Source organism: Streptomyces sp. NPDC050504 (assembly GCF_044458065.1).
Classification (GTDB): domain Bacteria; phylum Actinomycetota; class Actinomycetes; order Streptomycetales; family Streptomycetaceae; genus Streptomyces.
Window position 1 is genome coordinate 56697 of sequence record NZ_JBITHO010000007.1, and the last position, 57118, is coordinate 113814.

Below are 57118 nucleotides of genomic sequence, written 5' to 3' on the forward strand. Positions count from 1 at the left end.
CAAGCAGTGCTTCTAGCGCTCGCGCGAAAGGGCCTGCCGAACCGGTGGCCGCCGCTGCCGGGCGCCCGGCGAAGGCTGCGTGCCTGGCGCCGCACCCGGCCCTTCTGGGCCGGGCTGCTGCTGGTGCTCGCCGGGGCCGAGCTGCTGCTCGCGCCGCTCTCCCCGGTGACGGTCCTGGTCAGTCTGGGGCTCGGCGGGATCGCCGCCCTCGGCATCGGGCTCGCGCTGATCGCGGCGGGGCTCTTCCTGTGGTTCCTGCCGCACGCCCGCGCCTACGTCTCGATCAACGCGCTGATCCTCTCCGTGCTCTCCTTCGCCGCCACCAACCTCGGCGGCTTCCTGGTCGGCATGGCCCTGGGGATCGCGGGCAGCGCGATGGGCTTCGCCTGGACGCCCGTACGGGAAGCGGAACCCGCGCAGGAAGCGGAAGGGGAAGGGGAACCGGGAGGAGCCGACGGGCCTCCGCCGGCCGCCGGCCCGCAGGGGCACCGCGCCCTGGCCTTCGCCCTGCCCGTGCTGCTCGCCCTGGCGGTGGCGGGCCCCCTCGCGCGGGCGCGGGCCGCCGAACCGCCGACCGCCGTGCGCACTCCCCCGACGGTCACCACCACGCTCTTCGCCCCGCACGGCTTCCTCTTCGCGGGCGTGCGCGAGGTGCCGACCGCGGGCGGGCCGCTGAAGGTGATGGTGCTCAGGATGGAGTCGGCCTCGCTCACCGACTACCGGCTGAGGACCCGCGACGGGCGGGACGAGCTGGCGCTGAGCGCCGACACGCTGGAGCTGAGCGGGCGCGTCACGCTCTATCTGACCAGGTTCAGCGGCTGCATCGAGGGCGTCCTCTGCGTCACCTTCACCCCGGACGGGCTGCCGGTGCCGCCGGTCGTCCCGCCCTTCGTCTTCATGACCGACGTCACCGCCGAGCAGGCGCTGGTCACGTCGGACCTGATCGTCACGGACGGGCTCAGGCTGGCGGCGTCATGAAGCCGCGGCCGTCGTGCGGCCGGGCGGCGGCCGGCGTACGGCCGTGGCGGCGGCGCGGCTCAGAACAGGCCCGCCCGCGTGACGAACACCGCGAGCAGGACGACGAGCGTCCAGCCCAGGGCGTGTTCGAGGATCTTGGGGCCGTTGTCCTTGGGGCCACCGGTGCGGACCCGGCGGGCCGCGAAGGCCGAGGTGAGGGCGGTCATGGCAGACACAGTGCCAGCGGGCGCGGCCCGCGGGGTACATGACGTGGGTCACTGCCCCGCGGGCCGCGCGGCCCCTCAGTGGATGCCGAGTGCGCCAAGTGCCTTGCGCTGCGCGGACGTCGGGTGCGCGGGCCAGTAGAGGTAGCAGACCCCTCCTGTGCCGGACACCACTCTGCCCGAGGCGTTGTAGCGCTTGGTCCGGAGCCAGATGTTCTCCCATTCGCGCCTTTTGTACACCCGGCGGACGGCCTCGTTGCTGGGCGACGCCGGGTCGTTGGCGATCACGTCGCCGTCCCGCGTGAAGCCGATCACGGTCATCAGGTGGCCCGCCGTGCCGTAGCCCGCGCCGGTCAGCTCCTCCTTGAGGAAGGACTGTGACGTTATGGCCGGAATGCCCGCCCTGACGAGCCGCTCCAGGTCGGCGAGGGAGGAGAGCCTGGTGACGACCGCGTTCAGATCGCGGTAGGTGGCCGCGTAGGCGGCGTTGAAGGGCCAGTTCCCGCAGCCCTCGTACTGGTGGTCGAAGGTGAACCGGGCCGCGTGGCAGACCTGCGGATCGGCGAAGGCCGGATTCACCCAGGCCAGGTCCTTCGCGGTGGGCCTGCGGCCCCAGTACTCGATGATCATCTGCGAGGAGGTGGGGCTGCACCACGCCTCGCCGCCGTTGTCGTACTCCGGGTACTGCCCGACGTGCGTGTTCTGCGAGTAGCGCGGCACCTTCAGCTCGCGCGCGAGCCGGGGGGCCGAGGCCGGCACGGTGAAGCGGTCCGGGACGTCGGACGCCATCGCGCCGAGCCGCCAGACGGTCGGCGTGAGCCGCGTGCCCGGCCTGCGCAACAGCGTCAGGCGCAGCTGGTACGAGACGACGCGCAGCCCGCTCGCCGGGTCGTCGAGCGAGAACGTGTCCGTCCAGATGGTGCTCCTGCCGTCGGTCTGGTCGTCCACCGACGTGCGCCTGATGTCGTCGTCGCCCGCCGCCCAGCGCCCCATCACGTACCAGGGGGTGGCGGTGCCGTCGGTGTACGTGCCCCGCAGCTCGACCTCGATCCAGGTGCCGGCCGGGACGTGGGCGTTCCAGGAGGCGATGAGCTCCGTGGCGGGGACGGCGGGGCGGTGCACGGGCGAGGTCCAGGTGGCGTACTCCCAGGCGGAGGCCCGTCCGGTGTGCGGGTCGGTGTACTCCCTGCGCCCCGCCGACGAGTGCAGCACCACGCCGGGGCGGCGGCCGGACACCGCGCGGGTACCCCGCCCCTTGCCCCGGCGCCATTCGGCGTACGTGCTCCAGAAGCGGTTGTCCACGAGGGGCTTCGGGCGCGGGGCCGCGGCGGGCAGGACAGCGGAGCCCGCGGGGGCCGCGGCGGCGCCGGACGGGGAGGCGAACCCGCCGGCCCCCGCGGCCACCGCGATGGCGGCCGTCAGTACGGATCTGCGCGAAGTAGGTCTGGTCATGGCGGGACCCCCGGTAGAGAGCGCGACAGTGCGGCCACTATCGCGGCCCCCGGGCCGTTCGACCAGGTTCGCGGACCGCCGCCGCGCCACCAATATTGGTCTCGTCCACTGGCGCCCGCCGGGAGCCGCGCGGCGGCTGCGCCTAGGCTGGGCACAATGGATCACCCCAACGGCCTCGGCCGCCTCGCCGACCGCCTGCGCGCGCTGCCGGCCTCCTGCGGCCCCGTGCGGCTGGTCGCGGTCGACGGCCACGCGGGCTCCGGCAAGAGCACCTTCGCCGCGCGGCTCGCGGACGCGCTCGGCGGCGCGCCCGTGCTGCACCTCGACGACATCGCCAGCCACGAGCGGCTCTTCGCCTGGACGGACCGGCTCGCCGCACAGGTGACGGGGCCGCTCTCCCGGGGCGAGCGCGCGCTCTACACCCCGTACGACTGGGAGCTGCGCGCCTTCGGGCCGCCCCGCCCGCTGGACCCGGCCCCCGTGGTGCTGCTGGAGGGGGTGGGCGCGGGGCGCGGCGAGCTGCGGCCCTCGCTCGCCGCGCTGCTCTGGATGGAGCTGGGTCCCGCCGCGTCCTGGGCGCGGGGCAGGGCGCGGGACGGAGCGGCGCAGTCCGGTTTCTGGGACGGCTGGACAGTGGCGGAGTCCCGCCATTTCGCCCGGGATCCCTCGCGGCCGCACGCCGATTTTCTGGTACGGCAGTTGCGGGAGGGATACGAGGTGACTCCTGTGACTCCTGTGACAGCAAGCCCGAACCACACTGTCACACACGGTGACGGTCATGCGCCGCCGTACTGAGCAGTCGGAAATCAGCCCTCGGGGATGGCTCAACTCGGCTTGACCCAGGGGCCGTACAGGTCTTACGTTCTCAATGTGCGGCTTTTCGGAGCCGCCGCGGACGCGAAGCCCCCGGTTGTTCCCCCGTGATCGGGGGCTTCGTTCTGCCCTCAGGGCCCTTCTTCGCCCGCTTTCCGGCGGCAATCCGGCGCCTGACGCTCACCCTGGGTCACCATCGCGGACGACTCGTCGAGGCCCTCAGGCGCATGGTCGCACACCCCCTGCGCAGGTACGATGCACCACGGTGCGGTCAAATCCCGTCCACGGCAAGGTGGTTCAGCACGCTCCCGGCGGGCTCCCGTCCGATCGGGACACCACGGGGGCACGGTTTGCGGGGGGCCCGATGGACTTCGGCACGCAGGGCACACAGGCCCCGGCCGACCTCGCCTGGGTGCGCGGCGTCGACGCCTACACCGTGGGCGCCTATCCGCAGGCCGAGGAGGAGTTCAGGACCGCGGTGCGGCTCGATCCGGGCATGGCCGACGGCTGGCTCGGACTGCACGCGCTCAGGATCGACACCACGACCGCGCTGCTGCGGATGTACCGCAACCGCGACCGCTTCGGCGAGCAGCGCTCCCGCCACCGCAGGGGCCTCAACTCCTGGTACTGGCTGGGCTGGTGGGTCCAGCCCGTCCTGGAGACCCCGCGCGACCTGCTGCTCGCGCACGCCTCGCACTGGCTCGACGGCCGCCACGTGCCCGAGCTGGACCGGGCGCTCGCCGGGCTCCCGCCCGTCGACACCGACCACCACGTCCGCTTCCTGCACGCCTGCCGCGCCTACCTGGTCAAGGACTGGGACCAGCTCGTGCGGCACACCGAACCCCTCGTCGACGACCAGCTCCTGGGCATCGAGGCCGGGCTGTTCGGCGGGATGGCGCGGGTGCGCCTGGAGATGTTCGGGCAGGCCGAGCCGCTGCTGGCCACCGCGCTGATGCGGTGCCGCAGCGAGCAGCCGCAGCGCAAGGAGCTGCGCTACTGGCTGGCCCGCGCCCACGAGGGCATCGGGCGCACCGCCGCCGCGCTGCCGCTGTACCGCGCGGTGCACCGGATCGACCCCGGGTTCATGGACACGGCCGCACGGCTCGCGGCCATCGCGGACGGGGACGGCTACGACTGCACGGACGCCGACGCGTCGGGGTTCGCCGCCCTGTCGATGGCCGGGTTCGGGCAGGACTCGCTGCTGGAGGCGGCCGACGCGGACACCGGGGCGGGCGCCGACCCCGCGGAGGGCGGCAGGCGGAGCGCGGAGCTCGCGCCGGAGTTCGGCGCCGAGTTCGGCGCGGACCTCGGGGGCGACCTGGGCGGCGACCTGGGCCCGGGGCTCGGGGGCGGGCTCGGCCTCGGGGGCGGCCTGGGCGGCGACCTCGGCGGCAGGTCGGGCGGCTCCGTGCCGGGACGGGACGACGGCGTGCGCGAGAAGGCGGTGCTGCCCGTGTCGCCGCCCGCCTTCCCCGCGGGCCCCACCGACCCCGCGCTGCTCGCCGACGCGCTCGCCGAGCTGGAGCGGATGGTCGGCATGGAGCCGGTGAAGCGCCAGGTGCGGGCGCTGTCCGCGCAGCTCAACATGGCGCGGCTGCGGGCGGGCCAGGGCCTTCCCGTACAGCCGCCGAAACGTCACTTTGTCTTCTCGGGCCCCTCCGGCACCGGGAAGACCACGGTCGCGCGGATCCTCGGCCGGGTCTTCTACGCGCTGGGGCTGCTCGGCGGCGACCACCTGGTCGAGGCCCAACGCTCCGACCTGGTCGGGGAGTTCCTCGGGCAGACCGCGGTCAAGGCCAACGAGTTGATCGACTCGGCGCTCGGCGGGGTGCTCTTCGTCGACGAGGCGTACTCGCTGTCCAACTCCGGCTTCAGCAAGGGCGACGCGTACGGCGACGAGGCGCTCCAGGTGCTGCTGAAGCGCGCCGAGGACAACCGGGACCACCTGATAGTGATCCTCGCGGGCTACCCGGAGGGCATGGACCGGCTGCTCGCCGCCAACCCCGGGCTCTCCTCGCGCTTCACGACGCGCGTCGACTTCCCCTCGTACCGCCCGCTCGAACTCACCTCGATCGGCGAGGTGCTGGCGGGCGACAACGGAGACGTCTGGGACGAGGAGGCGCTGGACGAGCTGCGCTCGATCAGCGGGCACGTGGTCGACCAGGGGTGGATCGACGAACTGGGGAACGGCCGGTTCCTGCGGACGCTGTACGAGAAGAGCTGCGCCTACCGCGACCTGCGGCTGTCGGGATACCTCGGCACGCCCACGCGCGACGACCTCGCCACGCTGCGGCTGCCCGACCTCATGCAGGCGTACGGCGAGGTGCTGTCCGGGCGCGGCGCGCCGAGGTCCAGGGGCGGGCCCCAGGAACCGCCGGCCATGTGAGGCGCGGGGAGGGAGCCGGGACCGGCCCTCCCCTACCTGGGAGGGCCGGTCCCGGCGCCCTCCCCCGCCTCCTCAGCCGGCCAGCGCCGTGTCCTGTTCCGCCTGCGGGGAGCGGCGCGCGGGCAGCGTCCGGTGCGCGGGGTCCCGTACCTCGCCGACCAGCAGCTCCAGTACGTCCTCCATCGCCACGAGCCCCAGCACCCGGCCCGAGCCGTCCGTCACCTGCGCCAGGTGCGTCGCCGCCCTGCGCATCACCGTCAGCGCGTCGTCCAGCGGCAGCTCCGCCCGCAGCGTGACCATCGGGCGCCACACCTGCTGGGGCACGGCACGCTCCCGGTCCTCCAGGTCCAGTACGTCCTTGACGTGCAGGTAGCCCATGAAGGCGCCGCCGTCGGACGCGCACACCGGGAAGCGCGAGAAGCCCGTCCGCACGGTCAGCTCCTCGATCCGCCGGGGCGTGACCGACTGGTCGACCGTCACCAGCGAGGCCCGGGTCAGCAGCACGTCGGTCACCGGACGGCTGCCCAGCTCCAGCGCGTCCTCCAGGCGCTCCTGCTCCTCCGGCTCCAGGAGCCCCGCCTCGCGGGAGTCCTCGACGAGCCTGCCGAGCTGGGCACTGGTGAAGACGGCCTCCACCTCGTCCTTGGGCTCGACCCGGAAGAGCCTGAGCACCAGGCGGGCGCAGGCGCCGAGCGCGGCCGTGACGGGGCGGCAGAGCCGGGCGAAGCCGACGAGCCCCGGGCTGAACCACAGCGCGGTCTTCTCGGGCGCGGCCATGGCGAGGTTCTTGGGCACCATCTCGCCGATGACCAGGTGCAGGAAGACGACGGAGGCCAGCGCGACGACGTAGCCGAGCGGATGGACCAGGCCGTGCGGCACCCGGGCCGCCTCGAAGAGCGGCTCCAGGAGGCGGGCGACGGTCGGCTCGGCGACCGCGCCGAGGGTCAGCGAGCAGACGGTGATGCCGAACTGGGCGGCGGCCATCATCTGCGGCAGGTTCTCCAGGCCGTGCAGGACCTGGCGGGCGCGGGCCGATCCCGGCGCGAGCGGTTCGATCTGGCTGCGGCGCACGGACACCAGGGCGAACTCCGCGCCGACGAAGAAGCCGTTGGCGAGCACCAGCAGCAGCGCGAAGAGGAGCTGGACCAGGCTCATCGCGACGCCTCCGCCAGCTTCTGGGCGGCCGGGGCCGGGGCGGTGCGCACCAGCCGCACCCGCTCCGCGCGGTACCGGTCGACCCGGCGCACCGAGAGCCGCCAGCCGGGGAGTTCGGCGCGGTCGCCCGGCGCGGGGATCCGCCCGAGGAGGTCCGCGACCAGCCCGGCGACCGTCTCGTAGGGCCCTTCGGGCACGTCGAGGCCTATCCGCTTGAGGGTCAGGACCCGGCAGCTGCCGTCCGCGTCCCACGCGGGCCTGCCGTCCTCCGGCTGGGCCTGCGCGAGCTCGGGCCCGGCGTCGCCCTCGTCGTCGTGCTCGTCGCGGACCTCGCCGACCAGTTCCTCGATGATGTCCTCCAGGGTGACCACCCCCGCGGTGCCGCCGTACTCGTCGACGACGACGGCCATCGGCTGCTCGCTGCGCAGCCGCTCCAGGAGCTGGCGCACCGGCAGCGTCCCGGGGACCAGGAGCGGGGCGACGGCGACGCGGCCCACGGGGGTGCGCAGCCGCTGGTGCGCGGGCACGGCGAGCGCGTTCTTCAGGTGCACCACGCCGACGACCTCGTCGATGCGCTCGCGGTAGACGGGGAAGCGCGAGAGGCCGGTCGCGCGGGTGAGGTTGAGGACGTCCTCCGCGGTCGCGGACGACTGGAGGGCGCTGACCTTCACGCGCGGGGTCATGACGTGCTGCGCGGTGAGGTGGCCGAGCGAGAGGGTGCGGACGAACAGGTCGGCCGTGTCCTGCTCGATGGCCCCGGCCTGCGCGGAGTGCCGGGCCAGGGAGACCAGTTCGCCGGGGGTGCGGGCGGAGGCCAGTTCGTCGGCGGGTTCGACGCCGAAGAGGCGTACGAGCCGGTTGGCGGTGGCGTTCAGCAGGGTGATCACCGGGCGCAGCGCCGTGGCGAACAGGTGCTGGGGGCCCGCGACGAACCGGGCGACCTGGAGGGGGCGGGACACCGCCCAGTTCTTGGGGACGAGTTCGCCGATCACCATCTGGACGGCGGAGGCCAGGAGCATCCCGATCACCACGCTGATGCCGGGGACGGCGCCCCCCGGCAGGCCGGTGGCGGTGAGCGGCCCGGCCAGCAGGTGCGCCAGGGCCGGTTCGGCGAGCATGCCGACGACCAACGAGGTGATGGTGATGCCGAGTTGGGTGCCGGAGAGCTGGAAGGAGAGCTCGCGCAGCGCCTTGACGACGGTGCGGGCCCTGCGGTCGCCGTCGGCCGCGGCCCGTTCGGCGTCCGGCTTCTCGACGGTGACCAGGCCGAACTCGGCGGCCACGAAGAATCCGTTGGCGAGGATGAGCAGGAATGCCGCGGCGAGCAGCAGGAGGGTGGTTGTCATGCCGCCGCCTCCTCGGAAGGGGCGGCGCAGGTACTAACGGGCGATCCGTCCATTGCTGGAGGGAGTCACTCCTCGGGTCGCAGGAGCCCGGAGCGCGGGCGGCGGCGCGCTCGGCGCCGCCGCCCTACAGCGTAGTCAACCGAGGGCCCGCGGCGGCAGGGCGCTCGGGGCCCGTGTCCCCGCCGCGGCGGGGACACGGGGCCGGTGTCTCAGGCGGCGTCGCGGCCCGTGCCGTGCGACTCGGCGAGGGCGCGCAGGGCGCGGGCGTCGCGCACGGCCTGGGCCCTGCCGATGCCGGGCTGGATGCCGAGGGCGGGGAGGCTGGTGCCGTCGCTGAGGTCGAGGAAGACCCAGGGGTCGCCCGCGCGGAGGTTGACGCGCAGGATCTCCGCCCAGGCCAGGCGGCGCCTGCGGGTGAGGTTGACGACGGTGACTCCGGTGTCGTCGGCGACCACCTTGGGGCGGCTGAGCAGGGCCAGGACGCCGAAGAAGAGGGCGGCGACGAAGACGAAGCTGATCCGCTCGCCGGGGTTCAGCTTCTCCAATATCAGGGCGATGGCCGTGATGACGCCGAACATCACGGCGCCGACGGTCAGCAGGACGGCCCGGGTGCGGGTCGGCCGGAAGGTGACCGGGAGGGTGGGGATCTGGATGTCGTTCATGTCGGTCGCGGTCCTCGTCACAGGCGGCAGGCGTGGATGGCCGTGGTGAGGATGGCGCGGGCGCCCAGCTCGTACAGGTCGTCCATGATCCGCTGGGCCTCCTTGGCCGCGACCATCGAGCGGACGGCGACCCAGCCCTCGTGGTGCAGCGGCGAGATCGTCGGGGACTCCAGGCCCGGAGTGAGGGCGACGGCCCGCTCCAGGTGCTCGACGCGGCAGTCGTAGTCCATCATCACGTAGCTGCGGGCGACCAGGACGCCCTGGAGGCGGCGGAGGAACTGCTGGACCTTGGCGTCCTCGTGGTCGGCGCCGGTGCGGCGCACGACGGCGGCCTCGGACGTCATGATCGGGTCGCCGAAGACTTCGAGGCCCGCGTTGCGCAGCGAGGTGCCGGTCTCCACGACGTCCGCGATGACCTGGGCGACGCCCAGTTCGATGGCGGTCTCGACGGCGCCGTCGAGGTGGACGACGGAGGCGCTGATGCCGCGCTCGGCGAGGTGCTTGGCGACGATGCCCTCGTAGGAGGTGGCGATCGTCTTGCCTTCGAGGTCCTCGATGCCGGCGACCGTGCCGGGCTTGGCGGCGAAGCGGAAGGTGGAGCGGGCGAAGCCGAGGGGGAGGATCACCTCGGCGTCGGCCGCGGAGTCGACGAGCAGGTCCTGGCCCGTGATGCCGATGTCGAGGCGGCCGGACGAGACGTAGATCGCGATGTCCTTGGGGCGCAGGTAGAAGAACTCCACCTCGTTGACGGGGTCGACGAGGACGAGTTCCTTGGACTCCTTGCGCTGCTGGTACCCGGCCTCATGGAGCATCGCCATCGCAGGCCCTGAGAGTGAACCCTTGTTGGGGACGGCGATGCGCAGCATGAGACCGGGTTTCCTTTGCTCGTGTGTCGTGCTTCGTGGAACGGGTTCGGGCGTTGCTCAGAGGTGGGCGTAGACGTCGTCGAGCGAGATCCCGCGGGCGACCATCATCACCTGGACGTGGTACAGCAGCTGGGAGATCTCCTCGGCGGCGGCTTCCTTGCCCTCGTACTCGGCGGCCATCCAGACCTCGGCGGCCTCTTCGACGACCTTCTTGCCGATGGCATGGACGCCCTTTTCCACCAGCTCGGCGGTGCGGGAGGTGGAGGGGTCGCCGTTGGCGGCCTTGAGCTGGAGCTCGGCGAAGAGCTCTTCGAAACTCTTGGAGGGTGTGTTCGCCATGATGGTCCTTAGAGTACGGGGTCCCGGGGGGCGGTTCAGCGCCAGGGCTCGTTGACCGTGCGCAGCGTGGTGGCGGTCGCGACGGCCGCGGTGACCGCTTCGTGGCCCTTGTCCTCGTTCGATCCCGCCAGGCCCGCGCGGTCGAGCGCCTGCTCCTCGGTGTCGCAGGTCAGGACGCCGAAACCGACGGGGACTCCGGTGTCGACGGAGACCTGGACCAGGCCCTGGGTGACGCCCTGGCACACGTAGTCGAAGTGCGGGGTGCCGCCGCGGATGACGACGCCGAGCGCGACGATCGCGTCGTAGCCGCGGCCCGCGAGGACCTTGGCGACGACCGGCAGCTCGAAGCTGCCGGGGACGCGCAGCAGGGTGGGCTCGTCGATGCCCAGCTCGTGCAGGGCGCGCAGCGCGCCGTCGACGAGTCCGTCCATCACCTGCTCGTGCCACTGGGCGGCGATGACGGCGACGCGCAGGTCACCGCAGTTGCGTACGGACAGTTCGGGTGCGCCCTTGCCGCTCATGTTTCTCCTGTACGTGCTGTGAGTGCTGGTACTGGTGCTGGTGCTGTTCTGTGTTACTGGTTGTTGCAGGCCGACACCGCGGTGGTGTCGAGCCAGGGCAGGTCGTGCCCCATGCGGTCCCGCTTGGTGCGCAGGTAGCGCAGGTTGTGTTCGCCCGCCTGCACGGGCATCGGCTCCCGCGCGGTGACCGCGAGTCCGTGCCGGACCAGCGCGGTGACCTTGTCGGGGTTGTTGGTGAGCAGTTTGACGCCGCGCACGCCGAGGTCGGCCAGGATCTGGGCGCCTGCGCCGTAGTCGCGGGCGTCGGCGGGCAGGCCGAGTTCGAGGTTGGCGTCGAGGGTGTCGCGGCCCCGCTCCTGGAGTTCGTACGCGCGGAGCTTGGACAGCAGGCCGATGCCGCGTCCCTCGTGGCCGCGGAGGTAGACGACGACGCCGCGGCCCGCCTCGGTGATGCGTTCCATGGCGGCGTGCAGCTGGGGGCCGCAGTCGCAGCGCAGGGAGTGGAAGACGTCGCCGGTCAGGCACTCGGAGTGGATCCTGACCAGGACCGCGTCGTCGTCCCGACCGTCCGCGCGCACGTCGCCGTGGACGAGGGCGACGTGCTCGACGCCGTCGACGGTGGAGCGGTAGCCGTACGCGGTGAACTCGCCGAACGCGGTGGGCAGGCTGACCTCCGCCTCGCGCCGGACGGTGGGGTCCGACGAGCGGCGGTAGGCGATCAGGTCCTCGATGGAGATGATCGTCAGGCCGTGCTTGCGGGCGAAGGGGACCAGCTCGGGCAGGCGCAGCATCGCGCCGTCCTCGCCCGCGATCTCCACGATGGCCCCGGCGGGGCGCAGGCCCGCGAGGCGGGCCAGGTCGACGGCGGCCTCGGTGTGGCCGTTGCGCGCGAGCACGCCGCCGGGCTTGGCGCGCAGCGGGAAGACGTGTCCGGGGCGGACGAAGTCGCCGGGCCCGGCGCGGCCGCCGGCGAGGAGGCGCAGGGTGGTGGCGCGGTCGGCGGCGGAGATGCCGGTGGACACGCCGTGGGCGGCGGAGGCGTCGACGGAGACGGTGAAGGCGGTCTTCATCGACTCGGTGTTCTCGCCGACCATCTGCGGGAGTTCCAGCCGGTCCAGTTCGTCGCCCTCCATGGGGGCGCAGATCAGGCCGCGGCACTCGCTCATCATGAAGGCGACGATCTCGGGGGTGGCCATCTCGGCGGCGACGACGAGGTCGCCCTCGTTCTCCCGGTCCTCGTCGTCGACGACGACCACGGGGCGGCCCGCCGCGATGTCGCGGATCGCCTGTTCGACGGGGTCGAGGGCGAGGTCTTCGGTGCTGTACCAATCGGGCAGCGCGCTCATGCGGCCGCTCCTTCCATGACGGGCTGCGGGGTCCGCGTACGCAGCCACCAGTCGCGCATGCCCCACAGGACGAGCGCCAGGTAGATCACGTACACCAGGCCGGAGAAGGCGAGGCCGCTGTTGAAGGCGAGGGGCACGCCCACGAGGTCCACCAGCAGCCAGGCGAACCAGAACTCGACCAGGCCGCGCGCCTGCGCGACCATCGCGACGAGCGTGCCGACGAAGATGTAGGCGTCGGCCCAGGGGCTCCAGGAGAGCGAGGGGTACGCGGTGAAGAGCGCGCCCACCGCGAGGGTGCCGACGGCGGCGCCGCCGACGAGCAGCGCGCGCTCGCGCCAGCTCGCGAAGCGCACGGCGATGGTGCCGTCCTGGGCCTGCTGTCTGCCCTGCTGCCACTGCCGCCAGCCCCACAGGGCGACGCCGATGACCAGGATCTGCTTGCCGACGCCGCCGCTGAGGTGGGCGGAGGCGTAGGCGCCGACGAGGATGGCGCCGGAGAGGAACTGGGCGGGCCAGGTGAGTATGGAGCGCCGCCAGCCGAGGGCCAGCGCGATCAGACCGATCGTGTTGCCGATCATGTCGGACCACATGATGTGCTGGCCGAAGACGCTGAACGCCTCGGAGTTGAGCCAGTTCACTGGACGTTCTCCTTCGACTCCTTGGCGCCGAGCAGCCGCTCGACGTACTTGGCGATCACATCGACTTCGAGGTTGACCGGGTCGCCGGGCTGCTTGGTGCCCAGCGTGGTCAGCGCGAGGGTGGTGGGGATGAGGCTGATGGTGAAGTGGTCGTCGGCGGCGTCGACGACCGTGAGGCTGACGCCGTCGACGGTGATGGAGCCCTTCTCGACGACGTAGCGGGCGAGTCCGGTGGGGAGGCCGACGGTGACGACCTCCCAGTTCTCGGAGCGCTCGCGCCTCAGGATCGTGCCGGTGCCGTCGACGTGGCCCTGGACGATGTGGCCGCCGAAGCGGCCGTCGGCGACCATCGGGCGTTCAAGGTTGACCGGGGAGCCGACGGCGAGGGCGCCGAGGCTGGAGCGCTTCAGCGTCTCGGCCATCACGTCGGCGGTGAACTCGCCGTCGGCACTCTCGACGACGGTGAGACAGACGCCGTTGACCGCGATCGAGTCGCCGTGCTTGGCGCCCCCGGTGACGAGGGGGCCGCGCAGCGTGAAGCGGGAGGAGTCGCCGAGGTTCTCGACGGCGGTGACCTCACCCAGTTCTTCGACGATTCCGGTGAACACTTCAGCGCTCCTTGGGAGTTGCGGTGATTCGCAGGTCGGGGCCGATGCGGACGGTCTCGGTGACGTCGAGCCCGATCGCTTCGGTGATGGTGGTGACGGCGGCGTCGCCGAGTGCGGCGGGGCCCGCGCCGAGCAGGACGGGCGCGAGGTAGCCGACGACGCGGTCGACGAGTCCGGCGGCGACGAACGCGCCGGCCAGGGTCGGGCCGCCTTCGAGGAGCACGGAGCGCACCGAGCGCTCGTGCAGTGCGGCGAGCAGGGCGGGCAGCGAGAGGCCGCGTCCGTCCCTGGGCAGCCGCAGCACGTCGGTGGACGGGGGGAGTTCGGTGATCGCGTCGGCGGCGACGGCGATCAGGGTGGGCGCGGCGTCGTCCAGGACGCGGGCCCCGGGCTTCACCGCGCTCGCGGAGCCGTCGAGGACCACGCGCAGCGGCTGTACGGCGCCTTCGACGCCGCGCACCGCGAGGTGCGGGTCGTCGGCGCGCATCGTGCCGGTGCCGACGAGCACGGCGTCGGCCTCGGCGCGCAGCCGGTGGACGTCGGCGCGGGCCTCGGGCGAGGTGATCCAGCGCGAGGTGCCGTCGGCTGCGGCGATGCGGCCGTCGAGGGTGGCCGCGTACTTCCAGGTGACGTGGGGACGGCCGGTGCGGACGGCGGTGAGCCAGGCGGCGTTGCCCGCCTCGGCCTCGGCCGCGAGCAGCCCGGCCCCGACCTCGATCCCGGCCGCGCGCAGGGTCGCCGCGCCGCCGGTGGCCTGCGGGTTCGGGTCCGCGACGGCGTAGACGACGCGGGCGACGCCCGCGTCGATCAGCGCCTGGGCGCAGGGGCCCGTACGACCGGTGTGGTTGCAGGGTTCGAGGGTGACGTAGGCGGTGCCGCCCCTGGCCAGGACGCCGGCCGCGCGCAGTGCGTGGACCTCGGCGTGCGGGCCGCCGGCGCGCTGGTGGTAGCCCTCGCCCACGGGGTGTCCCGAGGCGTCGGTGACGACGCACCCGACGATCGGGTTGGGGCTGGTGAAGCCGAGTCCGCGGGCGGCGAGCTCGATCGCTCGGCGCATGGCGGTCGTGTCGGCTGCGGTGGCCACCGGTGTCCTCCTGCCTCTTCGGGCACGGACTCCGGGGCTGTCGACGAGAAGACGACAGAACAGCGGACACGCGTACGGGGACGCCAAGGCCGACGAGAGGGGTCCCCGAAAACGGGGAACCACGAAACGCGGCCAGCGACGCACCCGTGGAACACGGTCCGCCGCGCACTGCCTCCCATCCGGACTTTCACCGTCGGTCCAGGAATTTCACCTGGTCAACCGGCCGCTGGATGCGGACGGGTCGCGGACTATACCGCCGGTTCGGAATTACACCGACCCCGGAGTGCGCTGCTGCTGGTACAGGGTCAGTGTGCCACGGCCGATCGGGACCCATGCGGGCGAACGTCTGTGGGTTGACTCACAGGGACGGCGGGGAATTTAAAAGGTCCAGACCTATTGACGCTCTGGTCTAGTCCTCTTAACGTCTGCGACACCTCCGAGGAAGAGGGCCGAGGGGTGCGCACCGCCGAGGCCCACGGCACGACCTACCCCCGTTGTCTGTTGTGTTCTTTCCGACCTCCCCCAGGAGGAACATCCCGTGACGTCCCCCGCGAGACCCCCCGCACGGGCGAAAGCCGCCCTCCTTGCCACCGGCGCAGCGGTCGCCGGCCTCCTGCTGAGCGCCGTGCCCGCGGGCGCCGCTTCCTCGGCCGAGACCCCGGCCCCGGTGAACCACGAGTCCTGTCGTCCCGACGGCATGTACAAGACGCCCGGCGTCGACGTCCCCTACTGCTCGGTCTACGACACCGAGGGCCGCGAGAAGATGGGCGCCGACCACCAGCGCCGCGTCATCGGCTACTTCACCAGCTGGCGCACCGGCACCAACGGCCAGCCCTCGTACCTCGCGTCCGACATCCCGTGGGACAAGGTCACCCACCTCAACTACGCCTTCGCGCACATCGACGGCGCCAACAAGCTGTCGGTCGGCGCGGACTCCCCCGGCAACCCCGCGACGGGGATGACCTGGCCGGGCAAGGCGGGCGCCGAGATGGACCCCGCGCTCCCCTACAAGGGCCACTTCAACCTGCTCAACAAGTTCAAGAAGCAGCACCCCGACGTGAAGACCCTGGTCTCCGTCGGCGGCTGGGCCGAGACCGGCGGCTACTTCGACGAGAGCGGCAAGCGCGTCGGCTCCGGCGGCTTCTACACGATGGCCACCAACGCGGACGGCTCGGTGAACCAGGCCGGGATCAACACCTTCGCGGACTCGGCCGTCTCCTTCATCAAGAAGTACGGCTTCAACGGCGTCGACATCGACTACGAGTACCCGACGTCGATGAAGGACGCGGGCCACCCGGCGGACTTCCCGATCTCCAACGCCCGGCGCGGCGGCCTGGTCAAGGGCTACGCGGCGCTGATGAAGACCCTGCGCGAGAAGCTCGACGCGGCGGGCGCGGCCGACGGCAAGCACTACATGCTGACCATCGCGGCCCCCTCCTCCGGCTACCTGCTGCGCGGCATGGAGACCTTCCAGGTCCAGAAGTACCTGGACTACGTCAACATCATGTCGTACGACCTGCACGGCGCCTGGAACGAGTACGTCGGCCCGAACGCCTCGCTCTTCGACGACGGCAAGGACGCCGAGCTGGCCGCGGCCAACGTCTACGGCTCGCAGCAGTACGGCAACATCGGGTACCTCAACACCGACTGGGCGTACCACTACTTCCGCGGTTCGATGCCTTCGGGCCGCATCAACATCGGGCTGCCGTACTACACGCGCGGCTTCAAGAACGTGCAGGGCGGCACCGACGGGCTGTGGGGCAGGGCGCCCGCGGCCAGTTGCCCGGCCGGTTCGGGGCTGACCAAGTGCGGTGACGGCGCGGTCGGCATCGACAACCTCTGGCACGACAAGGACGACAACGGCAAGGAGTCCCCGGCGGGCTCGAACCCGATGTGGCACGCGAAGAACCTGGAGAAGGGGATCGTCGGCGACTACGTCACGCAGTACGGCTTCCCCGCCGGCACCAAGCTGACCGGCGCCTACGCCCGCAAGTACAGCTCGTCGCTGGTCGCGCCGTGGCTGTGGAACGCCGACAAGAAGGTCTTCCTGTCGACCGAGGACGAGCAGTCCATCGGCGCCAAGGCCGACTACGTGGTGGACCGGGGCATCGGCGGCACGATGATCTGGGAGCTGGCCGGCGACTACGGCTGGAACGCGGCCAAGGGCCAGTACGAGATCGGCTCGACGCTGACCTCGCTGATGTACGACAAGTTCAAGGCCGCCAAGCCGTACGGCGCGACGGTCTCGAACAAGGCGCTGCCGAAGAAGGCCGTCAACATCGGCGTGGAGTTCGGCGAGTTCAAGCTGGGCGACTCCAACTACCCGATCACCCCGAAGGTGAAGATCACCAACAACACCAAGACGGCGCTGCCCGGCGGCACGGAGTTCCAGTTCGACTACTCGACCTCGGCCCCGGCCAACGCGTCCGACCAGTCCGGCTTCGGCACGAAGGTGATCAGCAGCGACCACACCGGCAGCAACGTCGGCGGCCTGAAGGGCGACTTCCACCGGGTCTCGCTGAAGCTCCCGGCGTGGCAGTCCCTGGCGCCCGGCGCCTCGGTCGAGCTGTCGTTCAACTACTACCTGCCGGTCTCCACGCCGTGGAACTGGACGGTGAACATCTCCGGCACGACCTACGCGCTCGCCGGTGACCTGGCGCGCGGCACGGAGGTCGTCGAGCCGGGCGGCAGCGGCCCCGGCCCTGGTCCCGGCCCCGGCACCTGCACGGCGCCCGCCTGGAGCGCGACGGGCGAGTACGCCGGCGGTACGACCGTCTCGCACGGCAACCACCAGTGGAAGTCCAAGTGGTGGACGAAGGGCGAGGAGCCCGGCGCCTCCGCCTGGGGCCCCTGGACGGACCTGGGCGCCTGCTGAGCGGTGAACACGTGAGTACGTGAGTGGGGGCCGGGTGCGCGAGAGCGCGCCCGGCCCCTTCGCGTGTGCCCCTTCGCGCCCGGCCCCTTCGCGTGCGCCCCGCGGCCTGCCGCCCCGGGGCCCGCCGTCAGGCGGCCTGCCGTCAGGCGGGGGCGAACAGCGCGTCCTGCGCCGCGTCCCTGGCCGTCAGCAGCGCCCCGCGCAGCACCGCCGCGTCGCCCAGCTCGCTCGCCCGCACCCCGGTGCGCAGCGGGGTCATCGCCGCCAGCCGCCGCTCCACGCGCGAGGCCAGCTCCGCGCCGCCCGCGAGCCCCACCTCGCCCGAGAGGACCACGCACCCCGGGTCGAGCACCGAGACGGTGGCCGCCGCCCCGATCGCGACGCGGTCCGCGAGCGCGTCCAGGAAGCCCGCACCCCCGTCACCGCCGTCCAGCGCGGCGCGCACCACGTCACCCGCGCCCGTCGCACCCGTCGCACCCGCCGCGCCCACCGCGCCCCCGAGCCCGTGCTCCCCGGCGAGCGCCAGCACCGCCGCGCTGCCCGCCAGCGAGTGGAAACCGCCGTCGCACCCGGTGGCCGAGGGCAGTCCGCCCGTGCCGGGCACGGGCAGGAAGCCCAGCTCGCCCGCGCCGCCCGAGGCCCCCCTGCGCACCCTGCCGTCCAGCACGACGGCCCCGCCGACGCCGTGCCCGAGCCACAGCAGCACGAAGGTGTCGAGACCCCTGGCCGCACCCAGCCGCTGTTCCGCGACGGCCGCGAGGTTGGTCTCGTTCTCCACCAGGACGCGGGCGGGCAGCCGCTCGTGGAGGGCGGCGACGAGTCTTCGGTGCCACTCGGGCAGCCCCGTGGAGTCCCGCAGCTCCCCGGTGTCCGGGTCGATGAGCCCGGGGGCGCCGATCCCGACGCTGTGCAGCTTCCCCGCGCCCGCCTCCTCGGCGGTGCGCTCCAGCAGGGCGACCGCGCGCTCGACGGCGGGTCCGGTGCCGGTGCCCGCGTCGATCGGCAGGGCCGCGTCCGCGAGGACGGTGCCCAGCAGGTCGGCGACGACCACCGACACGCCCTCCGTGCGGACGTCCAGGGCGGCGAGGTGGGCGCGGTCCGCGACGATCCCGTACAGCCGGGCGTTGGGGCCGCGCCGCTCGGCGCCCGCCTCGCCGACGACGTGCACGAGCCCCGCCCCGGTCAGCCGCTCGACCAGGTCGGCGACGGTGGGGCGGGAGAGGCCCGTGAGCTTCTTGAGCTGGGCGGCCGTGAGGGCGCCCTCCTCCTGGAGCAGGCGCAGCGCGAGCCGGTCGTTGATGGCGCGTGCGGTGCTCGGCGATGCGGGGGAAACGGGCATGCGGGAGATCCTTCCAGATCGGCGCCGCCTACGGGATCTATTCATCAGGCAGGGTTCCTGATAGTTTACGGCGCACGCTGGACGGAGCGGTCCCGGGAGGATGAAGGAAGTGGAACAGACGTACAGCCCACGGCAGTTGGTCAGGGCGCGGTACGCCGTGGCCGCCGTGTTCTGCGTCCACGGCTCGGTGGCGGGCAGCTTCGCCACCCGGGTTCCGTGGATCCAGGACCACGCGGGCCTCAGCGCGGGACAGCTCGGCCTCGCGCTGGCCTTCCCCGCCGTCGGCGCCTCCGTCGCGATGCCGCTGGCCGGGCGGATCAGCCACCGCTTCGGGGCCCGCACCGCGCTGCGCTGGCTGCTCGCCTCGTGGACGCTCGCGCTGGTGCTGCCCTCGTTCGCGCCGAACCTGCTGACGCTGTGCGCCGCGCTCTTCGTCTACGGCGCCACGTCCGGGATGTCGGACGTGGCGATGAACGCGCTGGGCGTGGAGATCGAGAACCGGCTGAGCAGGTCGATCATGTCCGGGCTGCACGGCATGTGGAGCGCGGGCGCCCTGATCGGCTCGGCGGGCGGCACGCTCGCCGCGCACCTGGGCGCCGACGCGCGGCTGCACCACGTGCTGGCGGCCGTCGCGCTGACGGCGGCCGGGCTGATCGCCTGCCGCTGGGTACTCGACCTGCACAGCGGGCCCGCGCCCGACGAGGAGCCGCCGCCGAGGTTCGCGCTGCCGCCGAAGTCGGCCGTGGTCATCGGCGCGATCGGGTTCTGCGCGGTCTTCGCCGAGGGCGCGAGCCTGGACTGGTCGGCGGTCTACCTGCGGGACGTCCTGGACACGTCCGCCGGGGCCGCGGCCGCCTCCACCACGGCGTTCGCGCTGACGATGGCCGTGGCCCGGTTCGCGGGCGACCGGGTGGTCGACCGGTTCGGCGCGGTGCGGACCGTGCGCGTCGGCGGGGCCGGGGCGACGGCGGGCGGACTGCTCGTGGTCCTCGCGCCGCACCCGCTGGTCGCGATGGCGGGCTTCGGGCTGATGGGCCTGGGCATCGCGGTGGTCGTGCCGCTGGCCTTCGCGGCGGCCGCGCGCAGCGGCCCCAACCCCAGCCAGGCCATCGCGGGCGTCGCCACCATCACGTACACCTCGGGGCTGATCGCCCCGTCCGCGATCGGCGCGCTGGCCGACGCGACCTCGCTGGTGGCCTCCTTCGGCCTGGTGACGGCGCTCGCCTTCGGCCTCGTGCTCGGGGCGGGCGTGCTGCGCTCGGCCGGGCGGGACGGCGGCGGCCAGGCGGCGGGCGACGGCCCTAGCGCCGCCGGGGGCCCGGAGGTCAGCGCACCGGGCGCAGCCGACCGGCCCAGCGCCGCGTCAGACCGCTCCACAGCCCGGTGAGCGCGGCCTCGTCCGCCGCGACGGCCGCGACGACGTCGTCGGGGTCGAGGCCGAGCCCGCGCAGGGCCCCGGTGTCCGAACGGCCCCATTCGACGATGTCGGCGGCGAGCGTCTCGGGGTGGAACTGGGTGGCCCAGACCTGATCGCCGATCCGGTACGCCTGATGGGCGCAGCGCCCGCTCGTGAGGAGCGGGACCGCGCCCGGCGGCAGCCGGCGGGTCTCCTCGAAGTGCCACTGCACGGCGCGCGGCGCGGGGGCGGCGGCGAGGGGCCCGAAGACGGGGTCGGCCGCGCAGTCCGGCAGCGCCGCGAGCGGGTGGAGCCCGACCTCGGGGAGCGCGGCGGGGCCCACCTCGCCGCCGAGCGCGACGGTCAGCAGTTCGGCGCCGAGGCAGATGGCGAGCGTGGGCAGGTCGCGCCGCACCGCCTCGCGCAGCAGTTCGCGCACGGCCGGGAGCCAGGGGGCACGGACGTCGTCGGTGGGGCCCATCGCGCCGCCGAGGACCACGAGTCCCGCGTACGGATCCAGCGAGGCGGGGAGGCCGTCGCCGCGCCACGGCCCGGCCACTTCGAGCGCGACGCCCTCGGCGGCCAGCCACTCCCCCACCCTGGCGGGTCCGGCGTCGTCCTCGTGCTCGACGGCCAGCACGCGCAGCTCCATCCGCCCCCACCTCCGGCCGGTCACGCTCACCCGAACGGCTCACCCTAAGGGCGCTAAGCGACCGCTCACAGCGGTAAATGAGCGAAAGTTTTCAGACATAGCATGTGCCTGATCATTTCGGCTCGAACGTGAACGGGAGCAACCCATGGACCTCGGCGTGCGCTGGAAACTGCACGGCGACGGGAAGACACCGGCTCCCGGAGCCGTCGTGCGCCCCGACGAACGGCTCTCCTGGCCGCGTACGTTCGGACTCGGCGCCCAGCACGTGGTGGCGATGTTCGGGGCGTCGTTCGTCGCACCGGTCCTCATGGGCCTCGACCCCAACCTCGCGATCATGCTCTCCGGCGTCGCGACGGCCATCTTCCTGCTCGCCACGCGCGGCAAGGTCCCCAGCTACCTCGGCTGTTCGCTCTCCTTCGTGGGCGTCGCCGCGACCATCAGGGCCACCGGCGGCGACAGCGCCACGGTCACCGGCGCGGTCTTCGTCGTCGGCGCCGCCCTCTTCCTCGCGGGCCTCGCGGTCCGGCGCTTCGGCGCCCGGGTCATCCACGCGGCGATGCCCCCGGTGGTGACCGGCGCCGTGGTCATGCTGATCGGCTTCAACCTGGCGCCGGTCACCGCGTCGACGTACTGGCCGCAGGACCAGTGGACGGCGCTGCTGGTGATGCTGTTCACCGGATTGGCCGTGGTGGGCCTGCGCGGTTTCTTCTCGCGCATCGCCATCTTCCTGGGGCTGATCTTCGGGTACGGCATCTCCTGGCTCTTCGACCGGCTCTTCGGCAAGATCCACTCCACGGCGGGCGGCGCCGAGGCCGTCGACCACTGGCGCCTGGACCTCTCGGGCGTCGGCAAGGCCGACTGGATCGGGCTCCCCACCTTCCACGCGCCGAGCTTCGAGTGGTCGGCCGTCCTGGTCGCGCTCCCCGTCCTGATCGCGCTCATCGCGGAGAACGCGGGCCACGTGAAGGCCGTCGGCGAGATGACCGGCGAGTCCCTGGACGGCAAGCTCGGCACCGCCGTCGCGGCCGACGGCGCGGCCTCGATGCTCTCCACCGCGCTGGGCGGCCCGCCGAACACCACGTACTCCGAGAACATCGGCGTGATGGCGGCGACCCGGGTCTACTCCACTGCCGCGTACTGGGCCGCAGCGCTCTTCGCCCTGCTGTTCGGCCTCTGCCCGAAGTTCGGCGCGATCGTCGCGGCGATCCCCGGCGGCGTGCTCGGCGGGATCACGGTGATCCTGTACGGCATGATCGGGCTGCTCGGCGCGCAGATCTGGATCAACGCGGGCGTCGACCTGCGCAACCCGCTGAACCTGGTCCCCGCCGCCGCGGGCATCATCATCGGCGTCGGCAACGTGACGCTGAAGTTCACGGACGACTTCCAGCTCAGCGGCATCGCGCTCGGCACGATCGTGGTCATCACCGGCTACCACGCGCTGCGCGCCTTCGCCCCCGCGCACATGAAGGAGCAGGAGCCCCTGCTCGACTCGGGCACCTCCGCGTACGACTCCGACGGCGACGGCGACGACACGGCGGCGAAGCGCGGCGCCTGACCCCGGCCGGTCCGGTCCTGTCCCGGCCGGTCCTGTCCCGGCCCCGTCCCGGTCCTTCGGGGTCCGTGCGCTTCGCTCGTTGTGACGAAGCACCGGCCGGGCCGCACCCTTCGTGCCGCCCGGCTGGGACGCTGCCCCCATGGCGCAGACCGAACCCCTCACCGCCCTGCCGCACCCCCGCGGGGCGCCCGCCGACGTCGACGACGTGCTCGCCCGCATGCGGGCGCTGCGCGGGCAGTGGCCCGAAACCGACGGCGTCGCGGTCTTCAACCGGATCTACCTGACCGTCACCGAGACCGTGGACCGCGCCATCGACCGGGGGCTCTTCCCCGACCGGCGCGCGGCTTCCGTGCTCGACGTCCGCTTCGCGGAGCGCTACCTCGCGGCCGTCGACGCGGTGGCGGCGGGCCGCCGTCCGCCCGCGAGCTGGCGGCCGCTCTTCCAGTACCGGCGCCATCCCGGCGTGCGCCCGCTGCAGTTCGCGCTCGCCGGGATCAACGCGCACATCGGGCACGACCTGGCGCTGGCCGTCGTGGACGCCTGCCGGGCGCTCGGCTGCGAACCGTCCGACCTGGAGCGGGAGTTCGACCGGGTGGGCGATGTGCTGGCCGCGCTGGAGGAGCGGATCCGCGAGGACCTGATGCCGGGCCCCGACCTGCTGGAGATCGCGGACCCGCTGACGCACCTGGTGGGCTCCTGGAGCCTGGAGCGGGCCAGGGACGCGGCCTGGTCGGGGGCCAGGCTGCTCTGGGGCGTGCGCGAACTGCCGCCGCTCGCGGACGAGTTCAGGGAGCGGCTGGACGCGGGCGTGGGCATGGTCGGCAGGTTCCTGCTGACGCCCTGGCGCTGAGGGCCCGCGCCGGGCCCCGTACACGATGTCACTCGGGGCCGACCGGATCGCGGTCGGCCCCGAGGGGTCTCCTCACCGGAGGAACTAGTCCTCCGGCAGCTCCACCGGCGCGATCTCGTCGTAGACGTCGCCGGGGCCGGGGTTGGTGGCGTCGGTCGCGCCGCCGAAGTGGTGCATCACGCCCCACACCGCGTTCAGCGCGGTCTGCACGGCACCCTCGGCCCAGCCCGCCGTCCAGGAGATGTCGTCGCCCGCGAGGAAGATGCCCCGCTTGTCCTCGGGGAGGCGGTCCTGCATGAAGTGGGTGAACAGACGCCGCTGGTAGCGGTAGTGGCCGGGCAGGTTGGCCTTGAACGCGCCCATGAAGTAGGGCTCGTTCTCCCAGGAGACCGTCACCGGGTTACCGATGACGTGCTTCCTGATGTCGACCTTCGGGTAGATCTCGCCGAGCGACTTGAGCATGACCTCCATGCGCTCGTTCGCCGACAGCGGCAGCCACTTGAGGCTGTCGTCGCACCAGGTGTACGAGAGGCAGATGACGGCGGGCTTGTCCGGTCCTTCGTCCAGCAGGTAGGTGCCGCGCGTCATGCGGTCGGTGAGCGTCATCGACATGACGTCCCGGCCGGTCTCCTCGTCCTTGTCCAGCCAGAACGGCCTGTCGACGGGCACGAAGAGCTTGGAGGACTCCATGTAGTGGGTCCGCTCCATCGCCGTCCAGTGGTCGATGGGGAACAGCGTGTCGTCACAGTCGATCTTGGAGAGCAGCATCCACGACTGGGCGGTGAAGACCGCGGCCCGGTACGTGCGGATGTCGCCGTTCGCGTCGGTGACCGTGACGCGGTTGCCCGCGGTGCGGTGCAGCCGGGTCACGGCGGGCTTCGGCGCGCGGCGCTCGTGCAGCGAGGCCAGCGAGGTGCCCTGCGCCCAGTGCACGATCTTCCCCGGCTCGCGCTCCCACAGCCGCAGCGGCAGCTGCTGCGAGCCGCCGACGATGCCCCGGTGGTGGTCGTCGGCCTCGGTGTAGACGACGCGCAGGATCTCCAGGATGGAGTTGGGGAAGTCGGTGTCCCAGCCGCCGGTGCCGAAGCCGACCTGGCCGAAGATCTCGCGGTGCTTGAAGGACTTGAAGGACTGCGACTCGCAGAGGAAGCCGTAGAAGGTCTGGTTGTCGAGCTTCTCGACGAGCTTCGCCCAGATCTCGCGGATGCGCGGCACGTCGCGCTCGCGCATGGCGCGGTTCATGTCGGAGAAGTCCGCGCCCTCCTCCAGGCAGGCGTTCCACGCGTCGGCGACGTCGCGGTAGACCTGCGGCAGGTCGTCGACGGTCTCCGCGTAGTGCGACTCGCCCTTGAGGTCGACGACCGTCGAGGGCGTCGCCTCGGCCAGCGGGTTGGGGAACGCCCTGGTCTCCAGGCCCACCAGGTCGATGTAGTGCTGGAGCGCGGTGGACGACGGCGGGAAGCGCATGGCGCCCATCTCGGCCGTCAGCTCCTCGGTGCCCGCGCCCTCGAAGCCGACCGTGCGCAGCCGGCCGCCGATCCGGTCGGCCTCGTAGACGACGGGCTTGAGGCCCATCTTCATCAGCTCGTACGCGGCGATGATCCCCGAGAGCCCGCCGCCGATGACGGCGACCTCCTCGCCGTGCTCGGTCGCGGGTATCTGGCCGAGGCCCGCCGGGTGCTCCAGGAAGTCGTCGTAGGCGTACGGGAAGTCCGGCCCGAACATCGTGATCGGCGGCGTGGCGTCGGTGTGCTGGACAGCGGTGGGCACCGTGGACGTCATGGGGGACGGACTCCTTGCGCGGAAGGTGGAGAAGGGACGACGGGGGACTCGGCCGGGGCCGGTCAGATCAGCGAGCGGTAGAGCCCTGGTCGCCGGTCGTTCAGATACGGGTTGGTCTCGCGCGACGCGGCCAGGAACACCGGGTCGACGTCGCCGGTCACCAGCTCCTCGCCCCGCCCGGCACGCGCGCGGGCGATGCCGTCGGGGCCCGCCAGACAGCTCAGCCCGGCGAACTCGAACTCGCCCTCGGGGCCCGTCCTGTTGGCGTACGCGATGTACAGCTGGCTCTCGAAGGCCCGGACGGGCACGACGGACTCGGCGACGACCTGGAAGGGGTGCATCAGCGCGGTGGGCACCAGGAGGAGGTCGGTGCCCGCCAGCGCGTGCGCCCTGACGTTCTCGGGGAACTCCACGTCGTAGCAGATCAGGATGCCGACGGTGAGCCCGCCGAGCTCGGCCTGGACGACGGGCGAACCGCCCGGCGTGAAGTGCTTCTGCTCGAAGTCGCCGAAGAGGTGGGTCTTGCGGTAGTTCGCCAGGCCCGCCCCGTCGGGGCCGACGAGCCGAGCGGCGTTGTACACCCGCTCGCCGTCCCGCTCCGGGTAGCCGTAGGCGACGGCGACGCCGTGGCGCGCGGCGATCTCGGCGACGGCCGCGGCGGAGGGCCCGTCCGCGGTCTCGGCCAGCTCGGGCACGTCGTCGCCGATGGCGTAGCCGGTGAGGAACATCTCCGGCGCCACCACCAGCCCGGCACCGGCAGCGGCCGCACGGCCCGCGGCGGCGTCGAGGACCTTGAGGTTCTCGGCGACGTCACCGGGACGCCCGGAGCTCTGGAGCAGGGAGGTGCGCAGCGGCATGGAGGGACCTCTGTGAGGGGAGCGAAAGAGGGATGCGGAGGGGGGAGAACGAGACATTACGAAGGTACGGTCTTGTATTCACCCCGGACAAGGCGCGAGCGTTGCGGACCGACGGGTGATCCGTTGCGCGGTTCCCGCGCTTCGCGGCGATTCGTTGCGCGCTCGCGGGAGCCCTACGCGGGCGAGCTGGAGGAGAAGCGCCGCAGCAGCGGCGAGAGCACCAGGACGGACTTGGTGCGCTCCACGAACGGCTCCCCCGCGATCCGCTCCAGGACCCGCTCGAAGTGCCGCATGTCCGAGGCGAAGACCTGGACGATCGCGTCCGCGTCGCCCGTGACGGTCGACGCGGACGCGATCTCCGTGTAGCGCTCCAGGCCCCGCTGGATCGCCTCGGGCGAGGTGTTGCGGCGGCAGTAGATCTCGATGAACCCCTCGGTCTCCCAGCCCAGCGCCGCCGGGTCCACCCGTACGGTGAAACCGGTGATCGCGCCCTCCGCCCGCAGCCGGTCCACGCGCCGCTTCACGGCGGGCGCGGACAGGCCGACGAGCGAACCGATGTCCGCGTAGGAGCGGCGGGCGTCCTCGGCGAGGGCGTGGACGATGCGTTCGTCGAGATCGTTCAGCACTGCGGGTGGATCACTTCTCTGCTGTGGCCAGTCGGGAGCGGCGGAAACCGTACCCGAAGTAGAACACGAGGCCGACCAGCATCCAGACCCCGAAGACCTGCCAGGTGATCGCGTCGAGACTGAACATCATCCAGACGCAGAAGCCGAAGCCGAGGACCGGGAAGAGCGGCGACAGCGGCACCCTGAACGTCCGCTTCATCTCGGGCCGGGTGTACCTCAGCACCACGACGGCCACGTTGACCAGGGCGAACGCGAAGAGCGTGCCGATGCTGGTGGCGTCGGCCAGCTGGCCGAGCGGAACGGCGGCCGCCAGCACGCCGCAGAAGAGCGAGACGATGACGGTGTTGGCGCGGGGCGTACCGCTCTTCGGGTGGACCTTGGCGAAGACCTTGGGCACGAGCCCGTCGCGGGACATCGCGAACAGCACGCGGGTCTGCCCGTAGAGCACGGTCAGCACGACGCTCGCGATGGCGACGACCGCGCCCGCGGCGAGCAGCACGGCCCAGACGGACTGTCCCGTGACGTCCTCCAGGATCCCGGCGAGCGCGGCCTCCGAGTCGCTGAACCCCCGCCACGGGCGGGCGCCGACGGCGACGGCGGCCACCAGCACGTACAGCACGGTGACGATCAGCAGCGAGAGCATGATCGCGCGCGGCAGGTCGCGCTGCGGGTCCTTCGCCTCCTCGCCGGCCGTGGAGGCGGCGTCGAAGCCGATGTACGAGAAGAAGAGCGAGGCGCCGGCCGCGCTGACGCCCGCCATGCCGAGCGGCATGAAGTTCTCGTAGTTGCCGCTCTTGAAGCCGACGAAGCCGATCGTGCAGAAGAGCACCAGCGAAGCGATCTTCACCACGACCATGATCGTGTTGGCGCGGGCGCTCTCCTTGGCCCCGCCGAGCAGGAACACCATGGCGAGCAGCACCACGAGCAGCGCGGGCAGGTTGAAGAGCCCGCCGTCGCCCGGCGGCGCGGAGAGCGCGTCCGGGATGGTGACGCCGATGGTCCCGTCGAGGAGTTCGTTGAGGTACTCGCCCCAGCCGACGGCCACGGCCGCGACCGACACGCCGTACTCCAGGACCAGGCACCAGCCGCAGATCCAGGCGACGAACTCGCCCATCGTCGCGTACGCGTACGAGTAGGAGGACCCGGCGACCGGGATGGTGCCGGCCAGCTCCGCGTAGGAGAGGGCCGAGAAGAGCGCGGTGAGTCCGGCGATCACGAAGGCGAGCGTGACGGCGGGCCCGGCCTTGGGGACGGCCTCGCCGAGCACGACGAAGATTCCGGTTCCGAGCGTGGCGCCGATGCTGATCATCGTCAGCTGCCACATGGAGAGCGAGCGGCGGAGCGAGCCGCCCTCGCCCTGGCCGCCCTCGGCGATCAGGCGTTCCACGGGCTTGCGCCGCATGAGCCGCGCCCCGATCCCCGGTGGTCCTGCGGTGTTCTCCGCGGTGCGGGCTTCGCTGTGGTCCAGCACTGAGGTGGCTCCGTTCATCGCTGCGGGACGTGAAGAGGCCGCAGGGAATGAGGTGAGGGGCCTGCGGGGAGGGTGACGGGACAGCGGTGACCGGCGGCGGTGGCCGGGCAGGCGGTCACCGCCGCTCCTCGTACGGGAGCCGAGCCTATGAGCTGAGCGTTCGCGCCCGTAATGCAGCGATGTTGCGCATGGCCGACGGATCGTTGCGCATTTGGGTCACCGGCGGGGAAACACTGCGCCCACCTGCACGAATCAAGACATTGGGGCCACGGCAGGAAACGGCCAGGGGCGTTGCCGTCGGCGGCCCTTCGGCGTCACGCTGCACTGCCATGGAGCTCGATGTGCTGTACGGGACCGACGTCACCGCGACCCCGTGGCTGGACCCCGCGCCCTTCCTGCGCGGCGTCGCCTGGTGGGACGGCGGGCGCGCGGTGCGGGCCGACCCGGCCGACACGGCGCGGCTGCCGTGGGACACCGCGCAGCGGGCCGCGCTGCCGGTCGGCGTGCGCCTGGAGTTCGCCTCTGCGGGCGCGGACGCGGTGGAGGTCCGCTACCGGACGGCCCCGCAGGGGCGCCCGCGGGACTCCGCGCTCCCCCACCTGTTCGCGCTCTGGTCGCCCGCGGGCCTCGTGGGCGAGTTCACCGCGGCCCCGGCCGCCGAGCGCGCGGTCACCGTGCCGCTGCCGCCCGCGCCCGGCCCGTACACGCTCTACCTGCCCGAATCCCAGGCGCCCGCGGTGCTGGGCCTGCGCGGCAGGGGCGGCGCACTGGCCCCCGGCCCGGCGCGGCCCCGCTGGCTGGTGCACGGCGACTCGATCACCGAGGGCTGGTGGTCCACCAGGCCCGCGCACGCCTGGCCGGCCGCGGCGGGCCGCGCGCTCGGCCTGGACGCGGTCAACCTCGGCTACGCGGGCGCGGCGCGCGGCGAACTGCCCACGGCCGAACAGCTCGCCGCGCTGCCCGCCGACCGGATCACCCTGGCCTTCGGCACCAACTGCTGGTCGCGCACCCCGCACTCGGCGCCGCTGCTGTACGAAGTGGTCAGGGCGTACGTGGCGCTGATCCGCACCGGCCACCCCGGCACCCCGCTCCAGCTCCTCTCCCCCGTGCTGCGCCCCGAGGCCGAGGACGTCCCGAACGTCCTGGGCGCCACCCTGGGCGAGCTGCGCGCCGCGATGGAGCGCGCGGTGCGCGACCTGGTCGCGGCGGGCGACGGGGCGCTGTCGCTGGTGCCGGGCGCGGGGATCCTGGGCCCCGGGCACCTGGCGGACGGCCTGCACCCCACGGACGCGGGCCACGCGCGCATCGCGGCGGCCATCGCACGGGCATGGCGAAGCGCCCCGCTGCCGGAGCGGCGGGGCGCTTGACGTCACGCGTGTGCGGACTAGCTCCAGCTGGCGTGCAGCGGCTTGCCCTCGGCGTACCCCGCGGCGGACTGGATGCCGACCACGGCCCGCTCCTCGAACTCCGCGAGCGAGTCGGCGCCCGCGTAGGTGCAGGAGGACCGCACGCCCGCGATGATCGAGTCGATCAGGTCCTCGACGCCGGGCCGGGCCGGGTCCAGGAACATCCGCGACGTGGAGATGCCCTCCTCGAACAGCGCCTTGCGGGCGCGGTCGTACGAGGACTCCTCGCTGGTGCGGTTCTTCACGGCGCGCGCGGACGCCATGCCGAAGGACTCCTTGTACAGGCGCCCGTTGGCGTCGGCCTGGAGGTCGCCGGGGGACTCGTACGTCCCGGCGAACCAGGAGCCGATCATCACGTTGGACGCGCCCGCGGCCAGCGCCATGGCGACGTCGCGGGGGTGCCGGACACCGCCGTCGGCCCAGACGTGCTTGCCGTACTTCTTCGCCTCGGCGGCGCACTCCAGGACGGCCGAGAACTGCGGGCGGCCGACGCCGGTCATCATGCGGGTGGTGCACATGGCGCCGGGGCCCACGCCGACCTTGATGATGTCGGCGCCCGCCTCGATCAGGTCCTTGACGCCCTCGGCGGCGACGATGTTGCCCGCGACGATCGGGACCCGCGGGTCGAGCGCCCGCACCTTCCTGATCGCCTCGATCATCGACTCCTGGTGGCCGTGCGCGGTGTCGATGACGAGGGTGTCCACGCCCGCGTCGAGCAGCTGCTGGGCCTTGCCCGCGACGTCGCCGTTGATGCCGACGGCGGCCGCGATCCGCAGCTTGCCCCCGGCGTCGACGGCCGGGGAGTACAGCGTGGCGCGCAGCGCGCCCTTGCGGGTGAGGATGCCGGCGAGCTTGCCTTCGGCGTCCACGGCCGGGGCGTAGCGGCGGTTGGCCGCGTCGAGCTTGTTGAACGCCTCGCGCGGGTCGATGTCCGCGTCGAGCAGCAGCAGGTCCTTGGCCATGACCTCGGAGAGCTGCGTGAAGCGGTCCACGCCGGTCAGGTCCGCGTCGGTGACGACGCCGATCGGCCTGCCGTCCTCGTCCACGACGACGCCCGCGTCGTGCGCGCGCTTGGGCAGCAGCGACAGCGCGTCGGCGACGGTCTGCGTGGGGGCCAGCACGATGGGGGTGTCCAGCACGTGGTGCCGGGTCTTGACCCAGGAGATGACGTCGGTGACGACCTCGATCGGGATGTCCTGGGGGATGACGACGATGCCGCCGCGCCTGGCCACGGTCTCGGCCATGCGCCGCCCCGCGATCGCGGTCATGTTCGCCACGACGAGGGGAATGGTGGTGCCGGTGCCGTCGGGGGACGAGAGGTCCACGGCCTGGCGGGAGCCGACCGCGGAGCGGCTCGGCACCATGAACACGTCGTCGTACGTCAGGTCGTACGGCGGCTTCAGGTCATTGAGGAAACGCACGTGCTGTACATCCCAGTCGTTCGGAGTGGCCCCTAGGCATTTCAGCCAGGGGAAAAAGCACGTAGCTCATTCTCCCATGTTTGTACGATTACCTGCCCCCGGACGATCCTCCAGGTCCGGACGAATCACCCTGGTCCGATCCTCCAAGTCGAGGGCGGAAGGGGCCCGGCTGCGCCACGATGAACCCGTGGATCCGCTCAGCGCACAGCGCGTACAACAAGCACGGGTCGAGACGGCCAGGATGGCCGCGGCAGGGGTCGGCGCGGTGGCGCTGACCTGGGTGGACAACGCGGGCATCACCCGCGTGAAGGCCGTGCCCGCCGCGCGGCTCCCGCAGACCGCGCTCAGGGGCGTCGGCATGTCGCCGGTCTTCGACGTCTTCCTGGTGGACGACTCGATCACCGACAGCCCGCACATCGGCGGCCCCGACGGGGACCTGCGGCTCGTGCCCGACCTGGACCGGCTGACGCCGCTGGCCGGGCAGCCGGGCTGGGCCTGGGCCCCGGCGGACCGCTTCCGGCAGGACGGCGCGCCGCACCCCGCGTGCCAGCGGCAGTTCGCGGCCACGATGGCGCGGCGGGCCGCCGAACAGGGCATCGAGCTGCGGATGGGCTTCGAGACGGAGTGGATCGTCGGCGGTCCTGGGGCGGCGCCCGCGCGGGAGCCGGGCCCCGCGTACGGCATGGCGCGGGTCGCCGAGCACTCCGCGTACCTCTCCGACGTGCTGAACTCGCTGGTGGCGCAGGGCGTCGAGGTGCTGCAACTGCATCCGGAGTACGCCCCGGGGCAGTTCGAGGTGTCCGTCGCGCCGTCGGACCCGGTGGGCGCGGCCGACCTGGCGGTGCTGGTGCGGGAGACGGTCCGCGCGGTCTCGGTGCGCCACGGGCTCACCGCGTGGTTCGGCCCCGCGGTGACGGCGGGCGCGGTGGGCAACGGCGGCCACCTCCACCTCAGCCTCTGGCAGGACGGCCGGAACCTGTGCCGGGCGGGCGGGGGGCCGTTCGCGATGACGGGCCGCTGCGAGTCGTTCCTGGCCGGGGTGCTGGACGAGCTGCCCGCGCTGCTCGCGGTCGGGGCGCCGTCGCCCGCGAGCTACCTGCGCCTGGAGCCGTCCCGCTGGGCGGGGGCGTTCCGCTGCTGGGGCCTGGAGAACCGCGAGGCGGCGCTGCGGTTCGTCACGGGCGCGCCTGACGACCCGGACGCGGCGAACGCCGAGGTGAAGTGCTTCGACGCGGCGGCCAACCCGTACCTGGTCACGGGGGCGGTGATCGCGGCGGGGCTGGCCGGGCTCGCGGCGGGCCTGAAGCTGCCCGAGCCGGTGGCGGGCGACCCGGCGCGGCGGGCGGACGCGGAGCGCCTGCCGACCTCGCTGCCCGCGGCGCTGGCGCACTTCACCGGCTCGTCGGTGCTGCGCGAGGCGCTGGGCGATCCGCTGTTCGAGGCGGTCGCGGCGGTGCGGGCGGCGGAGGCTGAGCTGTTCGCGGACCGTACGCCGCAGGAGATCGCGGACGCGACGCGGGGGCGGTACTAGGTGCGGCCCCCGCGTCTGGTGGACCACCACTGCCACGGGACGGTGGCGGGCGAGCAGGACCGCGCCGGGTTCGAGTCGTACCTCACCGAGTCGGACCGCCCTCCGGCGCCCGGCACCACGTTCTTCGACACGCAGCTGGGCTTCGCGGTACGCCGCTGGTGCCCGCCCCTGCTGGGGCTGCCCGCGCACTGCCCGCCCGACGAGTACCTGGCCCGCCGCCGCGAACTGGGTCCCGGGGAGGCGGCGCGCCGCCTGCTGACGGGCAGCGGGATCGACACGTTCCTGGTGGACACGGGGCTGCCGGGGGTGCTCCCCGGGACGGGCACGGTCCACGAGATCGTCCGCCTCGAGCACCTGGCCGAGGACGTGGCGGCGGGCGTGGCGGCGGGTTCGGCGGGCGCCGGGGCGTACGTGGAAGCGGTGACCGAGGCCGTCGAACGGTCCTCGGCGGTGGGCTTCAAGTCGGTGGTCGCCTACCGCCACGGGCTGGCGCTGCCGCCGGACCCGCCGGGCGCGAAGGAGGTCCGTGCGGCGGCGGCCGCGTGGCTTGCGGGCCCGGTGCGCCGACTCACCGACCCGGTGCTCATCCGCCACCTGCTGTGGACGGCGGCGGGCACGGGCCTGCCGCTCCAGCTGCACACCGGGTTCGGCGATCCCGACCTGCGGCTCCAGGACTGCGACCCGCTGCTCCTGACGGACTTCGTCCGGGCGGTGGAGCCCACCGGCTGCCCGCTGGTGCTGCTGCACGGGTACCCGTACCACCGGCAGTCGGGCTATCTGGCCCAGGTGTACCCGCACGTCCACGCCGACATGGGCCTGTCCCTGTCGCACACGGGGGCGCGGGCGGAGGCGGTGCTGGCGGAGATGCTGGAGCTGACCCCGTTCGGCAAGCTCCTGTTCTCCACGGACGCGTACGGCCTCCCGGAGCTGTACGCGGTGGGCGCGGCGCTGTTCCGCGAGGCGCTGGGGTCCTTGCTGGGGCGCTGGACGGAGAGCGGGGCGTGGTCGCAGGAGGACGCGGGGCGGGTGGCGGAGCTGGTCGCCTTCGGCAACGCGGAGCGGGTGTACGGCCTGGGCCCGGGATGACTTCGGGGGATGCGGGTTCCGCTGCGCGGGGCCGGTCCCCTACCCGCCCCTTCCCGAAACCCTGCCGGGGGCGTCAAAAGATTGCGCGGTTCCCCGCGCCCCTTTTAGGGGCGCGGGGAACTGCGCGAGAGTGGGGCACACGCGCAACGTATCCACTGCAGCCCGCCGCAGGCGAAAAGCCCCGCCCCCGCGCGAAGCGCTACTCCCCGTCCGGGTCCGCCCGGTCGAGCGCGGGCCGGGGCCGCTCCCCCGCGGCGGAGATCAGGTGATCCGCCACCGCGGTGTCCGTCACCAGGCTCGTCACGAGCCCCGACCTGAGCACCGCGTCGATCGCCGCCGCCTTCCGCAGCCCGCCCGCGATGGCCACGACCTCCGGAATCCGCCGCAGCCGGTCCGCCTCGACCGTGATGCACCGCTCCCCGAGGTCCCGCCCGACGCGCCGCCCCTCGCTGTCGAAGAGGTGCGCGGACATCTCCGCCGCGACCCCGAGCGAGGCGTAGTGCGCCCGCTCCTCGTCCGACAGCATGTCGTGCACCGTCGAGATCCCCGGCTCCCACGAGCCGATGGACACCGCGGCGACGGTGACCTTGTCGAAGTACTCGAAGGCCCGCGCGATCCCGGTCTGGTTCCGCAGCGCGGCCGCCGTCGCCGGATCGGGCAGCAGCATCGGCGCGTAGATCGGGTGCGCCTCGCCCCCGGACACCTGCGCGGCCCGCCGTACCGCCTCCACCGACCCGCGCTCGGCGGTCCCGGCGTCGTACACCCCCGTCAGCTGGACGACCGTGCAGGGCGGCAGCCGGTCGAGCGCGGCGGCCATGTGGATGGTGGACCGGCCCCAGGCCAGGCCCAGCACGTCGCCCTCCGTCACCAGCTCGCCGAGCAGGTCCGCCGCGACCTCGCCGAGGTTCTCCGGGTCGGGCCCGTCCTCCGCGGCCTCGCTGGACTCGGGCGACTCGACGACGACCGCGTGCCGCAGCCCGTAGCGGGCGCGCAGCGCGTCGGACCGCTCCGCGTCCAGCTCGGACGGCACCCGGATCTCGATCCGCACGAGGTCGCGCTCCAGCGCGGTCTCCAGGACCCGCGCGACCTTGAAGCGGCTGACCCCGAACTCCTCCGCGATCTGGATCTTGGACTTGCCCTCCAGGTAGAAGCGCCGGGCCATGGCCGCCGCCTGCACCAGCTCCGCGGGTCCCATCCGCAGGGCTGACCGTCCCGCCGACATTGCAGACACCGCGATCTCCTCACTTCTGTTCACACTCTGGATTCGCTGTTCATCCTGTCAGATCCAGCGCCCCTTGATCAGGCCCGAAGGCCACGTTCACTTTCCCGTGGCTCAGTGGCCACATGCCCAGGGCGCGGCGGCCACGGTCGCCTCCGCCTTGGCCCGCAGCGAGCGCACCGCCTGGGCCGGGTCGGCCGCGCCGTACACCGCGGAACCCGCCACGAAGACGTCCGCGCCCGCCTCGGCGCACCGCTCGATGGTCGCGTCGGAGACCCCGCCGTCGACCTGGAGCCACAGCTCCAGACCGTGCTTGGAGATCAGCTCACGGGTGCGGCGGATCTTGGGCAGCATGATGTCCAGGAACGCCTGGCCGCCGAAGCCCGGCTCGACGGTCATGATCAGCAGCATGTCCAGCTCGGGCAGCAGGTCCTCGAAGGGCTCGATGGGCGTGGCCGGCTTCAGCGCCATCGAGGCGCGCGCGCCCTTCGCCCTGATCTCGCGGGCGAGCCGGACCGGCGCGGCGGCGGCCTCGACGTGGAAGGTGACGGATCCGGCCCCCGCCTCGACGTACTGGGGTGCCCAGCGATCGGGGTCCTCGATCATCAGGTGGCAGTCCAGCGGGGTGTCCGTCGCCCTGCTGAGGGATTCCACGATCGGCACGCCGAGCGTCAGGTTCGGGACGAAGTGGTTGTCCATCACATCGACATGGAGCCAGTCCGCGCCCTCGACGGCCTGCGCCTCTTCGGCGAGGCGGGCGAAATCGGCGGACAGGATGCTGGGGTTGATCTGGGCCATGTGCCAAGCCTGCCATGCCTTCCGGCACTTCCACGCCCGGGTACGGCTCCGGTACGTACCAATCCTGGACGACGGGCCCCGCCGAGGGCTCCCGGGATCAGCACAGTCCGTGCAATCCTGACGATTCGGCGCAGGAAACCGGCCAGTGGGGGCGTCATGCCGGACGCACGGCAACCGGAACCTCGGCACACGAACGCGCGGCTCCCGGCCGCGGGCCGCGCGCGGCCGCCGCACCACCGGCGGGGCGCGGCCGGACTGGTCTGCGGGCCGCGTACGAAGTGGCTGGTCGTCGCGGTCTGGCTGCTGCTGATCCTCGCCGCGGCCCCGCTCGCCCAGAAGCTGGGCGACGCCCAGGACAACGACTCCGCATCCTGGCTGCCCAGCAGCGCCGAGTCGACCCGGGTCCTCAAGGAGTCCGAGGAGTTCAGGCCCGAGGCGATCCCCGCCGTCGTGGTGTACGCACGGGAGGGCGGCCTCACCGCGCGCGACCGGGCCGCGGTCGCCGAGGACGTCGCCGCGCTCAAGGAGCTGCGCGCGCACGGCGTGCGGGGCCCGGAGGTCCGCGGCCCGGTCCTCGACGACGCCCGCGCGCCCGAGGCGGCCCAGGTCTTCGTGCCGATCACGATGGACGCAAAGGGCTGGGAGCGGATCGCGCCCGCGGTCGACTCGATCAGGGACGTGACCGGCAGGGGCGGGGACGGCCTCGCGGTGCACATCACGGGCCCAGGCGGCGTCTCGGCGGACTTCTCCGAGGCGTTCGAGGGCATCGACTCGACGCTGCTGTTCTCGGCGCTCGCCGTGGTGGTGGTCGCGCTGCTCGTCACGTACCGCAGCCCGTCCCTGCTCCTGGTGCCCGTGCTGACCGTGATCGGCGCGCTCTTCGCCGCCCAGGCGCTGATCTACCTGCTCGCCACGCACGCCGACCTGACCGTCAACGGCCAGAGCGCGGGCATCCTCACGGTCCTGGTCTTCGGGGCGGGCACGGACTACGCGCTGCTGCTGGTCGCCCGCTACAAGGAGGAGCTGCGCCGCCACGAGGACCGGCACGAGGCGATGGCCCTGGCCCTGCACCGCGCGGGCCCCGCCGTCCTGGCGAGCGGCGCGACCGTCACGTTCAGCATGCTCGTGCTGCTCGCGGCGGACATGAACTCCACGCGCGGGCTCGGCCCCGTCGCGGCGATCGGCGTGCTGGTCGCGGTCCTGGCGATGCTGTCCCTGTTCCCCGCGCTGCTGGTGATCTGCGGCCGCTGGATCTTCTGGCCCGTGCACCCCGACCACGGCTCGGACGAGCCCACCGCGCGGGGCTTCTGGGCGCGTACGGGCCGCCGCATCGACCGCCGTCCGCGCGCGGTCTGGGTGGTGACCGCGCTGGCGCTCGCGGCGTGCGCGGCGGGCCTGGTGCAGCTGCGCGCGGAGGGCATCGCCAACGCCGACTCGTTCACGAACAGGCCGGACTCGATCGTCGGCCAGGAGGTCCAGGCCAGGCACTTCCCTGCGGGCAGCGGCGATCCGCTGGTCGTCCTCGCGGACGCGGGGCGGGCCGGGCAGATCCGCGAGGCCGTCGCGCGGACGGAGGGCGTGGTGCCCGGCTCGCTCGGCGTGCCGCAGGGCACCAGGGCCGAGCACGAGGGGCGCGTGCTGTTCGAGGCGACGCCGGCCGACCGCTCCGACAGCACGGCGGCGAAGGAGACGGTGGAGCGGGTGCGGGACGCGGTGCACGCGGTCCCCGGCGCGGACGCCCGGGTCGGCGGCGGCTCCGCGATCCTGCTCGACATGGACGCGGCGACCCGGCACGACAACGTACTGGTCATTCCGCTGGTCCTGCTGGTGGTGCTGCTCGTGCTGACCGTCCTGCTGCGGGCCCTGGTCGCCCCGCTGCTGCTGATCGCGACGGTGGTGCTGTCGTTCGCGGCGGCGCTCGGTCTGAGCGCGCTCGCCTTCCGGCACCTCTTCGACTACGCGGGAGAGTCGACGGACTTCCCGCTCTTCGTCTTCGTCTTCCTGGTCGCGCTGGGCATCGACTACAACATCTTCCTCTCCACGCGCATCCGCGAGGAGGCCGCCCGGCAGGGCACCAAGGAGGGCGTCGTGACGGGCCTGGCGGCGACGGGAGCGGTCATCACCTCGGCCGGGCTCGTCCTGGCGGGCACCTTCGCGGTGCTCGGCACGCTGCCCATGGTGGCGTTCGCCGAGATCGGCTTCGCGGTGGCGCTGGGCGTGCTCCTGGACACCTTCGTGGTCCGCTCGGTGCTGGTCACGTCGCTGTTCCTGGACACGGGCCCGCGGGTCTGGTGGCCGCACGCGCTGGCCCGCGAGGACCCGGCGCACGGGGCCGCGCCGCACGGGGCCGCGCCGCACGGGGCCGCGCCGGACGGGGCCACGCCGGACGGGGCGCCCCTGGAGCCGCGGCCCGACCGGCCGTGACGCGCCTCATCCGGCCCGCCAGCCCGCCCCCCGGCCCCTGAGGTCACTGGGCCGAACGCCGCGCAGCCGCTTGAACGCCACGCTCAGCGCGAAGGCGTTGGCGTAGCCCACCTTCCGCGCGACGGCGTCCACCGTGTGGTCGCTCTCCCGCAGCAGGTCCGCCGCCAGGGCGATCCGCCAGCCCGCGAGGTACGCCATCGGAGGCTCGCCCACCAGCGCGGTGAACCGCCGGGCCAGCGCCGCCCTGGAGACGCCCACGGCGCCCGCCAGGTCCGCCACCGTCCACGGCCTGGCGGGGGCCGCGTGCAGCAGCCTCAGCGCGTCCCCCACGACCGGGGCGTCCAGCGCGCGCCCCCAGGCCGGGGCACCGGCGTCCGGCGCGTCGAACCAGCCGCGCAGCGCGGTGACCAGCATCAGGTCGAGCATCCGGTCCAGCACCAGCTGCTGCCCAGGCCGGTCCCCCGCGACCTCGTCGGCCAGGGCCGCCGCCGAGGGCCCCGCGCCGTCGTCGGCCCGCACGACCAGCACCGGGGGCAGGGCCCGCAGCAGCCGTTCGCTGAGCTCGCCCCTGCGCTCGAAGGCCCCGCTGACCAGCACGGGAGCCACCTCGTCCGGTGTTCCACAGGTGCGGGCCCGCCCGTTCGCGCGTACGGCGGGTTCGACGCCCTCCGCCCCCGGGCAGTAGTCGGCACGCGTCACCACGAGCGAGGGCACGGTCGCGGGGTCGTCGGCGACGGTGTACGGGACGTCGCCGCGCACGACGGCGATGTCTCCGGCGCCGATGGACACCGGATCCCCCTGGTCGGGGACGATCCAGGCCCGGCCGTGCAGCATCGTGGCCAGGGTCAGCGGGGCGCCGCTGGCCATCCGCAGCGCCCAGGGCGGTCGCACGACCGCACGCCGGAAGACGGCGCCCCGCGCCCGTACCTCCGCCAACAGTTCCGACACGGCGTCCATGCCCCGAGCGTAGACGCACAGACATCGAGCGGAGCTTGTGAGCCATGGATCGTCTCGCCACCGGTCGATTGACTGGAGCCATGAGCGAACCACTGACCACGAGCGAACAGCCGACCACAACCGGACAGTCGGCCACCACCGAACAGTCGGCCACGACCGAAGGACCGGTCCTGGTCACCGGGGCGACCGGCAAGTCCGGCCGCCGCGTCGTCGAGCGCCTGCGGGCCCGCGGGCTGCCCGTCCGCGCGGCGGCCCGCGGCGGCGAGCACCTCTTCGACTGGACCGACCCCGCCACCTGGGACACCGCGCTGGAGGGCGCGCGGGCCGTGTACGTCGTGCAGCTGGACGGCACGAGGCTGGTGCGCCCGTTCGTCGCGCGGGCGGTGCGCCACGGGGTGCGCCGGATCGTGCTGGCCTCGGGGCGCGGCATCGACGATCCCCGGTACGCCAAGGACAGCGGCGGGATCCTGGAGGGCATCCGCGACAGCGAGGCGGCGGTGCGCGAGAGCGGCCTGGAGTGGACGATCAGCAGGCCCGGCTGGTTCGCGCAGAACTTCAGCGAGGGCTTCTTCGCCGACGCCGTCCGCGCGGGCGAGCTGCGGCTGCCCGCGGGCGAGGGGGCCGCCAGCTTCGTGGACGCCGACGACATCGCCGAGGTGGTCGCCGCCGCGCTCACCGAGGACGGACACGCGGGGCAGGTGTACGAACTGTCGGGGCCCGAGGCCCTCACGCTGGCCGACGCGGCCGCCACGATCTCCGCGGCCGCGGGCCGGGAGGTGCGCTACGTGCCGGTCTCCTTCGACGCGTACGTCGCCGACCTCGTCCGCCAGGGACTGCCGCCCGCCGATGCCCAGGCCTTCGCCGACGTCCTGGAACCCCTGCGGAAGGGCACGGACGCGTACGTCTCCGACGGCGTGCCGCGCGCCCTCGGCCGCCCGCCGCGCACCTTCGCCGAATTCGCCGGATCGACCGCGGCGGCGGGCGGCTGGCACACCTGACCGTGCACCTTCAAACAATCCGGGTGGCCGCCGAATGCCGCCCCACGCGGTTCCTATAGCATGATCCGCCACACGGTGACCGCCCACACCACCTGTACGTCACCCAAATAAAGCGTTACTCACTTGACCCATCTCTCACAAAGCGGCCAAGCAATTGATATCTAGAGCATCGCGGGTGTTTTCGCGCGTGAATTCCCACATGGCATCCGGCGCGTGGTGCCAACCACGGGTGATGCTGTGGACCACCGCGGCCGTGGTGACTCTCGGATTCCTCGTCGTCCTGGAGGTCGTCGCCCGGCACTACGGCGTGCCGGGGCCGATCACTAGCCAGGCGCGCGAGGTGGTCTTCGCCCCGCAGTACGGGCCGCTGCTGTACGCCAGCCTGGCGCTGACCATGGTGGTGCTCACCTGGCGCGAGCGGCTCCTGGCGGCCGGCGCCGCGATCGGCATCGACCTCGTGCTGACCCTGGTGCGGTGGGCGGCCGGGGCCGAGACGAACTACGGCAGCGGCGCGCTGTGGGTGATCCTGGGCCTCGCGGTGCTCGCCGTCACCCGCCGCACCGGCGACGAGCGGACCCTGCTGCTCAAGGGCGTGGCGCTGGGCCTGCTGCTGCTGGCCGGGCGCAGGACGGGCGACACCTGGCTGGTCATCACCTCCAAGACCCGGCCCGACGTGCTCGACCCGTACCTGGTCACCGCCGACCACGCGCTCGGCAACCCGTCGTGGCTGGTGGGCAGGCTCGTCGAGGCCACGGGATCGGTCGGCCACCACGTCCTGGACTTCGTCTACGTCAAGCTCGCCGTCGCGGCCGTCGTCGTCGCCGCGTACCAGCTGCGCAACGTGGCGGCCGAGCGCCGCTTCCCGCGCCACCACCTGGTGCGCACCTTCCTGCTGGTCGGCCTGGTCGGCCCGTCCATCTACATGATCTTCCCGGTGGTCGGCCCGATCTTCGCGTACGGCGCCGACGGCGGGCAGTGGGCGGCGGCCGACGTGTGGCCCGACGCCCTGCCCTCGGTCGGCGTGCCGGGACCGATGCCGTTCGACGAGATCACCCCGCGCAACTGCATGCCCAGCCTGCACACCGCGTGGGCCCTGGTGATCTTCGTCCACTGCCTCAGGGGCCCCCGGATCCTGAAGGCGGCGGGCGCGGTGTGGCTGGTCGCCACCCTCGCCGCGACGCTGGGCTTCGGCTACCACTACGGCGTGGACCTGGTCGCGGGCGTGGTGTTCGCGCTCACGATCGAGGGCGCGCTGCGGGCGCACGACCAGCGCTGGGACCGCGCGGGAATCCTGCTGGTGACCCACGGCGTCGTGGTCTTCGCCGCGCTCCTGGTGGCGTACCGCTACCTCGCGACCCAGATGGCCGACCTTCCCTGGGCATTCGGACCGCTGCTCATCGCGGCGATGTCCTCGGTGGTATACCACTACGCGCGGACCACCAGGGCGTGGGACCGCCTGCCCGAACCGCGGCGGCAGCCGACGGGAAAGCCGCAGCCGCAGCCCGAGCCCGCCTGAGCCGGAAAAGCGCAAAAGGAAGCGGGGCCGCGGAATTCCGCGGCCCCGCTTCCTTTTGCGCTCCTATTGCGCGGTCACCCGCTCACGCCGTGCGGCGCAGCAGCGCCAGGTACATCGCGTCCGTGCCGTGCAAATGCGGCCACAGCTGTACGTCGGGTCCTTCGCCGAGCCCCGCGACGCCCGGCATCAGCGGGCGCGCGTCGATCAGCTCGGCGCCGCCCACCCGCTTGAGCACGTCGTCCACGACCACGCGCGTCTCCGCGAGGTGCGGCGAGCAGGTCGCGTACCCCACGACGCCGCCGACCCGCACCGCGCGCAGCGCCTCCGTCAGCAGCCCGCGCTGGAGCGGCCCGAAGCCCTCCAGGTCCTCGGGGCGCCGCCGCCACCGCGCCTCGGGCCGCCGCCGCAGCGCGCCCAGCCCGGAGCAGGGCACGTCCATCAGGACCCGGTCGAAGGAGCCCTCGCGCCACGGCGGGCGCGTCCCGTCCGCGGCGATCACCTGGTACGGGCCCGGGTTCCCGGCCAGCGCCTTGGCGACCAGGCCCGCGCGGTGCGGCTGCTTCTCGGAGGCGAGCAGCGCCGCGCCCCGCCGCGCGGCCAGCGCGCCGAGCAGCGCGGCCTTGCCGCCGGGGCCCGCGCAGCCGTCGAGCCAGCGCTCGTCGCGGCCCTCCAGCGGGGCGTTCGCGAGCGCGATCGCGACGAGCTGGCTGCCCTCGTCCTGGACGCCCGCCCGGCCCTCGGCGACCGGCGCGAGCGCGCCGGGCTCGCCGCCCTCGGCCATCCGCACGGCGTAGGGGGACCAGCGGCCCGGCAGTCCGGACTCCTCGCCCAGCGCGTCGAGCAGCTCGTCGGTGGTGGCGCGCCCCGGCCGGGCGACCAGCGTCACCTCGGGGCGCTCGTTGTCGGCCTCCAGCAGGTCCTCGATGCCCGCGCGCCCGCCGCCGAGCGCGTCCCAGAGCGCCGAGACGACCCAGCGGGGGTGCGAGTGGACCACCGAGAGGTGGTCCTCGGGGTCCTCGTCGTAGGGCGGAGCGACCTTTTCCAGCCAGCCGTCGAGGTCGTCGGCCGCGATCTTCCGCAGCACGGCGTTGACGAACTTGGCGCGCCCGTCGCCGAGCACCACCCGCGCCAGCTCCACGCTCGCGGAGACCGCCGCGTGGCTGGGGATCCGCGTGCCGAGCAGCTGGTGCGCGCCGAGCGAGAGGACGTCGAGCACCGGCGGGTCGACCTCGCGCAGCGGGCGGTCGACGCAGGCGGCGATGACCGCGTCGTACGTGCCCTGGCGGCGCAGCGTCCCGTACACGAGTTCGGTGGCGAGGGCCGCGTCCCGCCCGTCGAAATCGCCCTTCTCCCTCGCCTTCTTCAACAGCGGCGGCAGCACCAGGTTGGCGTAGGCGTCGCGCTCGTCGACGGCCCGCAGCGCCTCGAAGGCGAGGATCCGGACGGGGTCCTTCTTGGGGCGTCGGTAGGGCTTGCCGGGACGGCGACGGGACTGCTCGCTCAAAAGGTGCTCCGCTGCGAAAAAAGAGGGACGAACCCCCTCAGCGTACGCCGGGCCGGGCCCCGCATCCTCCCGCGGGGCCCGCCCCCGACGCGTTACGCCCCGATCCGCTCCCCGGGAGCGATGCGCACGCCGCGCGCCCAGTCGGCCGCCTTCATCGGCTTCTTGCCCTGCGGCTGGACCCAGAGCAGTTCGACGGCGTACGAGCCGGTGCCCACGTACACGTTGTTCTTGCCGGCGACGAGCGCGCCGGGCGCGAGGTCCGTGCGCTCCGGCACGGGCACCGCCTGGATCAGCTTCAGCCGCTCGCCGCGGAAGACCGTCCACGCGCCGGGCGCGGGCGTGCAGCCGCGCACCACGCGGTCGACGCGGAGCGCGGGCGCCGCCCAGTCGACCAGCGCGTCCTCGACCGTGATCTTCGGCGCGAGGGAGATCCCGTCGGCGGGCTGCGGCACCGCCTTCAGCGTGCCGTCCTCGATGCCGTCCATGGTCGCCGCGAGCAGCCCGGCGCCCGCGAAGGCGAGCCGGGTCAGCAGGTCCCCGCTGGTGTCGGTGGCGCGGACGTCCTCGGTGACGACGCCGTACACGGGCCCGGAGTCGAGCCCCTCCTCGATGAGGAAGGTGGACGCGCCGGTCACCTCGTCCCCGGCCATGATCGAGTGCTGCACGGGCGCGGCGCCGCGCCACGCGGGCAGCAGCGAGAAGTGCAGGTTGACCCAGCCGTTGGCGGGGATGTCGAGCGCCACGCGGGGCAGCAGCGCGCCGTAGGCCACCACGGGGCAGCAGTCGGGCGCGATCTCCCGCAGCCGGGCCAGGAACTCCTCGTCGCGCGGCCTGGCGGGCTTGAGCACCTCGATCCCGGCCTCTTCGGCGCGCTCGGCGACGGGGCTCGCGACCAGTCGGCGGCCGCGCCCCGCGGGGGCGTCGGGCCTGGTCACGACGGCGGCGACCTCGTGCCGCCCCGAGGCGATCAGGGCGTCCAGGGCGGGTACGGCTACCTCGGGGGTGCCTGCGAAGACGAGCTTCATCCGGTGGCCTCTCGGGCGGGGGAAGTGCGAGAACAGCGCACCAGTCTATGGCCCGGCGCGGCGCTCGCCACGGGGGGCGTACGCTCCCGCGTGCGCCCTGTGCGCCTATGCACACGCCCCCGGGCATATGCGCATACGCCGTCTGGGCGTGACCACTTCCCCCGGTAGAGCGTTGGTCAAGAGAGATTGACCGAAACGGGCCGCCCCGAGCGGCCCGATCCGTTTCCACGCCGGTTCGAGAGGCTTGTTCATGGCCGACCACGCAACCCACGACGCCCAAGCGCGGGCCAGTCTGCACCTGTTGGTGCGGGACATCGAGCGGGTCCGGCGGCAGGTGGACGCGCTGCGCACCCTCACCGCGCAGCTCGGCAATGTCTACCGTCCCCGCCGTTCCAGCCCGTCCACGGGCTTCGTCGTGTACGGGCGCGCCCCCGCCCCGACAGTCCGTCTCGCGCAGGAACTGCGGGACAGCGTCGAGACCCTGGTGACAGCCGCGGTCGACTTCGACCGCTCCCTGGGCTTCTCGTGGGACGCGGTGGGTTCCGCGCTCGGAGTCACCAAGCAGGCGGTCCACCGCCGCTACGGGGCGCGCCGCGCCGCCCAGTCCTCGGTCGGCACGGCCGACCAGGACCGCGCTCCCGAGACGACCCCCGCGCCCAGGTCCCCGCTGCCGACGATGGCCCCGGGCCTGCCGTCGGTCCCCGCCGCACGCTCCATGCCGCCGCAGCCGACGGCGGCGGCACAGTCGCTGCGCGAGGACCAGATCCGCCCGAGCACCTTCCCCGCCCCACGCAACGGCTGACGCCCCCCGAAGGCTGACGCCCACCCCAGTGCCCCGCCGCACCCCATGCGCCGGGGCACTTCCATGCTCACCGGCACCCCGAAGGAGGCGCGGGGCCGTACCGCACGGACGCGAGCACAGGCGCGCCCCGCCAGGAGCCCGGGACCGTACCCAATACGCGGCTCCACCGCGCGGACGCAAGCACAGGCGCACCCCGTCAGGGGCGCGGGGCTGTACCCGATATGCGGCTCCGCCGCGCGGGCGCGAGCACAAGTGCGCCCCGTCAGGGGCGCGGGGAACTGCGCGAGAGTGGGGCACACGCGCAACGTACCCACGAACCCCCGGCGGGCCCGCCACAGGCGAAACGGCGCCCCGGGGCCCGGGACCCCCAAGAAGCACGCCCGCCCCGCCGCAGGCGAACCGGCGCCCCCGGGCAATGCCCCCCGCAAGGCATCCTCACCCGATGTCCACCGGGTCCACCCGGACCCGCACCGGCTCCACCCCGCTCCGCGCCATCCGCGCGGCCCGCGCCTCCTTGAGCGCCCGAGCCAACGCCCCCCCGCTCCCCGGCGGCACCCGAACCAGCGCCCGCTCCCAACGCTCCCCCGCAGGCGCCTCGCCCCCCCTCCGCGCACGGCCCTGCGCACGGCCCGGCCCGCCGTCCCACCCCGCCATCGGCACCGGCCCCAACACCTCCGCGTCCCGCGGCAACTCGGCCGCCGCGAGGAACTCCGCCACCGCGTCGGGCCGCCCCGCGACCGACGCCATCCGCGACACGGGCGGAAAGCGCAGCTCCGCCCGGTCCGCGAGCTCGCGCTGCGCGTGCCCGACCGGGTCCCAGCGCACCAGCGCCTGCACGGGCCGCAGCGTCGGCTCGGCGACGATCGCCACGACACCGCCGTCCTCCTGCCCCCGCACCAGCGAGGCCGCGGAGATCCAGCGCCGCAGCGCCTCCTCGCCCGCGCGCAGGTCGGGGCGGCCGAGCATGGCCCAGCCGTCGAGGAGCAGCGCCGCGGCGTAGCCGCCGTCGGCGACGGGCTCCGCGCCCGGCGTGCTCACCACCAGCGCGGGCGCACCGGGCACCCGGTCCAGGACCTGCTCGTCCCGCCCCGACGTGCGCACCGGCACGTCGGGGAACGCCCGCCCCAGCTCCTCCGCGGTCCGCCGCGCGCCCACGACCTGGGCGCGCAGCCCGAAGCCCCCGCACTCCGCGCAGTGCCAGGACGGTTCGGCGATCCCGCACCACGCGCACACCAGGTCCCGCTGGTCGGGCGCCTCCAGCGGCCCCGCGCAGTGCCGGCACCGCGCGGGCGCCCGGCACCGCGTGCACGCCAGTCGGGGCACGTACCCCCGGCGCGGCACCTGCACCAGTACGGGCCCGTGCTTCAGTCCGTCGCGCACCACGCCCCAGGCGAGGCTCGGCAGCCGCGCGGCCCTGGCCGCCTCGTCGCGCGCCAGGTCGCCGTCGCCCACGGTCCGCACCAGCGGGGCGGACCTGCGGACCTGCTCGCGGTCGGCGGCGAGCGGCCTGGCCCAGCCGCTCGCCACGAGCTGCGCCGCCTCGACCGTCGTACTCGTGCCGCCGAGCAGGAAGCCGCAGCCGCTCTGCACGGCGCGCAGTTCCAGCACTTCGCGCACGTGCGGGAAGGGGGCGTGGTCGTCGCTCAGGCTCGCGTCCCCGTCGTCCCACACGACGACGAGCCCGAGGTCGGTGACCGGCGCGAACATCGCGGCCCTGGTGCCGACGACGGCCCGCACGGAGCCGCGCCGCACGGCCAGCCACTGGCGGTACCGCTTCTCGGGCCCCGAGTCGGCGGTGAGCACGGCGTGGTGCCCCTCGCCCAGCAGTTCCTTGAGCGCGGCGTCGACCCGTGCGACGCCCCGCCCGTCGGGCACGACCACGAGCGCGCCGCGCCCCGAGGCGAGCGTCGCGCCCACGGCTCGGGCGATCTCCTGGGCCCAGTGCGGCCCGGGGAGCGCCGTCCACACGGCGCGCGGCCCCCGCCCGGCCGCGAGCGCCCGCAGGAAGTCGGGTCCCCGTCCGTACCGCTCCCAGGTCCCGGGCTCCGGCGCCGGGGGCGGCGGCAGCGGGTCGGGCGAAGGCCGTCCCTCGGCCCGTCCGTTGCGCGGCGGCACGGCGAGCTGGAGCACGTCGGCGAGGCTTCCCGCGTACCGGTCGGCGACGGCCCGCGCCAGGGCCAGCAGTTCCGCGCTGAGGACGGGCTCGGGCGACACGACGTCGGCGAGCGCGGCCAGCGGGCCCACGTAGTCCGACTCGGCGAGCCGCTCCACGACGAACCCGTCGATCATCCCGCCGCCCTCGCGCCGCCCCTCCCGGACGTTGCGCGACCCGGCCCCGAACCGCACGCGCACCCGCACGCCCGGCTGGGCGGCGGCGTCCAGTTCCTCGGTGACGGCGTAGTCGAAGTACTGGTCGAGGTGGAGCACTCCCTTGTTCACCACGACCCGGGCGACGGGCAGTTCCCCGGCGAGCGGCGCCCCCCGCCAGGTCTTCGGCCTGGCGCGCGGCGCCTTGGCCTTGCGCACGGTCTCCCGGATGAGCGCGAGCTGTTCGGGCGGCGCACCCGCCGCGGCCTGGGGTTCGTCGTTCTCGCTGCTCACAGCAGCATTCCTACCAGAGCCCACCGACAACGCGGCGGGCCGTGGGCGGCGCCGGGGCCCGGGGCCGGTGCGCGACGAGGCCCGGCGCCCCCGTTCGGGGGTGCCGGGCCTCGTCGTCGGTGCTCGGGGGCCTTACAGGCCCGCCGCCGCGCGCAGTGCGTCCACGCGGTCGGTGCGCTCCCAGGTGAAGTCGGGGAGTTCGCGGCCGAAGTGGCCGTACGCGGCGGTCTGGGCGTAGATCGGGCGCAGCAGGTCCAGGTCGCGGATGATGGCGGCCGGGCGGAGGTCGAAGACCTCGGCGATGGCGTGCTCGATCCTGTCGGTGTCGACGGTGTTGGTGCCGAAGGTCTCGACGAACAGGCCGACGGGCTCGGCCTTGCCGATCGCGTAGGCGACCTGGACCTCGCAGCGGGCGGCGAGGCCGGCCGCGACGACGTTCTTGGCGACCCAGCGCATCGCGTACGCGGCCGAACGGTCCACCTTCGAGGGGTCCTTGCCCGAGAAGGCGCCGCCGCCGTGCCGGGCCATGCCGCCGTACGTATCGATGATGATCTTCCGGCCGGTCAGACCCGCGTCACCCATCGGACCGCCGATCTCGAAGCGGCCCGTAGGGTTCACCAGCAGCCGGTACCCCTCGGTGTCCAGCTTGATCCCGTCGTCGACGAGGGCCTTGAGGACGTGCTCGACGACGAACTCGCGGATGTCGGGAGCGAGCAGCGACTCCAGGTCGATGTCGCTCGCGTGCTGCGAGGAGACGACGACGGTGTCGAGGCGGACGGCCTTGTCGCCGTCGTACTCGATGGTGACCTGGGTCTTGCCGTCGGGGCGCAGGTAGGGGATGGTGCCGTTCTTGCGGACCTCGGTGAGGCGGCGCGAGAGCCGGTGCGCGAGGTGGATGGGCAGCGGCATCAGCTCGGGGGTCTCGTCCGACGCGTAGCCGAACATCAGGCCCTGGTCGCCCGCGCCCTGCTTGTCCAGCTCGTCCTCGTCGCCCTCGACGCGCTTCTCGTACGCCGTGTCGACGCCCTGCGCGATGTCCGGGGACTGCGCGCCGATGGACACCGAGACGCCGCAGGAGGCGCCGTCGAAGCCCTTCTTCGAGGAGTCGTAACCGATCTCCAGGATCTTCTCGCGCACCAGCTGCGCGATCGGCGCGTACGCCTTGGTGGTGACCTCGCCCGCGACGTGCACGAGACCCGTGGTGATCAGGGTCTCCACAGCGACGCGCGACGTGGGGTCCTCGCGGAGGAGTGCATCGAGAATGGTGTCGCTGATCTGGTCAGCGATCTTGTCCGGGTGTCCCTCGGTGACGGACTCCGAGGTGAAGAGACGGCGCGACACTTCGCTCCCTGGGGTTGCAGCGGCTGCTGGCTGATCATTGACGGACCGGTCCGGGGGCTGCGCCCGGCTCCGTTCCACGGTCCAGCTTATCGGGCGCTTCCGACTACTGGGGCACTGGCATGCGATCGGAATACGCCCCGTGACCTGCGTCACCACCGTAAGTGGTACGAACATCACCCTGCGCTGTGGACCATTTCACCTGTTTCGACCTGTTTTGCGACCGCTGTCGAGGCGGACCCCGATTACGCCGCTCCCGGGCCGAGGCGCGGCACGACGAGGTCCCAGACCGTGTCCGCCAGTGCCTCCTTGGGGCCGAAGGGAATGGAGGTTTCACCGCCGTCCGACGCCAGGACCACGGCTTCGTTGCCCTCGGAGCCGAAGGTCTTGCGCTCGCCGACCTCGTTGACCACCAGGAGGTCGCAGCCCTTGCGGCGGAGCTTGTCGCGGCCGTTGGCGAGCACGTCGTCGGTCTCGGCGGCGAAGCCGACGACCACCTGCCCCGGGCGGACGCGCTCCGCGGAAATCTCCGCGAGAATGTCTGGATTACGGACCAGCGGAACGGTCGGGGCGCCCTCGTCGCCCTTCTTCTTGATCTTCCCGGTGGCGTACGTCTCGGGGCGGAAGTCCGCCACGGCCGCCGCCATCACCACCGCGTCCGCGTCCGCCGCGGCCTTCAGCACGGCCTCGCGGAGCTGGAGGGCCGTGCCGACGTGGACGACGTCCACGCCCGCCGGGTCGGGGAAGCCGGTGTTGGCCTCGACGAGCGTGACCCGGGCGCCCCGGGCCGCGGCGGTGCGGGCCAGGGCGTACCCCTGCTTGCCCGAGGAGCGGTTGCCCAGGTAGCGGACGGGGTCCAGGGGCTCGCGGGTGCCGCCCGCGCTGATGACGAGGTGCCGCCCGGCCAGGTCGGGCGCCGCGGCGCCGCGCGCCAGGACGCGCCGGCAGACCTCGAAGATCTCGCCGGGGTCGGGCAGCCTGCCCTTGCCGGTGTCGACGCCGGTGAGGCGGCCCACGGCGGGCTCGACGACGACCGCGCCCCTGCGGCGCAGCGTGGCGACGTTCTCCTGGGTGGCGGGGTGCTCCCACATCTCGGTGTGCATGGCGGGCGCGAAGACCACGGGGCAGCGGGCGGTCAGGAGGGTGTTCGTGAGGAGGTCGTCGGCGAGCCCGTGCGCGGCCTTGGCCAGCATGTCGGCGGTGGCGGGGGCGACGACGACCAGGTCGGCGCCCTGCCCGATGCGCACGTGCGGCACCTGGTGGACGTCGTCCCAGACCTCGGTGGAGACGGGGTTGCCCGAGAGGGCCGACCAGGTCGCGGCGCCGACGAAGTGCAGCGACGAGGCGGTCGGCACGACCCGTACGTCGTGGCCCGACTCGGTGAACCGGCGCAGCAGCTCGCACGCCTTGTAGGCGGCGATGCCTCCGCTGACCCCCAGGACTACCTTCGGCTTCTCGGCCACTGCCACTGCCTCCCCGATCTCGGTTCCGTACGCCTCCATCACACACCACGGGCCCGGCGGATGCTCCGCCGGGCCCGTGGGGACAAATGAAGTGCCGGTTACTGCGCCGGGCCCTCGATGGCCTCGGACGTCAGCAGACCCGCGTTGATCTCGCGCAGCGCGATGGAGAGCGGCTTCTCGTGGACGTGGGTGTCCACCAGCGGGCCGACGTACTCCAGCAGGCCCTCGCCGAGCTGCGAGTAGTACGCGTTGATCTGGCGCGCGCGCTTGGCGGCGTAGATGACCAGGCTGTACTTCGAGTCGGTCGCTTCGAGCAGCTCATCAATCGGCGGGTTGATGATGCCCTCGGGCGCGGTCATGGAAGAGGACACTCTCTGCCTTCCGATGGGGGTGAAGATCTAAAGAACCTTCATCAAGGCTAGCAGCTCACGTGCTACGTCCTCGACGGAGGTGTTGACCAGGGTGGTGTCGAACTCGGCCTCGGCGGCCAGCTCCACCTTGGCGGCGTCCAGCCTGCGCTCGATGACGTCGGGCGCCTCGGTGCCGCGGCCGGTGAGGCGGCGGACCAGTTCGTCCCAGCTCGGCGGGGCGAGGAAGACCAGCTGGGAGTCGGACATCGACTCCTTGACCTGCCGCGCGCCCTGGAGGTCGATCTCCAGGAGGACCGGCTCGCCCGCCTCCAGGCGGTCCAGGACGGCGCGACGCGGTGTGCCGTAGCGGTTGCCCGCGAACTCGGCCCACTCAAGGAGTTCGCCGTTGGCGACCAGCTTGTCGAACTCCTCGTCGTCCACGAAGAAGTACTGGACGCCGTGACGCTCGCCGGGGCGGGGCCCCCGTGTCGTCGCCGACACCGAGAGCCAGACCTCGGGGTGGACTTTGCGCATATGGGCGACGACCGTGCTCTTGCCGACCCCAGAGGGGCCGGAGAGCACGGTCAACCGCGGACGTTCATTCATGCATCGATTATTCCAGCTTCTCAGGGGTGCCTGAGACGTCAGGCGGCGCTGCCGCCGAACTCGCGCTCCAGGGAGGCGATCTGGTTGGAGCCGAGGCCCCGCACGCGGCGGCTCTCGGAGATGCCGAGCCGCTCCATGATCTGCTTGGCCCGGACCTTGCCCACGCCGGGCAGGGACTCAAGGAGGGCGGAGACCTTCATCTTCCCGATGACGTCGTTCTCCTGGCCCTGCTTGATGACCTCGTGGAGGGAGGCGCCGGAGTGCTTGAGTCGATTCTTGACCTCGGCCCGCTCCCGGCGAGCCGCGGCGGCCTTTTCGAGCGCGGCTGCGCGCTGTTCAGGGGTAAGGGGCGGAAGAGCCACGCCTACGTCACCTCGGATGTCGAACTGTCGGATACGGACCGGTGCGGAACTCGTCGCCCCACACCAGCGAGCAACGGGCATCGCACGGGTGCGCTGCCCGATGACTCTCGACGGAGACTAGCGGCCACAAGCGCTCTAGTCAGCGAGAACAGACGAAAAGTCCTGGTCAGCATCGCTCGACCAGGACTTTCCGGACATAACACCCGGGTTTTGCGTAAGGAATTTGTCAACAAACCCCGAGCACGGCCGTCAGGCGCTCACGGCACCGGCCGCGCCCCCGGCCCGAACCGCTGTGCGGACCTCGTCCGCGAAGCGCGCGGCCGCCTCCCGCAGGCCCGCCGCGTCGGGACCGTGGCGCAGGACCCCGCGGCTGACGTTCGGCACCACGTTGCCCACCGCCGCGCCGAACACGCGCGGAAGGTCGGCGGGGGTCGCGCCCTGGGCTCCGATGCCGGGGGCCAGCAGCGGCCCGTTGACGTCGAGGTCGAAGGAGGACAGGTCGCCGAGCGTCGCGCCCACGACCGCGCCGAAGGAGCCCATCGGGTCCTCGCCCGCGTTCTCCTCGGCGAGGTGGGCGAGCATCGTCGCGCCGATGGTCCTGCCGTCCTCCCGCACGGCCCGCTGGACCTCGGCGCCCTCCGGGTTCGAGGTGAGGGCGAGCACGAACAGTCCCGCGCCGCTCTTCCGCGCCAGGTCGACCGCGGGCTTCAGCGAGCCGTAGCCCAGGTAGGGCGATACCGTCAGCGCGTCCGAGAACAGCGGCGAGTCCTCGCGCAGGAACGCCTCGGCGTACGCGGCCATGGTCGAGCCGATGTCGCCGCGCTTGGCGTCCATGACCACCAGGGCGCCCGCCGCCCGCAGGTCGGCGACGGCGCGCTCCAGGACGGCGACGCCGCGCGAGCCGAAGCGCTCGAAGAACGCGGCCTGCGGCTTGAAGACCGCGACGCTGTCGGCCAGCGCCTCCACGGTCGTGCGCGTGAAGCGCTCCAGGCCGTCGATGTCGTCGTTCAGGCCCCACTCGGAGAGCAGCGAGGCGTGCGGGTCGATGCCGACGCAGAGCGGACCGCGGGTGTCCATGGCGTGGCGCAGGCGTGCGCCGAAGGGCTGCGGGGTCATGCGGAGGTACCCGCCTTCCGGGTGTCGGCGCCGACGGCTTCGGCGAGGGTGGCGTACGGGGAAGCGGCCAGGCGGGCGGCGAGGCCCCGGTGGATCGCGCGGGCGTAGAACGGGCCCTCGTAGATGAAGGCGCTGTAGCCCTGGACCAGCGTGGCTCCGGCGAGGATGCGCCGCCAGGCGTCCTCGGCGGTCTCGATGCCGCCGACGCCCACCAGCGTGATCTCGTCGCCCACGCGCGCGTGCAGCCTGCGCAGGACATCGAGGGAGCGCTCCTTGAGCGGCGCGCCGGACAGCCCGCCGGTCTCCTTGACCAGCGCGGGGTCGGACTTCAGGCCCAGGCCCTCGCGGGCGATGGTGGTGTTGGTGGCGATGATGCCGTCCAGGCCCAGCTCGACGGCGAGGTCGGCGACGGCGTCCACGTCCTCGTCGGCGAGATCGGGGGCGATCTTGACCAGCAGCGGGACGCGGCGCTCGGTGACCGTGCGGTCGGCCGCTTCGCGCACGGCGGTGAGCAGCGGCCGCAGCGACTCGGTGGCCTGGAGGTTGCGCAGGCCGGGGGTGTTGGGCGAGGAGACGTTGACGACCAGGTAGTCGGCGTGCCCGGCCAGGCGCTCGGTGGACAGGACGTAGTCGCCGACGGCCTCGGCCTCCGGGACGACCTTGGTCTTGCCGATGTTGACGCCGACCGTGGTCCTGAAGACCGGGTTGCGGGCGGCCAGGCGCGCGGCCACGGCCTCGGAGCCCTCGTTGTTGAAGCCCATGCGGTTGATCAGCGCGCGGTCGGGCACGAGGCGGAAGAGCCGCTTCTTGGGGTTGCCCGGCTGCGGCAGGCCGGTGACCGTGCCGATCTCGATGTGGTCGAAGCCGAGCATCGACATGCCGTCGATGGCCACGGCGTTCTTGTCGAACCCGGCGGCGAGGCCGAAGGGGCCGTGCATCCGCAGGCCGAACGCCTCGGTGCGCAGCTCTTCGTGGCGGGGCGCGAGCACGGCGGCGACGAAGGTGCGCAGGACGGGGACGCGGGCCGCGAGGCGGATCCAGCGGAAGGCCAGGTAGTGGGCCTTCTCGGGGTCCATGCGCTTGAAGACGAGGTTGAAGAAGATCTTGTACATGTTCTCGATTTCTCGGTTTCCGCGTGAAGCGTGACGGGGGTCGCATGAAGAGGGGGACACCGTTCCCGGTGTCCCCCTCCCCCGTTCCTACTGCTCGCGGGCCGCTGTCAGGCGCTGTGCGTGTTCCTGGAGCGAGCGGACCGAGACGTCGCCCCGGTTGAGGGCGTCGATGCCCTGGACCGCGGCGGCGAGCGCCTGGACCGTGGTCAGGCACGGCACGGAGCGGGCCACCGCCGCCGTACGGATCTCGTAGCCGTCGAGGCGGCCGCCGGTGCCGTACGGGGTGTTGACGATGAGGTCGACCTGGCCGTCGTGGATCAGCTGGACGACCGTCTTCTCGCCGTTCGGGCCCTCGCCCTCGGACTGCTTGCGCACGATGGTGGCGTTGATGCCGTTGCGCTTCAGCACCTCGGCGGTGCCGAAGGTGGCGAGCAGCTCGAAGCCGTGGGCGACCAGCTCGCGCGCCGGGAAGATCATCGAGCGCTTGTCGCGGTTGGCGACGGAGATGAAGGCGCGGCCCTTGGTGGGCAGCGGGCCGTACGCGCCGGCCTGCGACTTGGCGTACGCCGTGCCGAAGACCGAGTCGATGCCCATGACCTCGCCGGTGGAACGCATCTCCGGGCCGAGGACCGTGTCGACGCCGCGCCCGTGGATGTCGCGGAAGCGGCTCCACGGCATCACGGCCTCCTTGACGGAGATCGGCGCGTCCAGCGGCAGGGTGCCGCCGTCGCCCTCCCTGGGCAGCAGGCCCTCGGCGCGCAGCTCGGCGACGGTGGCGCCGAGCGAGATGCGCGCGGCGGCCTTGGCGAGCGGGACCGCGGTCGCCTTCGAGGTGAAGGGGACGGTGCGGGACGCGCGCGGGTTGGCCTCCAGGACGTACAGGATGTCGCCGGCCATCGCGAACTGGATGTTGATCAGTCCGCGCACGCCGACGCCCTTGGCGATGGCCTCGGTGGAGGCGCGCAGCCGCTTGATGTCGTGGCCGCCGAGCGTGATCGGGGGCAGGGCGCACGCCGAGTCGCCGGAGTGGATGCCGGCCTCCTCGATGTGCTCCATGACGCCGCCGAGGTAGAGCTCGTGGCCGTCGTAGAGCGCGTCCACGTCGATCTCGATGGCGTCGTCGAGGAACCGGTCGACGAGGACCGGGCGCGTCGGGGAGATCTCGGTGGACTCGGCGATGTACGCCTCAAGGCGAGTCTCGTCGTAGACGATCTCCATGCCGCGGCCGCCGAGCACGTACGACGGGCGGACCAGGACGGGGTAGCCGATCTCGTCGGCGATGGCCTTGGCGCCGGCGAAGGTGGTGGCGGTGCCGTGCTTGGGCGCGGGCAGCCCGGCCTCGGCGAGCACCTGGCCGAAGGCGCCGCGGTCCTCGGCGGCGTGGATCGCCTCGGGGGGCGTGCCGACGACCGGCACGCCGTTGTCCTTGAGCGCCTGGGCGAGGCCGAGCGGGGTCTGGCCGCCGAGCTGGACGACGACGCCCGCGATCGGGCCCGCGAGGGACTCGGCGTGGACGATCTCCAGCACGTCTTCGAGCGTCAGCGGCTCGAAGTACAGGCGGTCGGAGGTGTCGTAGTCGGTGGAGACGGTCTCCGGGTTGCAGTTGACCATCACGGTCTCGTAGCCCGCGTCGCTCAGCGCGAAGGAGGCGTGGACGCAGGAGTAGTCGAACTCGATGCCCTGGCCGATGCGGTTCGGGCCGGAGCCCAGGATGATCACCGCGGGCTTCTCGCGGGGCGCGACCTCGTTCTCCTCGTCGTACGAGGAGTAGAAGTACGGGGTCTTGGCGGCGAACTCGGCGGCGCAGGTGTCGACCGTCTTGTAGACCGGGCGGACCCCGAGGGCGTGCCTGACCTCGCGGACGACGTCCTCGCGCAGGCCGCGGATCTCCGCGATCTGGGCGTCGGAGAAGCCGTGGCGCTTGGCGTGGGCGAGCAGGTCGGCGTCGAGGCGCTCGGCCCCGGCGAGCTCGTCCGCGATCTCCTTGATGAGGAAGAGCTGGTCGACGAACCAGGGGTCGATCTTCGTGTAGTCGAAGACCTCCTCCTGGGTCGCGCCGGCCCGGATCGCGTCCATGACGGTGTTGATGCGGCCGTCGGTGGGGCGGACGGAGGCTTCGAGCAGCTCCTTCTTGTCACCGACGGGGCCGGTGAAGGAGAACTGGGAGCCCTTCTTCTCCAGCGAGCGCAGGGCCTTCTGGAACGCCTCGGTGAAGTTGCGGCCGATCGCCATGGCCTCGCCCACCGACTTCATGGTGGTGGTGAGGGTGGCGTCGGCGGACGGGAACTTCTCGAAGGCGAACCGCGGGGCCTTGACGACGACGTAGTCGAGGGTGGGCTCGAACGACGCCGGGGTCTTCTCCGTGATGTCGTTCGGGACCTCGTCCAGGGTGTAGCCGATGGCCAGCTTGGCGGCGATCTTGGCGATCGGGAAGCCGGTGGCCTTGGACGCCAGGGCGGACGAGCGGGAGACGCGCGGGTTCATCTCGATGACGATCACGCGGCCGTCGTCCGGGTTGATCGCGAACTGGATGTTGCAGCCGCCGGTGTCGACGCCGACCTCGCGGATGATCGCGATGCCGATGTCGCGCAGCCGCTGGTACTCGCGGTCGGTGAGCGTCATGGCGGGCGCGACGGTGATGGAGTCGCCGGTGTGCACGCCCATCGGGTCGAAGTTCTCGATGGAGCAGACGACCACGACGTTGTCGGCCTTGTCGCGCATCAGCTCCAGCTCGTACTCCTTCCAGCCGAGGATGGACTCCTCCAGGAGCACCTCGGTGGTCGGGGAGAGCGTCAGGCCCTGGCCCGCGATGCGGCGCAGCTCGTCCTCGTCGTGCGCGAAGCCGGAGCCCGCGCCGCCCATGGTGAAGGAGGGGCGGACGACGACGGGGTAGCCGCCGAGCGTGTCGACGCCCTCGATGACGTCGTCCATGGAGTGGCAGATGACCGAGCGGGCGGACTCGCCGGAGCCGATCTTGGCCTTGACGGCCTCGACGACGCCCTTGAAGAGGTCACGGTCCTCGCCCTTGTTGATGGCCTCGACGTTGGCGCCGATCAGCTCGACCCCGTACTTCTCCAGCACGCCCTGCTCGTGCATGGAGATCGCGGTGTTGAGCGCGGTCTGGCCGCCGAGGGTGGGCAGGAGCGCGTCGGGGCGCTCCTTGGCGATGATCTTCTCGACGAACTCGGGGGTGATCGGCTCGACGTAGGTCGCGTCGGCGATCTCCGGGTCGGTCATGATCGTGGCCGGGTTGGAGTTCACGAGGATGACCCGCAGGCCCTCGGACTTCAGCACCCGGCACGCCTGGGTGCCGGAGTAGTCGAACTCGGCGGCCTGGCCGATGACGATCGGGCCGGAGCCGATGACCAGGACGGACTGGATATCGGTGCGCTTAGGCACGCTCGGCCTCCATCAGAGATACGAAGCGGTCGAAGAGGTACGCGGCGTCGTGCGGACCTGCGGCGGCCTCGGGGTGGTACTGGACGGAGAAGGCGGGCTGGTCGAGCAGCCGCAGCCCCTCCACGACGTCGTCGTTCAGGCAGACGTGCGAGACCTCGGCGCGGCCGTAGGGGGTCTCGGACACCTTGTCGAGGGGCGCGTCGACGGCGAAGCCGTGGTTGTGCGCGGTGACCTCGACCTTGCCCGTGGTGCGGTCCTGGACGGGCTGGTTGATGCCCCGGTGG

At 72.9% G+C, this 57118-nt stretch carries 49 protein-coding genes and 1 riboswitch (2 of these 50 only partly in view); of the genes, 15 read left to right on the forward strand and 34 right to left on the reverse strand.

Features of this window, described 5'->3' with window-relative positions:
- Together ACIBNE_RS26105 and ACIBNE_RS26110 are read left to right on the forward strand one after the other, a co-directional pair.
- Positions 1–16, forward strand: partial view of a DUF6230 family protein gene (locus ACIBNE_RS26105; protein ID WP_399275543.1) — the final stretch only. Its footprint begins 599 nt before the window's first position; only the last 16 of its 615 coding nucleotides appear in the window; its start codon lies off the left edge, out of view; the stop codon is at positions 14–16.
- On the forward strand, positions 7–978 hold the full coding sequence (locus ACIBNE_RS26110) for a DUF6114 domain-containing protein (RefSeq protein ID WP_399275545.1): 972 nt from the start codon (positions 7–9) through the stop codon (positions 976–978). The genes ACIBNE_RS26105 and ACIBNE_RS26110 overlap by 10 nt, the downstream gene beginning before the upstream one ends.
- Before the next feature lie 59 nt (positions 979–1037).
- Here ACIBNE_RS26110 and ACIBNE_RS26115 read toward each other — a convergent pair whose 3' ends face one another.
- Together ACIBNE_RS26115 and ACIBNE_RS26120 are read right to left on the reverse strand one after the other, a co-directional pair.
- On the reverse strand, positions 1038–1184 hold the full coding sequence (locus tag ACIBNE_RS26115; RefSeq protein WP_399275547.1) for an SCO1431 family membrane protein: 147 nt from the start codon (positions 1182–1184) through the stop codon (positions 1038–1040).
- 75 nt (positions 1185–1259) lie between these two features.
- A complete protein-coding gene (locus ACIBNE_RS26120; protein ID WP_399275549.1) occupies positions 1260–2633 on the reverse strand; it encodes a peptidase C39 family protein in 1374 nt (457 codons plus the stop codon).
- A gap of 156 nt (positions 2634–2789) precedes the next feature.
- Between ACIBNE_RS26120 and ACIBNE_RS26125 the strand changes: the two genes are divergently transcribed.
- Together ACIBNE_RS26125 and ACIBNE_RS26130 are read left to right on the forward strand one after the other, a co-directional pair.
- Positions 2790–3428, forward strand: a complete 639-nt coding sequence (locus tag ACIBNE_RS26125) for a uridine kinase (RefSeq protein WP_399275551.1) — start codon at positions 2790–2792, stop codon at positions 3426–3428.
- 382 nt (positions 3429–3810) lie between these two features.
- Complete coding sequence (locus ACIBNE_RS26130; RefSeq protein ID WP_399275553.1) at positions 3811–5832, forward strand: AAA family ATPase; 2022 nt, start codon at positions 3811–3813, stop codon at positions 5830–5832.
- Between the two features lie 72 nt (positions 5833–5904).
- Here ACIBNE_RS26130 and ACIBNE_RS26135 read toward each other — a convergent pair whose 3' ends face one another.
- The 10 genes from ACIBNE_RS26135 to ribD all read right to left on the reverse strand — a co-directional run bounded on the left by ACIBNE_RS26135 (position 5905) and on the right by ribD (position 14397).
- On the reverse strand, positions 5905–6987 hold the full coding sequence (locus ACIBNE_RS26135) for a hemolysin family protein (RefSeq protein WP_399275555.1): 1083 nt from the start codon (positions 6985–6987) through the stop codon (positions 5905–5907).
- Positions 6984–8333: a hemolysin family protein gene (locus ACIBNE_RS26140; RefSeq protein ID WP_399275557.1), complete on the reverse strand. Its 1350-nt coding sequence runs from the start codon at positions 8331–8333 to the stop codon at positions 6984–6986. Before ACIBNE_RS26140 ends, ACIBNE_RS26135 begins: the two co-directional genes overlap by 4 nt.
- A 209-nt stretch (positions 8334–8542) precedes the next feature.
- Complete coding sequence (locus ACIBNE_RS26145; RefSeq protein WP_399275559.1) at positions 8543–8995, reverse strand: PH domain-containing protein; 453 nt, start codon at positions 8993–8995, stop codon at positions 8543–8545.
- A 17-nt stretch (positions 8996–9012) separates the two neighbouring features.
- On the reverse strand, positions 9013–9861 hold the full coding sequence (hisG, locus tag ACIBNE_RS26150; RefSeq protein ID WP_399275561.1) for an ATP phosphoribosyltransferase: 849 nt from the start codon (positions 9859–9861) through the stop codon (positions 9013–9015).
- A 57-nt stretch (positions 9862–9918) separates the two neighbouring features.
- Positions 9919–10200 (reverse strand): phosphoribosyl-ATP diphosphatase, encoded by a 282-nt coding sequence (locus ACIBNE_RS26155; RefSeq protein WP_399275563.1) that lies wholly within the window; start codon positions 10198–10200, stop codon positions 9919–9921.
- Positions 10201–10235: 35 nt separating this feature from the next.
- Positions 10236–10721 (reverse strand): 6,7-dimethyl-8-ribityllumazine synthase, encoded by a 486-nt coding sequence (gene ribH / locus ACIBNE_RS26160; protein WP_399275565.1) that lies wholly within the window; start codon positions 10719–10721, stop codon positions 10236–10238.
- A 53-nt stretch (positions 10722–10774) separates the two neighbouring features.
- Entirely contained in the window at positions 10775–12067 is a 1293-nt protein-coding gene (locus ACIBNE_RS26165; RefSeq protein ID WP_399275567.1) for a bifunctional 3,4-dihydroxy-2-butanone-4-phosphate synthase/GTP cyclohydrolase II, read from the reverse strand.
- On the reverse strand, positions 12064–12657 hold the full coding sequence (locus ACIBNE_RS26170) for a nicotinamide riboside transporter PnuC (RefSeq protein WP_399276286.1): 594 nt from the start codon (positions 12655–12657) through the stop codon (positions 12064–12066). Before ACIBNE_RS26170 ends, ACIBNE_RS26165 begins: the two co-directional genes overlap by 4 nt.
- A gap of 44 nt (positions 12658–12701) precedes the next feature.
- Positions 12702–13313, reverse strand: a complete 612-nt coding sequence (locus ACIBNE_RS26175) for a riboflavin synthase (protein WP_399275569.1) — start codon at positions 13311–13313, stop codon at positions 12702–12704.
- Between the two features lies 1 nt (position 13314).
- Complete coding sequence (gene ribD, locus ACIBNE_RS26180; protein WP_399275571.1) at positions 13315–14397, reverse strand: bifunctional diaminohydroxyphosphoribosylaminopyrimidine deaminase/5-amino-6-(5-phosphoribosylamino)uracil reductase RibD; 1083 nt, start codon at positions 14395–14397, stop codon at positions 13315–13317.
- Positions 14398–14558: 161 nt separating this feature from the next.
- Positions 14559–14688: riboswitch (FMN riboswitch) on the reverse strand.
- A gap of 247 nt (positions 14689–14935) precedes the next feature.
- Here ribD and ACIBNE_RS26185 point away from each other — a divergent pair.
- Positions 14936–17272 carry a chitinase C-terminal domain-containing protein gene (locus tag ACIBNE_RS26185; protein WP_399275573.1) on the forward strand — a complete coding sequence of 779 codons (2337 nt, stop codon included), beginning with the start codon at positions 14936–14938 and terminating at the stop codon, positions 17270–17272.
- A 142-nt stretch (positions 17273–17414) separates the two neighbouring features.
- On the opposite strand, the gene ACIBNE_RS26190 is transcribed toward ACIBNE_RS26185, so the two are convergent.
- Positions 17415–18611, reverse strand: a complete 1197-nt coding sequence (locus ACIBNE_RS26190) for an ROK family transcriptional regulator (RefSeq protein WP_399275575.1) — start codon at positions 18609–18611, stop codon at positions 17415–17417.
- A gap of 109 nt (positions 18612–18720) precedes the next feature.
- Between ACIBNE_RS26190 and ACIBNE_RS26195 the strand changes: the two genes are divergently transcribed.
- A complete protein-coding gene (locus ACIBNE_RS26195) occupies positions 18721–19998 on the forward strand; it encodes an MFS transporter (RefSeq protein ID WP_399275577.1) in 1278 nt (425 codons plus the stop codon).
- Here ACIBNE_RS26195 and ACIBNE_RS26200 read toward each other — a convergent pair.
- Positions 19937–20659 carry a type 1 glutamine amidotransferase gene (locus ACIBNE_RS26200; protein WP_399275579.1) on the reverse strand — a complete coding sequence of 241 codons (723 nt, stop codon included), beginning with the start codon at positions 20657–20659 and terminating at the stop codon, positions 19937–19939. The genes ACIBNE_RS26195 and ACIBNE_RS26200 overlap by 62 nt on opposite strands.
- A gap of 145 nt (positions 20660–20804) precedes the next feature.
- On the opposite strand from ACIBNE_RS26200, the gene ACIBNE_RS26205 reads away from it, so the two are divergent.
- Positions 20805–22214, forward strand: coding sequence for a uracil-xanthine permease family protein (locus tag ACIBNE_RS26205; protein ID WP_399275581.1), 1410 nt, complete (start codon positions 20805–20807; stop codon positions 22212–22214).
- A gap of 139 nt (positions 22215–22353) precedes the next feature.
- Positions 22354–23064: a DUF5995 family protein gene (locus ACIBNE_RS26210; RefSeq protein ID WP_399275583.1), complete on the forward strand. Its 711-nt coding sequence runs from the start codon at positions 22354–22356 to the stop codon at positions 23062–23064.
- 84 nt (positions 23065–23148) lie between these two features.
- On the opposite strand, the gene ACIBNE_RS26215 is transcribed toward ACIBNE_RS26210, so the two are convergent.
- The 4 genes from ACIBNE_RS26215 to ACIBNE_RS26230 form a co-directional block, all read right to left on the reverse strand.
- Positions 23149–24846 (reverse strand): flavin monoamine oxidase family protein, encoded by a 1698-nt coding sequence (locus tag ACIBNE_RS26215; protein WP_399275585.1) that lies wholly within the window; start codon positions 24844–24846, stop codon positions 23149–23151.
- A gap of 62 nt (positions 24847–24908) precedes the next feature.
- Positions 24909–25703 (reverse strand): carbon-nitrogen hydrolase family protein, encoded by a 795-nt coding sequence (locus tag ACIBNE_RS26220; RefSeq protein ID WP_399275587.1) that lies wholly within the window; start codon positions 25701–25703, stop codon positions 24909–24911.
- A 173-nt stretch (positions 25704–25876) separates the two neighbouring features.
- Positions 25877–26329, reverse strand: a complete 453-nt coding sequence (locus tag ACIBNE_RS26225) for an Lrp/AsnC family transcriptional regulator (protein ID WP_399275589.1) — start codon at positions 26327–26329, stop codon at positions 25877–25879.
- A gap of 10 nt (positions 26330–26339) precedes the next feature.
- On the reverse strand, positions 26340–27731 hold the full coding sequence (locus ACIBNE_RS26230) for an amino acid permease (RefSeq protein WP_399276288.1): 1392 nt from the start codon (positions 27729–27731) through the stop codon (positions 26340–26342).
- Positions 27732–28129: 398 nt separating this feature from the next.
- Here ACIBNE_RS26230 and ACIBNE_RS26235 point away from each other — a divergent pair, with 398 nt between their 5' ends.
- Complete coding sequence (locus ACIBNE_RS26235; RefSeq protein WP_399275591.1) at positions 28130–29167, forward strand: GDSL-type esterase/lipase family protein; 1038 nt, start codon at positions 28130–28132, stop codon at positions 29165–29167.
- 17 nt (positions 29168–29184) lie between these two features.
- Here ACIBNE_RS26235 and ACIBNE_RS26240 read toward each other — a convergent pair whose 3' ends face one another.
- Positions 29185–30627, reverse strand: coding sequence for a GuaB1 family IMP dehydrogenase-related protein (locus ACIBNE_RS26240; protein WP_399275593.1), 1443 nt, complete (start codon positions 30625–30627; stop codon positions 29185–29187).
- 241 nt (positions 30628–30868) lie between these two features.
- Between ACIBNE_RS26240 and ACIBNE_RS26245 the strand changes: the two genes are divergently transcribed.
- On the forward strand, positions 30869–32158 hold the full coding sequence (locus tag ACIBNE_RS26245) for a glutamine synthetase (RefSeq protein ID WP_399276290.1): 1290 nt from the start codon (positions 30869–30871) through the stop codon (positions 32156–32158).
- Positions 32159–33244 (forward strand): amidohydrolase family protein, encoded by a 1086-nt coding sequence (locus ACIBNE_RS26250; RefSeq protein ID WP_399275595.1) that lies wholly within the window; start codon positions 32159–32161, stop codon positions 33242–33244.
- Between the two features lie 199 nt (positions 33245–33443).
- Here ACIBNE_RS26250 and ACIBNE_RS26255 read toward each other — a convergent pair whose 3' ends face one another.
- Both ACIBNE_RS26255 and rpe read right to left on the reverse strand, forming a co-directional pair.
- Entirely contained in the window at positions 33444–34499 is a 1056-nt protein-coding gene (locus ACIBNE_RS26255; protein WP_399275597.1) for a sugar-binding transcriptional regulator, read from the reverse strand.
- A gap of 78 nt (positions 34500–34577) precedes the next feature.
- Positions 34578–35261, reverse strand: a complete 684-nt coding sequence (gene rpe, locus ACIBNE_RS26260) for a ribulose-phosphate 3-epimerase (RefSeq protein WP_399275599.1) — start codon at positions 35259–35261, stop codon at positions 34578–34580.
- 156 nt (positions 35262–35417) lie between these two features.
- Here rpe and ACIBNE_RS26265 point away from each other — a divergent pair, with 156 nt between their 5' ends.
- Positions 35418–37685 carry an MMPL family transporter gene (locus tag ACIBNE_RS26265; protein ID WP_399275601.1) on the forward strand — a complete coding sequence of 756 codons (2268 nt, stop codon included), beginning with the start codon at positions 35418–35420 and terminating at the stop codon, positions 37683–37685.
- A 6-nt stretch (positions 37686–37691) separates the two neighbouring features.
- Here ACIBNE_RS26265 and ACIBNE_RS26270 read toward each other — a convergent pair whose 3' ends face one another.
- Entirely contained in the window at positions 37692–38642 is a 951-nt protein-coding gene (locus ACIBNE_RS26270) for an AraC family transcriptional regulator (protein WP_399275603.1), read from the reverse strand.
- A gap of 80 nt (positions 38643–38722) precedes the next feature.
- Between ACIBNE_RS26270 and ACIBNE_RS26275 the strand changes: the two genes are divergently transcribed.
- Entirely contained in the window at positions 38723–39640 is a 918-nt protein-coding gene (locus ACIBNE_RS26275; protein WP_399275605.1) for an NAD(P)H-binding protein, read from the forward strand.
- 232 nt (positions 39641–39872) lie between these two features.
- Positions 39873–41156, forward strand: coding sequence for a phosphatase PAP2 family protein (locus ACIBNE_RS26280; protein ID WP_399275608.1), 1284 nt, complete (start codon positions 39873–39875; stop codon positions 41154–41156).
- Positions 41157–41238: 82 nt separating this feature from the next.
- Here ACIBNE_RS26280 and ACIBNE_RS26285 read toward each other — a convergent pair whose 3' ends face one another.
- Together ACIBNE_RS26285 and fmt are read right to left on the reverse strand one after the other, a co-directional pair.
- Positions 41239–42660 (reverse strand): RsmB/NOP family class I SAM-dependent RNA methyltransferase, encoded by a 1422-nt coding sequence (locus ACIBNE_RS26285; protein WP_399275610.1) that lies wholly within the window; start codon positions 42658–42660, stop codon positions 41239–41241.
- A gap of 92 nt (positions 42661–42752) precedes the next feature.
- Positions 42753–43685, reverse strand: a complete 933-nt coding sequence (gene fmt / locus ACIBNE_RS26290; RefSeq protein ID WP_399275612.1) for a methionyl-tRNA formyltransferase — start codon at positions 43683–43685, stop codon at positions 42753–42755.
- A gap of 250 nt (positions 43686–43935) precedes the next feature.
- On the opposite strand from fmt, the gene ACIBNE_RS26295 reads away from it, so the two are divergent.
- Positions 43936–44487, forward strand: coding sequence for a hypothetical protein (locus ACIBNE_RS26295; protein WP_399275614.1), 552 nt, complete (start codon positions 43936–43938; stop codon positions 44485–44487).
- A gap of 435 nt (positions 44488–44922) precedes the next feature.
- Here the strand turns inward: ACIBNE_RS26295 and ACIBNE_RS26300 are convergent, their stop codons facing one another.
- The 10 genes from ACIBNE_RS26300 to carA all read right to left on the reverse strand — a co-directional run.
- Positions 44923–47088, reverse strand: coding sequence for a primosomal protein N' (locus ACIBNE_RS26300; RefSeq protein WP_399275616.1), 2166 nt, complete (start codon positions 47086–47088; stop codon positions 44923–44925).
- Between the two features lie 132 nt (positions 47089–47220).
- A complete protein-coding gene (gene metK / locus ACIBNE_RS26305) occupies positions 47221–48429 on the reverse strand; it encodes a methionine adenosyltransferase (RefSeq protein ID WP_399275618.1) in 1209 nt (402 codons plus the stop codon).
- A gap of 242 nt (positions 48430–48671) precedes the next feature.
- A complete protein-coding gene (gene coaBC / locus ACIBNE_RS26310; RefSeq protein ID WP_399275620.1) occupies positions 48672–49928 on the reverse strand; it encodes a bifunctional phosphopantothenoylcysteine decarboxylase/phosphopantothenate--cysteine ligase CoaBC in 1257 nt (418 codons plus the stop codon).
- 59 nt (positions 49929–49987) lie between these two features.
- Complete coding sequence (rpoZ, locus tag ACIBNE_RS26315; RefSeq protein ID WP_017242218.1) at positions 49988–50260, reverse strand: DNA-directed RNA polymerase subunit omega; 273 nt, start codon at positions 50258–50260, stop codon at positions 49988–49990.
- A gap of 27 nt (positions 50261–50287) precedes the next feature.
- Entirely contained in the window at positions 50288–50845 is a 558-nt protein-coding gene (gene gmk, locus ACIBNE_RS26320; RefSeq protein WP_399275622.1) for a guanylate kinase, read from the reverse strand.
- A 38-nt stretch (positions 50846–50883) separates the two neighbouring features.
- Positions 50884–51207, reverse strand: coding sequence for an integration host factor (locus ACIBNE_RS26325; protein WP_014157387.1), 324 nt, complete (start codon positions 51205–51207; stop codon positions 50884–50886).
- Between the two features lie 249 nt (positions 51208–51456).
- Complete coding sequence (pyrF, locus tag ACIBNE_RS26330; protein WP_399275624.1) at positions 51457–52323, reverse strand: orotidine-5'-phosphate decarboxylase; 867 nt, start codon at positions 52321–52323, stop codon at positions 51457–51459.
- Positions 52320–53435, reverse strand: coding sequence for a quinone-dependent dihydroorotate dehydrogenase (locus ACIBNE_RS26335; protein ID WP_399275626.1), 1116 nt, complete (start codon positions 53433–53435; stop codon positions 52320–52322). Before ACIBNE_RS26335 ends, pyrF begins: the two co-directional genes overlap by 4 nt.
- Before the next feature lie 87 nt (positions 53436–53522).
- Positions 53523–56834: a carbamoyl-phosphate synthase large subunit gene (carB, locus tag ACIBNE_RS26340; RefSeq protein ID WP_399275628.1), complete on the reverse strand. Its 3312-nt coding sequence runs from the start codon at positions 56832–56834 to the stop codon at positions 53523–53525.
- Positions 56827–57118: the end of a glutamine-hydrolyzing carbamoyl-phosphate synthase small subunit gene (gene carA, locus ACIBNE_RS26345; RefSeq protein ID WP_399275630.1), read on the reverse strand. Its footprint extends 845 nt past the window's final position; the window shows 292 of its 1137 coding nt (coding positions 846–1137); its start codon lies beyond the right edge, outside the window — the gene reads right to left on this strand; the stop codon is at positions 56827–56829. The genes carB and carA overlap by 8 nt, the downstream gene beginning before the upstream one ends.

Bases quoted from the DNA above. Each gene is read 5' to 3' on its own strand.
- ACIBNE_RS26115 (WP_399275547.1), bottom strand. From the start codon at position 1,184: ATGACCGCCCTCACCTCGGCCTTCGCGGCCCGCCGGGTCCGCACCGGT.
- ACIBNE_RS26120 (WP_399275549.1), bottom strand. From the start codon at position 2,633: ATGACCAGACCTACTTCGCGCAGATCCGTACTGACGGCCGCCATCGCG.
- ACIBNE_RS26125 (WP_399275551.1), top strand. From the start codon at position 2,790: ATGGATCACCCCAACGGCCTCGGCCGCCTCGCCGACCGCCTGCGCGCG.
- ACIBNE_RS26130 (WP_399275553.1), top strand. From the start codon at position 3,811: ATGGACTTCGGCACGCAGGGCACACAGGCCCCGGCCGACCTCGCCTGG.
- ACIBNE_RS26135 (WP_399275555.1), bottom strand. From the start codon at position 6,987: ATGAGCCTGGTCCAGCTCCTCTTCGCGCTGCTGCTGGTGCTCGCCAAC.
- ACIBNE_RS26140 (WP_399275557.1), bottom strand. From the start codon at position 8,333: ATGACAACCACCCTCCTGCTGCTCGCCGCGGCATTCCTGCTCATCCTC.
- ACIBNE_RS26145 (WP_399275559.1), bottom strand. From the start codon at position 8,995: ATGAACGACATCCAGATCCCCACCCTCCCGGTCACCTTCCGGCCGACC.
- hisG (WP_399275561.1), bottom strand. From the start codon at position 9,861: ATGCTGCGCATCGCCGTCCCCAACAAGGGTTCACTCTCAGGGCCTGCG.
- ACIBNE_RS26155 (WP_399275563.1), bottom strand. From the start codon at position 10,200: ATGGCGAACACACCCTCCAAGAGTTTCGAAGAGCTCTTCGCCGAGCTC.
- ribH (WP_399275565.1), bottom strand. From the start codon at position 10,721: ATGAGCGGCAAGGGCGCACCCGAACTGTCCGTACGCAACTGCGGTGAC.
- ACIBNE_RS26165 (WP_399275567.1), bottom strand. From the start codon at position 12,067: ATGAGCGCGCTGCCCGATTGGTACAGCACCGAAGACCTCGCCCTCGAC.
- ACIBNE_RS26170 (WP_399276286.1), bottom strand. From the start codon at position 12,657: ATGTGGTCCGACATGATCGGCAACACGATCGGTCTGATCGCGCTGGCC.
- ACIBNE_RS26190 (WP_399275575.1), bottom strand. From the start codon at position 18,611: ATGCCCGTTTCCCCCGCATCGCCGAGCACCGCACGCGCCATCAACGAC.
- ACIBNE_RS26200 (WP_399275579.1), bottom strand. From the start codon at position 20,659: ATGGAGCTGCGCGTGCTGGCCGTCGAGCACGAGGACGACGCCGGACCC.
- ACIBNE_RS26205 (WP_399275581.1), top strand. From the start codon at position 20,805: ATGGACCTCGGCGTGCGCTGGAAACTGCACGGCGACGGGAAGACACCG.
- ACIBNE_RS26210 (WP_399275583.1), top strand. From the start codon at position 22,354: ATGGCGCAGACCGAACCCCTCACCGCCCTGCCGCACCCCCGCGGGGCG.
- ACIBNE_RS26215 (WP_399275585.1), bottom strand. From the start codon at position 24,846: ATGACGTCCACGGTGCCCACCGCTGTCCAGCACACCGACGCCACGCCG.
- ACIBNE_RS26220 (WP_399275587.1), bottom strand. From the start codon at position 25,703: ATGCCGCTGCGCACCTCCCTGCTCCAGAGCTCCGGGCGTCCCGGTGAC.
- ACIBNE_RS26230 (WP_399276288.1), bottom strand. From the start codon at position 27,731: ATGCGGCGCAAGCCCGTGGAACGCCTGATCGCCGAGGGCGGCCAGGGC.
- ACIBNE_RS26235 (WP_399275591.1), top strand. From the start codon at position 28,130: ATGGAGCTCGATGTGCTGTACGGGACCGACGTCACCGCGACCCCGTGG.
- ACIBNE_RS26245 (WP_399276290.1), top strand. From the start codon at position 30,869: ATGGCCGCGGCAGGGGTCGGCGCGGTGGCGCTGACCTGGGTGGACAAC.
- rpe (WP_399275599.1), bottom strand. From the start codon at position 35,261: ATGGCCCAGATCAACCCCAGCATCCTGTCCGCCGATTTCGCCCGCCTC.
- ACIBNE_RS26265 (WP_399275601.1), top strand. From the start codon at position 35,418: ATGCCGGACGCACGGCAACCGGAACCTCGGCACACGAACGCGCGGCTC.
- ACIBNE_RS26270 (WP_399275603.1), bottom strand. From the start codon at position 38,642: ATGGACGCCGTGTCGGAACTGTTGGCGGAGGTACGGGCGCGGGGCGCC.
- ACIBNE_RS26275 (WP_399275605.1), top strand. From the start codon at position 38,723: ATGAGCGAACCACTGACCACGAGCGAACAGCCGACCACAACCGGACAG.
- ACIBNE_RS26280 (WP_399275608.1), top strand. From the start codon at position 39,873: ATGCTGTGGACCACCGCGGCCGTGGTGACTCTCGGATTCCTCGTCGTC.
- fmt (WP_399275612.1), bottom strand. From the start codon at position 43,685: ATGAAGCTCGTCTTCGCAGGCACCCCCGAGGTAGCCGTACCCGCCCTG.
- ACIBNE_RS26295 (WP_399275614.1), top strand. From the start codon at position 43,936: ATGGCCGACCACGCAACCCACGACGCCCAAGCGCGGGCCAGTCTGCAC.
- coaBC (WP_399275620.1), bottom strand. From the start codon at position 49,928: ATGGAGGCGTACGGAACCGAGATCGGGGAGGCAGTGGCAGTGGCCGAG.
- gmk (WP_399275622.1), bottom strand. From the start codon at position 50,845: ATGAATGAACGTCCGCGGTTGACCGTGCTCTCCGGCCCCTCTGGGGTC.
- pyrF (WP_399275624.1), bottom strand. From the start codon at position 52,323: ATGACCCCGCAGCCCTTCGGCGCACGCCTGCGCCACGCCATGGACACC.
- ACIBNE_RS26335 (WP_399275626.1), bottom strand. From the start codon at position 53,435: ATGTACAAGATCTTCTTCAACCTCGTCTTCAAGCGCATGGACCCCGAG.